The organism is Loigolactobacillus jiayinensis, from assembly GCF_003946445.1.
Lineage (GTDB): Bacteria > Bacillota > Bacilli > Lactobacillales > Lactobacillaceae > Loigolactobacillus > Loigolactobacillus jiayinensis.
Genome location: NZ_RHOF01000029.1, coordinates 1 through 51,059, shown reverse-complemented (window position 1 = coordinate 51,059; position 51,059 = coordinate 1). Strand labels below are relative to the sequence as shown.

Below are 51,059 nucleotides of genomic sequence, written 5' to 3'. Positions count from 1 at the left end.
GCCAGCTCATAAATAGCTTAACTCATAAGACGCTGTCATATCAAGCGTTACGGCCGTTACTTTTATCGGGTGTCGTCAAAGTTACGTCAGGATTTTCAGTTCTTTCGTCATATCTTTTTTCCATAATATCAACAACTTTTTCTTCGCCTTCAATGGTGGCGTGTGTGTAAACCTCGGCCGTGACGTTCGATTTAGAACTATGACCCAGGTACTGTTTAACATCCGCTTCGGGCGCACCACCTAATTGCATCTGGGTGGCAAAAGTGTGACGGAACATGTGCGGAAAAATATGAAATGGTAAATTTTCGTCAACTCGGTTGAATATACGATTTAAATTACTTGGGGTGTAAGGCTTACCAGTTATTCGATTAAAGTAAATATAATCATTTTGATGTGGTAATTCGCCAACATCTTTTTTTTGCTCTGTTGCTTCGTTGTATAAAAATTTCAGTTGATTATAAGCTTCGCCTTTAATTAATAATACGCGGTTTGAATCAGGTGTTTTTGTGTCTTTGCCATCTGTTGCCCTTTGAGTGCGCGATCGCTGAATATGCAAATAAGCAAAAAATTCAACATCATGAAATTCAATATCTTTGCGCTTAATACCCATTATTTCACCACGCCGTAAGCCAATAGTGGCAAGATAAAAGGCGGCATAGTGATAAGGCTCAAGAACTTGCTTCGCCATATCTACAGCTTGATAAAATTGTTTCATTTCCAAATACTTTTTCTTTGGGACTTCTTTTTTATTAAATTTCATGCGAATTAATCGGTTACGTGAGATAACCTCGTTAATTACAGCGTCATTGAGCAGGGCTTGCATACAGTCATTAATTGTTTTTGCTGTAGCAATAGATAGATTTTTTTGAAACATCAATTTGTTTAGAAACTCTTGCCAAGTTACACGATTTAAACTAATTAGTTTTGTGTCGGCAAATTCCGGTAAAATATGTTTGTTGAAGGAATTATCATAGCTGGAAACCGAGTCTGGAGTCCACGTTTTAGAATCGATACGTCCTTTCCGAAACACTACCCAATATTTTTTAACGGTCATTGTACGGTTGTGTATGAGATCGCGGTCTTCTATTTGACCAAGCACTTCGTTGCGCTTTGAAATGGCCTGAACCTGATTTTTAAAACCATTTTTGGCATAGTCAAAACGTCTACCATCAATCCGCCTTGAAATGTGAACTCGGTAGCGCATTTGCCCAGCCTGAGTTTTATAACTATAGATATTTTCATGAGTAGTTTTTTTATAAATATATTTTGACATAATAACCAATCCTTTCATTGCAGGATGGCGCTCAATTGGTGTAAAATAGAGTACACAAAGAGCGCCACATGTGTGGTTGCTTTTTCCGGTAGCACATCCATTACTTTGGCGAGTGGGGATGTGCTTTTTTATTTAATAAATTTTAGATCCATATCTGTATCAGAGTTTTTAGCAATCACGGTGCCGTCTGGTAATTGTACGACAATGTGGACCTCCGAAATACCGTAATTATTTTCTTGCCGTAAAGTCATTGTCTGCAGTAAATCCATCGATTTCTGTAATTCAGAATGACTCCAATTTGCCCAGTCATCAAACCCAATCCATGTGACGGTATTAGTGCTAGCGTCATAGCTTGCTGATTCTGCAGTGCCTTTATTTAAGCTGTTAAGCTTAGCCTGATACTTTGTAGCGTTAGTAGCAGATTTATTACTGGATGATTCAGCACGACTAGAAGCTTTTGCTTGATCAATACTAGTTTGTTCGGCTTCATAATTTACAGATTTAATGTGAGCCGTAACAATCTCATCGTTACCAGCAGTTAGATAATAAGAAGCTTTTGCCTTATCTTTAGGTAAAGTAATTGTTTTTGAAAATGTGCCGTCTGAATTTACTTTTATTTTGGTTTCATTGAGATCGCCAAAGTTTTCTTGTAATTTAATTGTTTTAGTATGTGTCGCAGTGCCTGAAACAATTGCCTGACGATTTGAATTTGCCGTAAAATAATAATCGGTATAATTTTTTGGCTTACCATCTAGTTTAATAACAGGTTCTTCTGCTTCAGATTCACTAGCAGCTTTGAATGATGACTCACTGTATTTCTTTGCTAATGCAACTTGCTGATTAGCATTCAATTTTTCCCCAAACTGATAACCACCAATTGCTAACAAAAGACCAACAATGGCAACAATAATTGGTACTTTAAATGGTTTAGACTTAATTAAATCATATATAAATATTCCAATAGCAACGATAATTGCGATAATCCCTATAAAAAATAATACCAATAAAAATGTCAGCATTTCAGTTCCCCCCAGAGTGATATAATTTATTTGTGATCGTATCCTTTGGATAACCTCATTCCGTGGCAGCGGAGTGGGGCTTTTTTTTATATCGTAACTGTATAAGATACTACTTTTCCAATAACAATTAGTCTATTTTCAGCGTCCTCATAGCGAAAGTTAATTGGCATAAAACTCTTATCTATTGAATCCGGTAAAAAAGAGTAAATGTGAGCTTTATCATCATTAACAAATCGTTTTACTGAATAATCAACACCATCAAGAGAAAAAACTACAATATCACCGTTTCTTAAATCATCGATGCTATCAAATCTTTTAACCAAAATAACTGAACCATTTGGGATTGTTTCATTCATTGATTCACCATTGATTGTCATAGCAATAACATTTTTGTCACCAGCATAGTTCGACATCATGACATCTGGAATTTTAATTTTCTGAATGTCATTAATTAAGTATGGTTCGACTTCTGCCAGAGATCCTGCCGCGACACCAGCTGGAATAAAAGGGTATGTATGACTAGAGCTTGCTTCTGGGATATATTTACCTTTTGATTCTTTTTCAGAAAAATCAACGTTATAAGTACCTTCTGAAAGACCATCAATTACTGCTGACATGCTTACTCCGTAAAGCTCAGACAGTTTTTGAATAGCTCCCATTTTAGGCTCACGATAACCAGTTTCCCAGTTAGAAACAGTCTGTTTTGTCACATTGAGTTTGTCGGCCAATTGAGGTTGACTCCAGCCATTCATGATTCTTAATTGCTTAATATTCTCACCAATTTTTTTCGTCAAATTATCACTTCCCTACTACTATAGTATATAACATTTAGTTGATTTTTCAAGCATAAAATTAAAAATAAATACAATTTGTTGTTGACTATAACAAAGCGTGGACTTATACTAATAGTTGTTAGGAGATGAGACACAATGACAGAGCTAAAAATCACATTAAAAGCAGCTAGAGTTAATGCCGGATTCAGCCAAAATAAGGCAGCGCAAAAGCTCTCAGAGTATTTTGGCAAAGAAATTTCGCGTTCAAAAATCACTGGCTTTGAAAAAGAACCAGAAAAAGTGCCCATGGCATTTGGAAAAGCATTTTCAGAAATCTATCGAATTCCCATGGAAGCTATTTTATTTACTAATGAGTCCACGGAACGTTATACACTAAAGGAGGCGTGATAAATGGAAGAATTACAAAATTTTAATTTTGAGGGTAACTATGTACGAACGGTAATTATTGATAACAAACCATATTTTGTCGGCAAAGATGTAGCTGAGATTCTGGGGTATGCAAAATCGAGAAATGCTATTAGTAGCCACGTTGATAACGAAGATAAAAAGGACGCCCCAATTCAGGGCCCCCTTGGCGGAACTCAAAATATGACAATCATTTCAGAGTCAGGTGTCTACTCATTAATTTTCGGTAGCCACCTTGAATCGGCTAAGCGGTTTAAGCACTGGGTCACTAGTGAGGTTTTACCGACTATCCGCAAACATGGTGCTTATATGACACCAGAGAAAATTGAAGAAGCTTTGCTGAACCCAGATACAATTATCAATCTGGCTAAACAGCTTAAGTCTGAACGCGAAGGACGATTGATCGCTGAACAACAGGTCAATGAGTTACAGCCTAAAGCTACTTATTACGATCGGGTGTTAGCTGATAAATCACTTGTCACCGTTAGCATCATTGCCAAGGACTACGGCATGAGCGGTCGAGCATTAAATAAAAAGCTTCATGACTTAGGTGTTATTTACAAGCAAGGCAACACTTGGCTATTATATGCGAAATATCAGCTAACTGGCTGGACACATTCTGACACCACAATAGTTAAACGCAAAGACGGCACTGAAAAAGCTGTACTAAACACTAAATGGACGCAAAAGGGCAGATTAGGCCTGTATGAACTGCTAAAGCAAGAAAACATTTTACCGCTGATTGAACAAAAACAAACAGTTTAAGGAGGAAATAACAAAATGGCACAACCAAAATTGGTTTTAACTAAACAAACTGAAAGTAAAGCCGTTAAACCAGTATTTATTGACGCAGAATTGCATAAACAAATCCTTGATTTAAAAAATGAGACAGGAATTTCGATTGGTCGGATTGCAGAAAAGTTTATCCGTTACGGTATTCAAAATGTCGAGATTGAAGATGAACAGTGAGGTGATTTAAATGAACGAATTAAAGTTAAGCGAAAAGTCTATCCGTATTTTTGCCAAACTGCTAGTTGATCCATTGCTAGAAAAAATTTGGCCAAAAGTTGATGAAACTATCGCAGAAAAAATTAAACGAGAAGACATGATGACGCGTGAACAAGTGGCAGCGGAAATTTTACACTGCGCGCCTAATACGGCGGATAAATATTATCTTTATCAACCAGGGTTTCCGTACTGCCAAGAAGGCAAAAACAGAAAGTATTATGCGCCGGCCGTTCGAGAATGGTTGGCTAATAATCAACTAAAAGCGTAAGGAGGTGATCTAAATGGTTTGGACTGTGGATGTCGCAAGTTTCACATTCGGAATTTTAATCGGCGTGCTATTATTTACCGCTTTTAAAGGCTTATATCATCTTGGAAAAGAGGCTGATAAAAATGAACATTAATTGGACTGAAATCGATGAGCAAGCTATGCGAGATGAGGAGGGCTATTACTTTGAGTAAAGATGAATTAACAACCCGCTTAGTCTGGGTTGGTATGATCACTGGATGCATCATTATCCGGGGCGTCATCATCAAGTTTTTCTGGCTTCTGCTGAGATGAAGCACTGGCGTATTACTCTAACGCTATGCGATGGATTACTGCATAAGGAAATTTATGACGTGGAGTTATCAGCATATGAGCCAGTTGGATTTGATCATGGTTGGTTTTATATCGGTCACAGTTTTGCAGTGGCTGAGCGGTTAGTAATTGGTTATAAGATTGAGAACTTAAGCGCAAAAAAAGCCCAACACGGGGACAACCGCGCGGACTAATCAAAAATGAGGTCTGTCAAACAGCCTCATTATAGCATATAGGGGGTTTTAACATGAATAAACGTATTAAAAAGAAATATCTCAGCGATGAAGAGCATAAAATTTTACGGCTGTATCATACGGCTGAATCAGTACAATTCTATCGATTTAACGAATCATTAAATAATGCGAAGTCTTATGTGTCGATATGGGGTAAACCTAAGTTGCACGACGGCACTAATAACACTATTTGGGCTGACGTAAGCACATATCACAATGATAAGTCAGTCATGGTTAGCACATCGATTAGAGGTGGAAAATAAATGAATGAGTTAACAGCTAGTGAACAGCTTGATTTTTCAGTTGAATATAAACCGACCCTAATCACTATTAATAATCAAGACAAGTTAGACCAAGCCATCGATGATTATATCAGCCACTATGAAAAACTAGTCGTGACGGAACAAACTTTGGCTGATGACAAAAAAGTTAAGCAAAGCCTGAATAGTTTGAAAAAGCAGCTTAATAGTAAGCGAATTGAAATTCATAAGAAATTTGATCAACCTTACACGGATTTTAAAGCTGAAATTGATAACATGATCGGTCGCATTGAACAAGTTATCAACCCAATTGACCAAGGAATTGCAAAGTTTGAGGAACAGCAAAAAAAACAGCGGCTTGATGAAGTAAAAGCACTGATTACCGAAATGGCACCTAATTATCACGTTGATCCTGGTGAAATTGAAATTGATGAGTCTTGGTTGACTAAGTCACTCAGTAAAAAGAAGCGCCTTGATGCAATCGCCGGTGCTATGACTCTCAAGGCTCAGGATAAAAAGCGACTTGCTGAGGGAATAGCCGCTGTGACAAATTATGCAGAGTTATTAAAAATTGACGTGGCTGGATGGATTGCACAGCTTAAACAAGGTCAAGATTTAAGTTATTTACAGGAACAGATGAAACGTGCTGCGGAAGAAAAGGCTAAGAAAGCCGAGTATGAACAAGCAATGACTAAGTTAAAAACTGAACAGCAAGGTAATAAAATAGTCGATACTAGCACGGGCGAAATCGTAGAGGAAACGCACACAAGGGTTGTTAAAATCACTTGTACGAAAAAACAAATGTGGCACTTATATGAATTCATGATCAATAACGAGATTACAGCTGAAACGGTTGTGATGAAATGAAATTCTACGTTAGCGGAGAACTACCGAAGGAGCCAAATATGTATTTTATCTATGGTGATGGTGGTACTGGAAAAACGTCGTTATTCAAATTATTTCCGGGTAAGAAGTTGCTGCTAACATTTGATCGATCCACCAGTGTTATCAAGCCAGAAGATAATATTGATACTGTCATTTTTGAGCCATCAGATATGCCGAAAATTCAAGCGGTGATAATCGCTTTTCTAAAACGAGCAATTATCAACGGTGGGTATTCAGCAATTTGTTTGGACAATATGTCAGCCCTGCAGAATTTTGTCCTTGAAAATATTGATGACGCATCAAAGGATGGCCGGCAGAATTATCAAAAGATGCAGCTTTGGTTTCGGCAACTCGGGGACATGTTACGTAGTAGTGGTGTGACAATTTTCGCCACCGCGCATCAAGTCGATAATGGATCATCAGGGCTAGACGGCGCCGGTAGATTCCAGCCGGACATGAACGAAAGAACGTTCAACGCGTTCACAGCAACGTTTGATTTGGTTGGTCGCATTTATAAACATGACGGTCAGCGCATGATCGATTTAGATCCAGAAGCAGGTAACCATGCAAAAAATAGGCTTGATGATCGCACACTGATCAAAGCAAGCGAATTATTAAAAACAGAAAAGGAAAGTGAATAATTATGAGTTTATTTACAGTAGATAGTAACAACGTGTTTGGCACAGGTGTAGCGGAAGCAGGGACTTATAACGTTAAAATTGTGAAAGCAATGGTCAACAATTCCAGTAACAATAATCAATACATTTCAATTGATTTTCAAGTATTGGATGGCACTTACAAAGGCGGCCAGATTCGTTACCAAAATATCACTTGGAGTACGGACGACCTAGAAAATTCAACCAAGCGTTTTAATACGATTGCAGTAGCGGTCGGCGCTAGTGATGGTGCAGTAATTGACTCAGTCGCGCAGTTTGCTAATGCCATTAATGGTAAGCAGCTCACAATTGATGTCGACTGGGCCGAACCAAACAACAAAGGCAAAATTTATTTAGAGGTTCGCGGTTATCACCAATTGAGTAAAGACCCAAGTCACCCTAACGGTGTTAAGCGGCCGGATGCAAATAACGGTAATCCAAATGTTGGGATTGCAAATGGTTCAGCGACACCAAACCAATCTAGTGATCCGTTTGCTAATAGCGGCAATTCAATTGATATCAGTGATGACGACATTCCCTTCTGATTGGGGGCCAAGTAATGAATATTTTACGAGTTGAGCAGTGGCCTAACGGCGATGGCTTTACACCAGTTGCCGTATATAGTTGCGACGGTTGTGGAAAAGAGATTAATGAATCATGGCCGCAGGTTGTAACTAAATACAATGAGCATTTTTGTATGGAGTGTGGATATTTTGAAGGGCTTATTACTGAGCAAGAGTTTTTAGACAATAGTTGTCTTTCTTTCGGTAAAGCACATGCCGCTGTTAGAAATGGTCAAGTAATTATCTGGTTTGGAAAAAAGGCGCCATGGAAAAAGAGTGCTCAAGATATTCGCAACTCAGCTGAATACGGTCGTTGGCGAACGGCTGTATTTGAAAGAGATAAGTATACGTGTCAAACCTGTGGTCAAGTCGGCGGAAAACTAAATGCGCATCACATTAAGCATTTCGCTGATTATCCAGACCTTAGGCTAGTGGTTTCAAACGGATTGACGTTATGCGAAGAGTGTCATAGAAAGCTCCATAAGAAAAGGTGATTAGTCAATGGCGAAAGGGGCGTTTCAGACAAGTAGAGAGATATTCGATAGCTCTGTTTGGACGGATATTATTAAGTTTCGAATTTTCTTTTATGTGTATGGCAATGCCGTTTTTGCCAGAGAGGGTATCGACATTGCAGGTATTCATTTAAAGCGTGGACAGTTTCTAAGATCGTATCGTAACTTACAAAAAGACCTAGAATACGTTGAAAAAAGGCACACTAAAATTTACTCATTACACACGATTCGAAAGAAAATTGAACAGTTGGTGAAAGAAAAACGAGTGGAAATTGAAAGTACCGATATAGGAACACTGTTTACAGTCGTTAAATACGACGAGTACCAAGGGTTTGAGCGATATAAAAAACAGATGTCTGCCACAGCATTTGCCACACCAACTGCCACAGCAAGTGAACACCAACTGCCACAGCAAGTGAACAATAATAAGAATGTAAAGAATGATAAGAAGAAACCTAGTCGTGTTATAGACAAAATTCCGTATGCTGAAATTGTCGAATATCTTAATGATAAAACTGGTAAAAAATTTAGATCAACAACAAATAAAACTAAAGACTGTATTCATGCTCGTTGGAAAGAAGGTTGGCGGTTGGATGATTTCAAAAAAGTTGTTGACGTTAAATCAGCTGAATGGTTGAGCCAAAGTGAAATGATGCAGTATTTACGGCCTGAAACATTATTTGGCCCAAAATTTGAAGCTTACTTAAATCAGAAAATCGCTAAGCAACCAGTACAACAGCGGGAAGATAAATCTGAACGAATCAAACGACTACAATCTTTCGTTACTGGGCAGAGTATAGACGGTTATACACCAAATGAAATTCAAAAAATGGTTGAAAAAATGGGCGCAAACTTATCAATTGAAAAAATAAACAAAATGATTGAAATAGGAAGTGAGGACGGTGCAATTTAATAATTATAGAGAAGCTGAGTCAGGTGTACTTGGTGGCTTATTACGAAATCCGCTTCTTGTGCAAACCGTAGTTGTTTTGCCTGACTACTTTTCAAACGTAGCTTATCAGAATTTATGTCGATTATTGTATGAAATCAATGGTGATTTTAGCGACTGGTATCAAGTTAAAGCTGAATATGACGCTAAGTATCCAAATGTGATGACAAATGATGATTGGGATAATTTAATTAATAGCTATATTGGACGCGCCCTCTTTGCCACACATTTAAAGATTCTGCATCAGCATTACGATCAATTACAGCTGCAAGATGCGTCGATGAAATATTTACAGAATCCTAATGACGATAATTTATTTACTTTACAAATGGCGTTGGCATCTATGAAAGAGCCAGAAAAAGTTAAAGTTGAAACCGCTAAAGACTTGCAGGATGGATTTGAGCAAGAACTAGTACAGGATATGCCAGAAGGAATCAAGACTTTTAAGCTTATGAATTCGGCACTGAATGGTGGATTACGTGGTGGAAATTTATTTGTTCTTGGTGCACGGCCAGCAGTGGGCAAATCAGCTTTTGCATTGAATCTATTGCTAAACGCGGCAACTTATAACGAAGGTTTTTGTGGTGATCTATTTAGCCTAGAAATGCGTAATGTTGAAAATCGGAATCGAATGTTAGCTAATGAAACCGGAATAGCTGTTAGTAAATTTCATAATGCTAAACACCGCTTAAATGATGTTGAAAAGCAAAAGGCACGAAACACTATGAAACGTTTTACTAAAATGGGTATTCAATTCTATGACAATTTTCAAACACCGTCACAAATCATTGCGCAAATTCGTAGTCGTGCATTAGCAACAAAACGCGGGCATTATTTAGCGGTAGTTGATTATCTGCAATTGCTTCATTCTGATCAGCGCACAGAGAACCGTGTTCAGGAAATTGGTTCAATTACGCGAGCGTTTAAAGTGTTGACCAATGAGTTAGATATTCCAATCATTCTGTTGTCACAACTTAATCGTGCTTCTTTGCAAAAACAAGAAGACACACTAGCAGATTTACGTGAATCTGGATCAATTGAACAGGACGCTAATGTGGTCGCATTTCTGAGTAATGTTGATGATCCAAATAACAGTGATGATCGGCAGCGTGTGCAATTAAGCTTTAAAAAGAATCGTGAAGGTAAGTTGGCTAAGTTTGATTTTAATTTTTATAAGGATGTGCAGACTTTTGCCGAAACATTTTAAGCGACACATTATGAGTTTTAAAGAATTCACGGTGATCATGGGTGCAAATGGCTATGACTATAGTGCTGGTGTTGAGTTTTATATGGCATGGGCAACAGAACTGCTCCACAAAGCCAAAAAAATCCAATCTAAGCCTGATAATCCTGTAAAGGGTCAATTACTAGCGGCTGTCATTAAAGACCAGCAGTACGTGTTAAATAGCGCTCTGTGGGTTGCCCAGCAAGAACAAAGTGCTGGGAAAAAGTTTTTTGAAACGTATGTGCCAGCAATGGATAAGCAGGACATTTTGGACGTTGTCGCGGCACAGAAAAAAATTGCACCATATCTCAAAAAAATTGGTGTAGAAGTTGAATACCTAATTTAGGAAGTGGAACTGATAATTGTGGAAAGTTACAGTGTTTATGATTCGGAAGGTAATTTTATTGATGATTTCGAAGATTATGATACCGCTGAAAAGTATGCAAATGCTTTGGTTGATAGCGGCGGACTTGATCAGGATTACGAAATTATTGAGATGAAAAACAGAGCTTGAGAAAGGTGATTAAAATGGCACAAAAAACCCATCGAAAAAGGATTTATGCGTTTTATCGCGGCGAGGAATATATCTGTGATGGAACCGCTGAAGAATTGGCACAAAAGGCTGGATTAGATTTAGCCACAATTAAAAATTATGCAACGTCACAGCACCGCAAATGGCTTAAAACACATGGATCAGATGAGTCAATTTCTATAGAGCCGATTGGTTGGACTGAAAGAAAGAAAAAAGCGGCCAAAGAACAAAAGAATAATCTTGTTGATATTCGTGAGACCGAGCTTCAAAAATATATTATGAATGTCCTGCTACCAAACAGCATGGACGGCTACACCGGACCCGGCCAAATAGCGGCAGACGAAATCAAAATTATTGAATCGGCAGAGGTATTTCCACATGAGCTCATCTATCTAAGCCCACTAGCCACAACCATTGTTAACAACGAGCAGGAGTTTAGAGACATGGTCACGCGTGGATTTGAGTGGCTAGCAGCCAACAAAAACTAAATTTAAGGACGTGAAATATATGAGTTTAATTGTCGGTCTGGCGCTATTAATTGCAGTATTGAGTATTCTTTTTTACATGACTGCAAAAACAGTAGGTGTTCTGGAAGCGTTAGGCGTTTGGGCCGCGGCCATAGTTTTAACAGCCATGTTGGCTGCGGGTGTAGTTCTTGTTTTTGGGAAGTAAAAACAATATTTAGGAGTTGATTTAGATGAAAGTTAGAATCACAACAGTTGATGACGACCAAGGCTGGTTAGATAGTGTGGGAATTAATTATAAAGTCAACGATGTTGTAGAAATGAGCAGGACTGAATTTGACCGACTAAATCGTTATGCCGCTAATATCAACAACGAAGTTTGCGGACCAGCAATTAGTGTAGAAGACGTTACCACGTTACAAGAAAATGGTGCCGAAGCAATTGAATTGATGAAACGTTTTGACAATAAAAACTAGCTTTCCAAAGGAGGAGTTAATGCATTTGAAAAGAAAGCAAAAGGTTAAATATCGAATTAATAAATCAGAATGGGAGCACTTAATGGTGGTGCACGCCGCCGAAGAGTTTCCTGATTTATTTGGTCAGCCAATCGCACCCACTAGAAAACGATGGCGGCGGTTGTGTCGGTTGGCTAGGATGAGTGGTTATTTCACAAAAGGCAACAAACACTTTGACGTTAAAAGTTAAATTTATGGAGGATTAATCATGAGTTATTTACAAAAATACAAGGAACAATTTGAAGAAAACAGCGATATTTTAGATAGAGCATACGGAGAAGTTGTCGATCCAGACCCAGGACAATTAATCATGGACTTAATGAGCGCGCTTGATAGCACGGATTCTATTGCTAAACAAATGGCAACTAAATTAGACCAAGTTAAAAGCTAACTTTAGGGAGGAATAAAAAATGAAAAATACAATAACAAACGCTGACATAGAAGCACTTATGAACCGATCCGAAATTAAAACTGAAACAGTTTTTGATAAAGTCACAGTGGTTTCATTAAAATTACCATCCGGTTTTGTCATTACAGAAGCATCAGGGTCTGTTGATCCAGCTAATTATGATGCGGACATGGGTAAACAGATTTGCTTGGATCGAATCACTGATAAAATCTGGGAGCTTGAGGGCTACCGGCTACAGGCGGAATTACACGATAAAAAGTAATTTTTGGTAACAAAAAAGTCCCCACTTTGGACACATTGCTAAGAGGTGTGTGGGGTGCTGTTATGTTCATTATAACATTTAATTTTACGGAGGCAGTTTTGATGGAGCAAAAAAATTGTGAATGCTGTCATATTGACGGAAGTGGCTGCGGAGCGTTATTTAATCACAGCAATAGTGGATTCAGAGTTTCCCTTGACGAGAATTATGATCTATACGTTGATTTTGAAATTGATGACGATTGTGTGCCGTTTGATTATATGAAAATTAACTATTGCCCAATTTGCGGCCGTAAATTACACGATAAAAAGTAATTTTAAGTAGCTGCTATTTTTCACCGCTACTTTTGAATGGAGGTGACGCCGTGGCAGAGTCATTAGCTAAAAAAAGTCGTGGCCATAAAGTCATCATTGATGGTTACACTTTCGACAGTAAAAAAGAAGCTGACTTTTACAGCAAGTTTGTTCGAGAAAGTGGATTGATTTTTGAAGTTCATCCGCGTTTTGAAATCATGAAATCATTTGTAACCAACGGCGGCAAGAAAATACCACATGTTGTCTACACGCCAGATATTGTCATTTATGATGACACCGGCCAGATAATTCACGTGTTCGATGTTAAGAATGGTTTTACCAGTTACGCCATTGATGCAGCGGCTAAACTCAGATTTAAGTTATTTACGATGAGATATCAGCGTTATGTGGAGTGTGTAGTTGTAAGAGCACATGATTTTAAAACTAATGCTTATTTATATGAGCCGATGAAAACAGTTCATATTCGCGCAACAATAAATTATTAGAGGCGATTATTTTGAGCCATGAACAAATTACTTTCAAAAAATATTTAGAACGAATCTTTGAAGATCACAACGAAAACATTATTCGGACGATTATTTATTGTAATGGCAACCCAGATAAAATGCACTATGAAGAACGGCGCGCATATGAAACATTGACTAGTCGTGAAATTAATCAAGTTGTTAACGAAATTACTTTACCATTTTAATTTAAGGAGAGATTTATTATGACGGAAATCAAAGATAATAGTATTGCGGTTCCGGCGGTATTAGCTGATGTGCACCCAACAAATAAGGGAATTACTAAGCTTAGTCTTGAAGTTGACACGCCTATTTTAGGGCCGAATATTGTGGCACTAGCGGCACAAATTAATAGCATGGTTGGTTTAACCATCACGCCAAAACAAACTGAATTAAATACTGATGATAGCGAAGACGCCAATCCGAATCAGACTGAATTGATCGATGGCGACAAGCAATGAAGAAAAAGAAGATGCTGGCTGAAATTGTTGATCTGAATAATCGAATAGCTGATAAAAATATAGCACTAGCTTTAACTAATCAGATTATTCAAGAGTTGAGCAAAAGTGAAGTAGATTCTTGCCGAAGCTGCCAATTGCGTAGAATCATTAAGATTACAGCTGCTGGTGTTAGTAAATAAAAAACCGCACAATGGCGGCCATCTCTTAAGCTATTAACAACTCAATTATATCATAAGGGTGGCTGGATTGATGGAACTATTACCAATTGACGAAGAAAAAACACGTGAAGCAGCAGAAAAAATCCTATCAAAATATAGACAAAAACGCGGCTTTGCTAACATGCCAGTCAATCCAGCAATTACATCTGCTTGGAGCGATGGCACGGCGGCATCAACCGCTGAAAAAGAATTTTATGCGCAACAGTTCGTCGAACAGCGCGAAGCTGGAAAAAGCTATATTGAGTTTGTTGATCGAGCAATTGAATCGTTGCCGCGACAAACACACCGTGATCTGTTACGTGCTCGTTTTTGTGATGGTGCCGAAAGTGATCATCCTGATTTTACTGCCATGATTCGTTTGGATATTTCGTCATCCAAGTATTTCCGCGTTAAAGCACAATCATTGCTGGCAGTTGCTCAGTACTTACACTGCATAATTGTGGGATATAAATGGGAGTAAATCGGGACAAAAATGGGAGTACATTAGGAGTGCCAACGTGTTAAATTAGTATTATCAGATAAGTTAGTTTAAGGATGTCGTTAACCAAAATCTAAAAAAAATTCAGTTCAATCGCAAGCTTTAAACTAACTTATTAGGAGCGTCCAGAAATGGGCGTTCTTTTTACATATTGAAAGGCGGTGCCGGCATGAGAATTACTGACTATGGTACAGTCTCATGCTGGTATGAACGTAATTTGCTAGCCAAGATTGACCGTGAAATCAAACATAAACAGCAAGTAACCAAGCGGAGCCAAACCGCACAGCTAAAGAAAAACAAATCGAGGTGTGGTGATATGTAATGAGTCGGAAATTAACACCAAAATATATTGGAGTGATAGCAATGTCAAGAGTGAGACGCTGTAGACAGCCTGGCTGCCATGCAATGGTTGAGTTACCAGATCATTATTGCAAGCAGCACTATGAGCACGAAGCAGAGTACTTAGCTAGCAGGCAGCGTTGGGCGAGGTCACACGAAAAGCAGTACTCACACAAGTACAATACAGTCACACGTAAGCGCAGCGATGGCAAGCAACAGCAGTATAACTTCTATCGGACAAGACAGTGGGCGCACCTAAGGCAACAAGTGTTAGAACGTGACCATTACTTGTGTCAGTACTGTAAGCTGCAAGGCAAGTTGACACCAGCCAAGACAGTTGATCACATTGTTCCGATTGAGTTCGACAGCAGACTTAAAGCAAACGCTGATAACTTAGCCGTGATCTGTGGTGCTTGCCATCGTATCAAAACGGACTGGGAACAACTAACCTATGGCATAGGACAAGGCAACGAGCTTAAACAAGTAACACCAATCAGTGACACGGCAGCAGTAGTTGCATTGATGATTAAACAATAATGAAGTTGACTTAAAAGCTAAAATTAAGCGTTCTAAGAAGCGATAATCAATTTGAGTATAGTTAGTCGTAAGTAAGCTTAAAATTCAATAGCCCCCCTTAAAATTGATTTCAGCAGAGCGCACACATTACCCTCGTCTCTTGGCAGAAACCAATTTTTAATAATTTTATCCTAGGGGGGTCAATCAATTTAAAGGAGGTGACAATTTTGGTCAAAAAGGCCGACAAAGATATCAATCGCGGGAAATTATCACGAACGCCACCCGATTATTTAGGCCGCCAAGCCAAAATAGCCTGGCGCAAAATTGTCCCTTTTTTAGAAGAACAAGCAAATGTGAAACGACCGGACAGTGCCTTGGTCGAAATGTACGCCACCCAGTACGAAATTTATCGGAACGCATACAAACATATACGAGATCATCATGAAGTTCAAGCAATTTATAAAACCGTGCAAAATGCGGCAGGTGAAAAAATTGGAACTGATTTTGTCGGTTATAAGCGTAATCCGATGACCTCCATTTATGATTCAGCAATTAAGAACCTGGCAAAAGTTGGTTCTGAGCTTGGATTGTCACCCAAAAGTCGCGCTGAATTAATGGAAATTATCCCAGAGGAAAAGAAAAGCGATGGCTCGGTTGCCGATCAATTAAAGGAGTTCTTTGCTAATGAAAATTGACCTAACCCAAACACGTGATGTGCTGGGCGCTTATCAGGCAATTGATTTTTCTACAACTCGTGAACAATATCAGGATATTGGAACCAAATATGCCTTTGATGTTTTAGACGAAAAAGTGGTTACCGGCTATTTTATTAAGCTAGCAGCTTTTCGCCACTTACGTGATTTACAGCGGCAAGGTAGTCCAGACTTTCCGTATTCCTATAGTGTTCCTGATGCGAATAAGATTTTGAAGTTCGCTAAGATTTGTCCCGACGTTGATACTGGAAAGCCAAGTAAATTAATGCCATGGGAAAATTTTGTGTTAGCTCAATTATTTGGTTGGCGCAATAATTTAGGCGGCAAGCGTTTTGCCCGTGCTATCGTTTCGGTTGCCCGTGCACAAGGTAAAACTTATTTAATGGCGATCGTTACCGTTTATAGTTTTTTGATCGAATCAATGGGGCTTTCTAACCAAGATTACTTGGTGGCTTCAATCAATTTTAAACAGACTAGTAAACTACTGGGCTACGTTAAATCAATGCTACGCAAGATTTTAGATATCGAACCGTTTAAATCATATGCGGTACAAAACGGATTAAATTCTAAATTGCTGAGCTCGCAAAGCGACCAGATTATTATGACTAAGGTCAATAATGTTTTGCGAGCAATCAGCCATGAATCTGGTCAGTATGATAGTTTCCATTTTAAAACGGCTGTCTTTGACGAAATTGGTGAACTGAAAACACGGCAGAAAATATCTAAGATTATCTCTGGCCAAGTCGATGTAGAGAATCATCAATTTATCCAGATATCCACTGCTTATCCAGACCCGTCGGTGCCGTTTCATGATGACGAAAAAATGATGCAGCAAACCATGGAACAGGATTTTGACCGCAAAGCTGACGATTATTTGTGCTTGATCTGGTGTCAAGATTCGCTTGACGAAACCTATAAACCGGAAACTTGGATAAAATCTAATCCGCTACTAGGACTGAAAAATAAGTCTAGTCAATTGCTTGCAGGCTTAACTGGCAAACGAGATAGCGATAGTATGACCGGCGAGCTTAATGACTTTCAGAACAAAAATTTAAATCTCTGGCTACAAGAAGCTACAAACTCATACTTAAAACTTGCTGATATTGAGCGGGCTATTGTGCCAGACTTTGAAATTGAAAACCGTCAAGTTTATATCGGTTACGATTACTCCATGTTTTCCGACAATACTGCGATCGGGTTCGCTTTTCCATATAATGATCCGATCACAGGCAAGCGAATGTGGCATTTACGACAGCACTCTTTTATTCCGTGGCAAAAGGCAGGCTCAATTGATGCTAAGGAAAAACAAGATGGCATTAATTATCGGGAGCTAGCGGCTAAAGGATTTTGCACGATTACTAGTCACCCACAAGGATTAATCAATGATGATCAAGTTTATCAGTGGCTATTAAATTTTGTTGATGATCACAGCTTGGACGTTTTATTTTTTGGCTATGATTCGTGGGGTGCAACCAATGTGACTAAACAACTTGAATTGAATGTGCAATGGCCAATCGAAGATATTCGGCAACGCACCAGCGAGCTGAAAGACCCGACAAAGTTTTTGCAATCGGCTTTTGTCGAAAGCTCAATCAGTCGGTTAGACGATCGAATTATGGAAAAGGCCTTAATCAATGCGCAAATCTATGAAGACAAGATCGGAATTCAAGTTGACAAAGCAGCGGCAACTCTAAAAATTGATGTGGTTGATGCCTTGATTGATGCACTTTATCAGGGAATGTACCATTTTGAAGATTTTGCTGACGTTAATAACCCAGCGAAACAAGTCGAACGAATGAGCGATCAAGAAGTACTGGACTGGTTTAAAAATCCAGATTCTGGGTTACTAGATGAAGGCGGTGGTGATGATGATTGGTAGAAAATTATTAAATAACGTTAAGCACAAGCTTGTCAGCGTTGTTGACGGGCTTTTTTATTTGGCCGCGATCGTTTTACTGGACGTCACCGTCTACTGCGCAAGTTGGTTTTGGGGTGGTATCGTCACAGCAATTTCGTTGGCCGTTATGGGTTGGTTGGCGGAAATTATTTATTTCAGTAAAGGGGGTGGTAGTTGATGCCGCTATTTAATCCGCATAATTTTCGCAATTCGTTATCAGTTGGCGGCCAAGATATCGCGTTTAGCGATCCAAGTATTATTAATTCTTTAAATCCGGGCGGTGAGAATCATTATGTTTCTGCTACTAGAGCCTTACACAATTCTGATTTATATAGTGTTATCTCAACAATTAGCGGCGACTTAGCCAGTTCTAAATTAGTTGCCGATAAGCCACAGATTCAGAGCTTCTTAGACAATCCAAGCGCAACGACTAATGGCCATGCCTTTTGGCAGGCTATGTTTAGTCAGTTGTTAATTGCTGGTGAGTCTTTTGCCTATATCTGGCGCAACCGTAACGGAATGTTACAGCGATTAGAGTATTTGCGACCTTCGCAAGTCAGCACTTTTCTTCAAAATGATGGAAACGGCTTACTCTACACCGTGGCTTTTGATGAGCCAAATGAAGGTGTTAAGGAGTATGAGCCACAGGATAACATGCTGCATTTCCGCTTATTGAGTAATTCTGGTGGCATGGTCGGAATCAGTCCACTAAATGCATTGCACAGTGAACTGGAAATCAAGAAGCAGTCTAATCGTTTAACCCTCGCGGCTTTGGCAAAATCTATTCTAGCGCCTGGTGTTTTAAAGGAAACGAAGGGCGGTTTGCTTGATGCTAAGAAAAAGGCGGCGCGATCACGTCAATTTATGCAGCAAGTCAGTCATTCAAATGGTGGTCCAATTGTCATTGATGATTTGGAAGAATGGACACCGCTTGAAATTAAAAGCGATATTGCCGGGTTATTGTCGCAGACCGATTGGACCTCAAAGCAAATTGCTAAGGTCTATGGTATTCCGGACAGTTATTTAAACGGTCAAGGCGATCAACAGTCGTCTCTACCTATGATTCAAGGGATGTATGCCAACGCCTTAAATCGTTACGCGCAGGCAATTGTTTCCGAACTTAATAACAAATTAATTGCGCGTATCAGCACTAACCTACGGCCGGCAATTGATGCAAATGGGGACACTTACGCAAATCAGATTGCTAACCTTAAGAAAAATGGTGTGGTTGATACTGGCCAAGCACTCTGGATTTTAAAGGAAACTGGCTATTTTAGTGATGATATGCCAGATGCAGCACCAGTAACCACATTGCCAGCGAAAGGAGGTGATCCAGATGACCAAAATCGTGATCCCAATCAAAAGTGATGTGATTGATAACAATACCGCTGATTTTTATGATTTTTTCGGGATGACTAATTACGTTAGCCCAAAAAAGGTTGGCGATCAGCTAGCTAAAGTTCAAACCGGCGATACCGTTGAATTACAGATTGCTTCTAATGGTGGTGACGTGTTCGCCGCTTCGGAAATCTATACGCAACTTAAGTCAAGCACAGCTAAAGTTTCTGCAGTAATTCAGGGCTTGGCGGCTAGTGCCGCATCTGTAATTGCCGTTGCGGCTGATGATGTAAAAATTTCGCCGACTGCGCAAATCATGATTCACAAGGCATGGTCAACCATGCAAGGCAATGCAGAAGATTTGGCCCACGAATCACAGGTGTTAAGTGGGATTGATGAATCGATTGCGAACGCGTATGAGGCTAAAACTGGCATGAAAAACAGTGACTTGCTTAATTTAATGAGTAAAGAAACTTGGCTTGGCGCCAATGACGCTGTCAAATACGGTTTCGCTGATTCTATTTTGACTTTTGACGAAAAAGAGCCAGAGAAACAGCAACAAGCGTTGCAAGCCTTTGCCGGTGCCGGTACTGTTGTGCCAAAGCAAGCAGTGACGAAATGGCAAGCACTAATGGCATCAATTACTGCTAATAAGGCAGCACCACAAAATGATAACAAAATCACTAGTCAGCATGATCTCCGTGATCAGAAGCTGGCTATTTTGTTTGGCAAAAAATGAGGAGGAAAGCTAAATGTTCGTTAAAAATGAAAATATCAATAAGCTAAATCAGGCATGGATTGCTAAAGGGCAAGAGGTGTCTGATTTGGGCGATAAATTGGCCGCTGCCGCTTTAGACGACGGTTTTAAAGTAGAAGATTACAAGGATTTGAAAGAAAAACATGACACTGCCGCGGCGCAACGTGATGCTTTGAAGGAACAGTTGGAGACTGCTCAAGCCAGTGCGGCCAATCAGTCTAATGAACCAAAACCAGTTAACCCTAGCAAAAATTATGAGAGTAAGAAAACCCAATTTATCAAAGACTTTAAGGCCATGATCAAGGGCGACCCTAAAGTAGTGAACATGGTGACGTCCTCAACCGACGCGAACGGTGATGCCATTGGCTTAACTATTCCGGACGACATTCAGACAACAATTCACACTTTAGTGCGGCAATATGACGCTTTAGAGCAATACGTTAACCGTGAAGCAACTTCAATGCCAAATGGTTCCCGTGTTTATGAAAAATGGACTGACGTTACTCCATTAACTAATCTTGATGACGAAACGGCCAAAATTGGTGATAACGACGATCCTCGTTTGCATACGATCAAGTACTTAATTCACCGTTATGCGGGAATCACAACTATTACAAATACGTTATTAAAAGACACCGCCGAAAACATCATCACGTGGTTATCACAATGGATTGCCAAGAAAGTTGTTGTCACTCGCAATGCAGCAATTTTGAAAGTATTTAATGCCGCCAAGCAAGTGCCATTGACGAAATTTGATGACATTAAGGATTTAGAGTTGACCAAACTCGACCCTGCATTGCTGACGACTTCTAGCTTTATCACTAACCAAAGTGGTTTAGGCGTTTTGGCTAAGATTAAGAACGCAATGGGCGGTTATTTATTACAGCGTGATCCAACCCAACCAGAGCAATGGACAATCGGTGGCAAGGTTGTCCATGTTGTCGGTGATCGCTGGATGCCAGATGTTAACACCGGCACAGCCAACGCGCCAGTTAACGAGCACCCACTCTATTTCGGTGACTCTAAACAATTTGCTACGCTGTTTGATCGCGAACAAATGAGCTTGCTGACCACTAACATTGGTGGTGGTGCTTTTGAAAACGACAGCACTAAAATTCGGGTTATTGATCGCTTTGATGTTCAACAAGCTGATGATGAAGCCATGGTTATGGGCACATTCACAACGATTGCCGATCAACCCGGTAATTTGGTAGCAGCGTCAAAATAGCAGCGCCGTCTGGAAGTGACGATGGCACGTCAACATCAGCCAGCAATCCAGTAACTGGTTTATTAGCCAGTCAGAAAACGTTAAGTGAAGCAGTTGGCGCAATTAAGACCGTGACGGTTACAGCTGATCCAGCTGACGCCGATAATGCTACAGCAATTGTTTCAGCAACTACAGCGGCATCTAGTGATGACAAGATTGCTACTGTTAAAGTTAATAGCGCTGGTGGTTTTGATATCACTGGCATTGCAGCTGGTTCTGTAACTGTCACATTTACTAGTGGCACTTTCAAGGCTTCGGTTGCTGTAACTATTACAGCAGCAAGCTAGGTGGTGATTTAAATGGCAACAAATAATGATTCGGCAGCCATGCTCACTTTAGATAATTTAAAATTATCGCTAAGAATTGACAGCACCGCTGATGACACTTTGCTCAAAGGCTATTTAGCAGCCGCACAAAGCTATGTTAAATCGGCGATCGGCACAGAATTATATGGTTTCTATGAAGATGCCAGTGTGGTTGATTTATTTAATACTGCGGTTTTGGCACTAGCATCCACTTATTACACCTACCGTGCGTCCTTATCAGCCATTGCCGCGTTGCCAGTTGACTTAACAGTCAATTCGATTGTTGGCCAGTTACGTGGGCTTTATGCAGAGAAAAGTGAGGCGACTAGCGATGACCAAGGCAATTAATCCATCGCGAATGTGTTTGCGATTAGAATTCGGCACAGAATCTGCAACTGATGTCATTAATCAAAATACGGGTGAGCCTATTCAAGGCTTTGTCCCACAATTTACACTGTGGGCAGGGCAATGGACACTGTCACTGGAGCAGTCACTCAGTTTAGCCGGTATGGCCGCTAAAAATGTGGCTGTATTCTTTATCCGCCACAATTTGGAAGTTGAAGAAGGCATGTTACTGAGAAAAGATGGCAAGCAAGTTTATCAGATTGACAATGTTAATTTTGATGATGGTCTGCCACCAGACGGTTACGACTTGATCACTTGTCATAAATGGGAGGTAAATCATGGCTAGCAAAATCGGCAATGAAGAAAGCTTTGATATGATTTTAGATAATTTAGCTAAAGGAATTGGACCAGCTGAAAAACTAGCAGCTAACCTTGCCGGTGCTGAAATTTTTATCCAAACGATGAAGCCCAAAATTCCGGAAAGCGATCACTTGCGTAAAGGTGAAAAACGCCATTTGCGTGATTCACTTGTTAAAGATGAAAAAGAAAATGGCGCGGTAGTTGTCGGCTTTACCGCTGATGAAAATAAAGGCTATATCGGTCGCTTTCAAAATGATGGCTGGACGCCTAAAGATAAAGCCGGTAAAACCTATCCGCGTGTTTCTGGTGCTCATTTTTGGGAAGCCACTCAGCGTGAGGCCAAAGGCAAAGTGCAAGCGGCTGTGGCTGCAGCATTAAAAGCTGAACTAGCTAAAAAGGCTGGTGGTGGCAAATGACTTCAGCAAGCTATGTCAAAAGTATTTTAGTTAGCGAAATTAAACAATTACCAAAATTAAGTGTGGAGCATATCCACGCTTTTTCTATTGGCAACGATTCTAACACCGACGATCCAATTTTGCTGATTACAGAATTGCCTGATTACAGTCAAAACTACGGCAACGGTCAACCGATCAGCACTAAAAAGCAAGCACAGATTGAGTTTTATTATCCCAAAGATTATCAGGGGGACATGGAAGCAATCGAAACTGCGGTAAAGTGGCGGTTATTAAATCACGGCTTGTACTGCAACAGTGACGTCGGTCACGTACTTACGCCGGACACACAAAATATTGAAAATACACTGAAGTTTATTTACACAAAGGAGGAAATTTAACATGGCAGCAATTGGTTTAAAAATGTTATATACCGGATTAAAAGCAGCTGATGGTTCAGCTGTATTGGATGTGGATCAAGGCCTTAGTGCCACTGGTGTTTATGCCCTTGATACAGATAAATCAAAAGGAAATTTAGGTACAAAGTCTGCTAACATCACTGGCTTGTCTGGTACACCGACAAAGATCACGGGTAACAATGAGGTGGTAGACGTGTCTAATCCACCATCAGCACCTTCTGTAGCAGTCGATTCTAATTTAATTAATTACTTGGTCAAAGAAAAAATTCTAGGTCGAGTTTCAAATGGAAAAGGCGGCTATATTGATGCTGATACGCCCGTTGAATGTGGGTTAATTGTAGAATCTCAATCGCCAATTACGTATAAGCCAATTTATTTTTGTTTTGGTCGTGGAGTTTTTAATGAAACTGCACAGAACGTCCAAACAAATACTGATACTGCTGAAACGCGTGAAGATGATAATTTAACATTTACGGCGCTTAATTATGCACCATTTAGCGGTAAACCGTATGCAGTCTTCCACTCAGATGACCCTAAATTTGATAAAAAAGCAATGTTCGATGAAGTATTTCCTGGTCAAACTTATGTTACTGCTGATAACACTGGTGCCACTGGCACAACTACTCCAACTGGTAGTGGTGATACAACTTCAACCCACGCTTAAAAAATTGAATTAAAGTCGCCAAAGAAATTAACAATACCTGACGGGGCGGCTGCTGAAAGGGTGCTTTTAAATGGCTAAGTTCGTTGAATTTAATGGTGAAATAATTGGGATCCCAGATAAGAGTTTTAAGATTATTGATTCTTCAAAAAATGTAAAAAAAACTGCTAAACATTACCAAACATTGATCAGTAAATTTAGTACAGGTGATGATGATGACGACATTGCAGAACTAGTTGGGAATCAACCAATGATGACGGAAGAAATTGCTAACAAAATTGCTGATATTGCAGATCTAACAGCAAAAGAAAAAGCCAATTTAGCGGACCAATCATACAGTGATCAGTATGCTATTTTTAATGATTTTTTGACTAAGTTTTTAGGTATCAAATTGCCGTCTTTAGATGATGACGACGAAACGGAATCAGAGGCAGAAACAGACCCAAAATTGCCAGAAGAAGATTAGCATGGCAACTTAACAATTTTGTGGAAGACATTGATTATATGGCACAGAATTTTTTAGAACAGGGTATTTTGCCACAACAATTTTATGATAGCTCATACAGTGATATGCAGGACGCATTGAACGCAAAATCACGTAAAGACCGTATTCAGGACCCGTTCGAGGTGGCTAGGCAAGCGGGATTAATTTAGAAAGGGGGAAATTAAATGGAAAAAATTCAGGGCTATCAATTTGCGATTGATTTAGATGACGGTGGCATGGCTCGCTCATTGAAAACTTTGCGTGACGAAGCCAAACTTTTAAAATCAGCAATGCAGTCTAACTTTACTGAAGTTAAATCTGGCGAAGGTGTGATGGCCGCCTATGCCCAAAAGGTTAAAGATGCGGGTAAGGCAATTGATGCACAAAACTTAGTCATTGATAAATTGCGTGAAAAGCAAAATGGGCTAGATCAATCAACTGAAAAAGGTCGGCAATCATATATTAAATATGAAAACCAGATCGAATCTGCTAAACGGTCAATCTCTAATTTGCAGGCTCAGCAAGAGCGGGCAACAAAGTCATTAGATCTGCAGCGTTCTGGTGTGCTGAAATTAAAAGAAGCAACCGAGTTAGAAGAACGCTCTGTTAAAAGCAATGTGTCTGTTTTAGAAGCTCAAGGTCGAAATTATGAAGCTCAAAAAGTAAAACTTACTGGGTTAGTCAGCGTTCATGAACGTATGAAAGCCCAATTAACCGCCGAGAAAGCTCGTATGTCAGAGTTATCTAGTAAGTATGGAGCAGCTTCCACGGACGCAAGAGAACAATCTATCCGTGTTAGTGATTTGACTGCTAAATATAAATTAAATGAGTCAGCGATAAAAAAAGTTAATCACTCAGTTGGCGGAATTTCAACAGCTGGTGCAAAAGCACGTGACAGTGTTTCGCTTGCGAGTACAAAAATGAAGTCTAGTTTAAGCAGTATTAAAAGTGGGGCTGTTGTTGCCGCTGGTAGTGTTGCTCTAATTGGTGCTGCGGCACTATCTGGTGCAAAAAAAGCGTCGACCCTACAAAACAGTTATACTCAGACAAATAATTTACTTGTAACCGGCGGAGAAAAAGCTGCTGAGGCTACAAAAAATGTTTCAAAAATGCAAGCTGATGGCGAAAAATATTCAATTAAATACGGTAAATCTCAAAAATCAATTGCAGATCAATATCAAGAATTAGTAAAACGTGGTTACACATCAAAAGAAGCTCTGGGCGCAATGCGTTCGGAGCTTCAGGCGTCTGTAGCCAGCGGTGATGATTTTAGTGATGTTGTCAAAGTTGCAAGTCAAACAGTCGATGCTTTCGGTATGCGGACAAATAACACCGCTAAAATGACTAAAAACACAAAATCTGTGGTCAATGAATTGGCTTACTCAGCTGATATGACAGCAACTAGTTTTAGTGATTTGGGCAAAGGTATGGAGTATGTTGGCGATTCAAGCCATAGTGCCGGGATTAAATTGTCTACGACTAGTGCGGCCTTAGGCATTTTATCCAATCACGGTTTAGAGGCTGATAAGGCCGGTACTGGGTTACGAAAAGTTATTAACAGTTTAACCACTTCCGTTAAATCTATTGACAGTAAAAGCAACATGCTCAATAAATTAGGTATTAAAAAATCCGATATTGAAGATGCCAACGGTAATTTAAAAGATTTATCTACTGTTATGGGCGTGGTCAATTCAAAAACTAAAGATTTGGGTACAGGGGAGAAAAACGCTGTATTTCAGAGTCTATTTGGAACTACTGGACAACAAGCTGGGCTCATTCTTGCCCAAAATAATGATGAACTAGACAAGCTGGCTGATAAAGTTCAAAAAGCTGGAGATAAAGGCAGCTACGTTCAACAACTTGCAGACAAAAATAGTCAGACAGCGCAAATGTCTGAGAAGCGATTTAAGCAAGCATGGTCTGATTTAACGATTATGTTTGGGTCTAAACTACTTCCATACATGACTGATGCAGCAGATCGTTTGACTAAATTATTTGGTGAAAAAGGCTTTCGCAAGGATATTGAAGCTACTGCGGAGAAAGCCGGTAAAGTTGCAGGTAACATTGAAAAAATAGGTGTATTCGCAGCGACACATTATAAAGATATTGAACGAATTGGCATCGCACTGGGTGCCATCTGGGCGATTAATAAGATGGCGAAATTTAAGAGTTCGCTTGTTGAACTTGGTGCAATTCAATCTCGTGAGACTAAACGGATAGCCGCTGAAACTGAATTGGTTGGAACCCAGACTGCCGCTTATGAAGCTAACGCAAAGGCTAAAATGGCTGCTTCTGAAGTTGGTGGTACTGGTACAAATGTCACTTCCACAGCTGGAAAAGTTGAAAGCACTGCAACTGAAGTTAGTAGTACTGCTGTCAATGGTGCCGGATTAGCTGGTGATGCCGAAAAGGCTGTTACTAAAAGTGGCAGTAAGTGGAATTTATTAGGCAAATCATTGGGTGGGCGCTTGATCAACGGAGCTGGTCTAGCACTTACTGCTTGGGACGCCGGCTCATCAATTGCTAAGGCTATCGGCTCAGGCAAAGCTCAGGATAAATACAAGGCTGTTGGAAAAACAGCTGGTACTGTAATTGGCGGTGCCATTGGTGCTATCGGCGGGCCAACCGGCGTCATGATTGGCGCTAGTATTGGTGACCAATTAGGCAGCACTAAAACTGCACAAAATATTGCTAAGGGATTAGCTAAGGCTTTTAAACAAGCAAAAATACCAAAAATTAAAGTTGAAGCTGAAAGTTCTAAAAAAGCTTACGCTCAGCTGACGGCTGAAGCCAAAAAATATTACTCAGCTAAGCAAAAGCAGGACAAGGCAGATATTGCTTTGCTCTATAAAAATGGTGATTTAACCAAAGCTGAATATCAGAAACGATTGAAAGCAATTGGCGATGAAGGTAAGCAGGCTTCAAAGCTTGAAAAGTTATCGCAAGCCGATCGCAATGCCATCACTAAATATTATGCTCAATCAAGAGCCAAGCTAGAGACAACTTGGAATAAAAAGATTGCTGCTGATAAAAAGAAATGGGATAACCAAATCTTAAAAGACACCGCTAAATATGGTGCCAATTCCGAAAAAGTTCAAAAAGATCAGGCTAAAAAAGCAGCGGCAATTAAAACTGATGAAAACAAAAAGTCTAAAGCACTTGATCAGCAAAAATTAAAATTTTCTACTCAGACTACAGTTAAAGAAGCTAAGCTTTATACCACTTTAAATGGGAAAGTTCAGCAGGCATCAAATAAACAAGAAGCAATTATTAAAAAGCTTAATGCTGATAAGGGGAAGCTGAGTAATAAGCAGTTACAGACCGCGGTAAACACTGCTGAAAAGGAATATAAGCAGACGGTCAATCTTGCTAATCAGGAATATAACAAGCGAGTTTCTGCAGCTAATAATACTCATGATAAAGTAGTTAAAGCTGCCGAGCGACAATTGGGTGACGTCCGTAATGCTGCTAATAAACAGTATAAGGACACCGTTTCTGCAGCTAATAATCAGTACAAAGGTAATAGCAAGTGGGCCGAACAGCAGCGTGCCGATGTTAAAAAGAAAGCTGAACAGCAACGCGATTCAACAATTAAGTCCGCAGAAGAGCAAGCAAATAAGATTGAACAACATGCGGAAGATCAACGTAAACAGGTGGTTGACAAGGCCGAAAAACAGCGAAGCAATGCCGTTGATAAATCAAAAAGACAGCGTGATGATGTTAACGCTGCGGCCGAAAGTCAGTCTAAAGGCGTCGTAAAGCATGCTACTAACCAAGCAAATAGTTCGATGGAAGCCAACAAGAAGCAAGGTGAAGGCACTCATAGTATTTGGAAATCTATCGCTAGTTTCTTCAATGGATTGACCAAGCCCTTCGGCGTTAAAGCCATTGATGCTGGTTCTTCTAGTTTTGCCTATACACGGGCAACATCTGGAGCCTATGCAACTGGTGGCGGAATTACTAAAGCTAGCAGAGCGCTAGTTGGTGAAGCTGGTGTGGAACTTAAATATCAGCCATGGTCTGGAACCGTTGATTTAATTGGTGCACATGGCCCAGAATTTATCGATGTTAGACCTGGCGATCAGATTTTAAATGCTCAGGATACCCAAAAAGTTTTAGCAGGGAATTATGGACGAAATCTACCTGGTTATGCCAAGGGAACGACTGGCATAGCTGAATTTTTAAGCAAAATTAAAAGTGGTGCTTCTGATGTATTTGACGATGTTTCTGACGCGGCTAGTGATGCTTTAAGCAAAATCACTAACCCCAAAAAAACACTAGAAGATTTAGCTGCAAAAACTTTTAACATTAATAGTATTTCTGGTGTTGGGAGCATGCAGCGGGGCGCGTCAAAGGGAATGGTTGATAAATCGATTGATGGAATTGCTAATGCTCTAAGCAAGCTGGTTAAGGCATCTGGTGATTTTGGTTCAGCTAGCAATCCTAGTGGTAGTGGCGTTAGCCGCTGGAAATCAACGATTAAAAAAGCTGCCGCTAAGATGAAGGTCAACCTGACTTCTGCCGGAATGGCCGCCATTTTAAAACGAATCACGCAAGAATCTAATGGTAGTGCGACAATTCAAAACAATACTGATTCAAATGCGGCTAAAGGAACACCTTCTAAAGGGTTATTGCAATATATACAGCCAACATTAAGCGCCTGGGTTCCAAAAGGTGTTAAAGCAGTTTTAAAAAGCGGTTATACTCAGCTTTTAGCGATGTTTAATGATTCTAACTGGCTGGCAGATATAAGCGTATCTGGAGGCTGGGGTCCAACTGGTCATAAGCGGATGGCAAATGGTGGAATTGTTGGACAACACCAAATGGTTGAAATGGCCGAGGGCAACATGCCAGAAGCAGTTGTACCCCTTGATTTGTCTAAACGATCCCGCGCTTATCAAGTAATGCAGCAGTCTCTTGACTATTTCAAGGGCCAAGACGGTGCTAATAATGTGGTCACTAGCTCTTCTGACGGCAGCACTAAACAATTGCAAGCTGTTATCGCTGGCTTAACTAGCCTTAACAACTCATTATCACAATTACTGGGTGTCAATGTGGCACAAGTCAAGGCTATTCAGCAATCTGCTTTTAGCAAGGATCAATTATATCGGCAACAAGCTCGTGATCAAGGTTATAAAACTAGTCAGTCATTGCGTTAGGAGGTGTAGAGATTTATGGGAAAGCCAAAACTATATGTTAAGGCTGGCAATGATGCCGAAATTGAGGTGTCAGCTGTCATTAATGGATTGGAGTTCTTAGGAGATTCAACATCTCCAAATATATTGAACACTTATCAGCAAAACACCGGTGTAGATGGACAAATATTAGTTGCTTCAAATTTTGATAAAAGCACAGTTAACGCGAACTTTCATTTACGATTTGGTAGTTATTATGATTTAAAATTAGCAAAACATGAAATATATCGCTTATTTAGTAGCCGAAAATCAATTAGGATTAGAACTGATGCAGAGCCAGCGATAGTTAAATATGTTATGGCGACACCATTCGATATTGCACCAACAGAGGATTATTCGCATGATAGTTTATTTACGATTCCTTTCGACAATCCTAGTGGATACAAATATTCATTAGCAAGAAGCGATGAAATTGATACAAATAATAAATTAATTCAAATGGGGATGTATCTACCTTCTGATAAGGATTGCCCTTATCATTTCACGACAACTAATTTTCAAGTATATAACCCAAGTGATATTGCGATTGAACCTTATGAGCAACGACATGATTTTAGAATTGAAGCTTCGTTTAATGGCAACTCTTTAAAAATAACTAATACTACGAATGACACAACGTGGGCTTATAACAAGCCTGCAGTGAAATCAGATAAGATTATTTTAAATGGTGTGAATACCACGCTTAACGGCAATCCAGCAAGCGTTAATACAGATTACGGCAATATCACTCTGAACACTGGGTGGAATTCAATATCAGTTACCGGCGCGACTGATGTTGATATTAATTTTAGTTTCCCGTTTATTTACATTGGATAAAGTCCTTGTAAAGGGCCTGAATAGCGCCGACAAAGAGCTGTTGAATTGCATTTTATTCAACAGCTTTCAGGCTCAGTGGGAACAAAACAGCACTTATCAAGTGCAATTTACGGCTTGGGATAATCACAGTGAAGCATACGAAATGCTAGATGTTGAAGCTAGCATCTTTTTTGACGGTCAAGAATATATCGTTAAAACCAATGAGCCTGATATTGTTGGCGGAATCGAAACTAAACAAATCACTTGTATGCATGTTTATAACGAAGTGAGCCGAATTCGGCAACGGAACGTTAATGCTGGTGACAAAACGTATAGCGTGACAGACGTGCTCGATTTTTATTTTAAGGGCAACACGTACGGTTTTACTTATCAGGTTAACGGTACTTTTGACAAGCAGGTGATCACTGATTTGGGCAACAGCAGTGGTAAGGATTGTTTGAGCAAAATTCTTGGAACGTGGCCGGATGCGGTGATCTTTCCTGACAATAAAATTATTCGAGTATATTCAGGCGAAGCATTTAAGCAAAACTTAGGCGGCCGTTTAGATTATCCGAATAATTCTAACGAAGTGAAGATTACGAATGATAGTCAAGCCTTGGTTAATCAAGTTAAGGCGTATGGCAAGGAAAAGGACACCGGAACCGATAGTGGTGCGGTTAGCTATTACTTTAACCCAATCACAGTATCCGACGATGATTCGATTAAAAAATGGGGGTTGCATATCGGTGACGATATTTCAGACGATCGTTTTACGAGTGCAGTATCTATGGAAGCTTATGCCAAGTCCCGATTGCAGCCCAATCCAGCGCTAACGATTGAAGTAATCGCTAGTGCGAACGTCAAACCAATTGCTGGTGAAGTGAGACGGCTTGAAATACGGCCTAAATCATTTGTAACAGATGTACAGGTAATGAGCTACACCTGGTACCCATTTGACCCAACTCAAGGAACGGATATTATTTTGAATAACACGGAGCAAACAATTTTGGATTATCAGCGTAGTATGACAACGAAAATTAATCAGGCAGTTAGTAACGTTAAAAATAAGACAAGCGTATTTGCACCGAATATTTTGCTTGGCGAGAAAGTGGGTGAGGTCGGTGGCGATTGATATTATTCCGCTGCTTTACCCAAATCAGCAACAATTTTATCCGGAAGTAGCGCCCGAAGCGGTCACGGGGCTAGACAGCCATCTATCAGTTTGGGCGACTGCTAATGGCGCTTTGATTTATAACACCGTCAAGGACTTGATTGGCACAATATCCGGACAATCAGGTGCGGACGGCAAGTCAGCCTATGAGTTGGCTGTTGTTGATGGATTTAGCGGCACAGAAGCCGAATGGCTAGCAAGCCTTAAAGGACCAACCGGAGCCACTGGGCCACAGGGACCGACCGGTAAGGATGCAGTTAGTCAGATTATAGACGGCGGCAACAGTACAACCAATGGGCGTGCAGTAAACAGCCCACCATCGTATTACCAGACAAATTACCCAGCAAAAGAAGTTCGTGAGTTCAAACAGACGGATAATGTTGGGGTAACACTGGTAAGTGGTCAAACGTCTACTTATGGTATTTTGAGTACACGTGTGCCAGGTACGGATACTGGATTCGGTCGACCAAGACAAACATTTGAGCCAACATTATCGGCTCGACCACTGACTTATGTGCGTATTGGCATCTCTGATACAGCTTGGTCAGATTGGGAATTAGTTACAACATGGTAGGAGGCGAGTAGATGAGTAATGCGATCACACTGGCACGGTTGCCAGATGATGTTGAGCCGGTTTTGTTAAGTAACACCTATCAAAACGGCGTCACTATTTTTAAGTCGATCAGCGAGCTTTATCAAGACCTTGATGGTCTTTTTGATTTTGGCGCACCGACGCTACCGGCTATTACTCAGTGTCCAAGCAATTATCTCAACCGAGCGGCTTATCTATGGCTTAATCAACTGTTTAATCAGCTACAGGATGTGCTTAATGACTTAATTAGTCGATTTAACAGCTATGGCATTGTTGGTGCACCTAATTACACTGATACACCACAAATCAACTTGTGGCAGCCAAAAACACTTGGATTTGCTGATTACAAAATTAATATCAACAACAATTGGCAGTCGATCGAGGATAAGCTCAACGGCTGCTATTTATATATCGCACCGTATTTAAAGGAAGGAGTGAGCTAGTTGGCAGTAAACACTTATATCCAATTAGACTTAGTTAAACCGGCACCAACTGCAATCGATCTAAGCGGCAATTTTAATGGCCGTGTTGCCGATGCTCAAAGTTATCTTAAGCTTTGGATCACAAGCAATGGGATGCCTAAAGATTTGACTGGTATGACAGTCTATTTTGCTGGTATCGATCCAGATGGTATTGCTAAGAAAATTTATGGTACAGCCCAGGCAGATCAGCCTGGTGACAATTTGCAGACTGGTCGCATCACATTTTATTTTCCAGCTGGCACTTTTAGTGTGCAAGGTGACTGGGATTCCGAGAGCACATATTTTGGAGTTACAGATGCTGATGGCACTGTGATTTCGACAGTCAATGTTCGCTTGAATGTATTGGCGAATAAGGTCGACATGGGAATTAATTCAAAGCCGTTTTATACCGATCTAGAAAAAGTCATCGTTGATGGTCAAGCTAAAATTCAGGCAGCGCTAGCTACAGTTATCGATCCGACATCAGCACTTAATACTGGTATCGCAGCTGCACAAAAGATGTTGAGTGCAATTCAAACACAGATCAAGGCTAGCGATTACGTTGATACAACCACTTTTAATAATCTTCAAAATCAGCTTAAAACGCTTGATAAACGCAACACAAATAGTAATCCGATAGATTATATCAAATCAAATCCGGCTGGTTTTGTACGCGAGATCAATAATGCGGCAAATATCGGTATTACGGCCGACATGATTCCATCTGGTGTATCGCTCGGTGTCGTTATCGTCGACACTGATGTACCGTGGACGGATAACACTTTGGGCTGGCCGACACAAACAGCTAAATTCACGCAATCATCAAGACCAGTCGTGTTAATGCGCAAAGGCACCGCAGACACAGTGTGGAGTGCTTGGGAGCTTGTAACGACATGGTAAAATTTATGGAGGTAATTTTATGATTAAAAACATGCAAAAATTGTGTGGGGGGCTAGAAACCCATTCTGCTAACGGGTTTCTAGCACCTTTCAAAATTGGAGGTGCTGTTTAATGGCTGATTACAAAATGACAAATGGCATGAATGGTTGGATGGCAAAATATAATCAATTTGTCAAAGATCAAACGCTAGAAATTAGTGCATGGACTGATGCTGGTATTAGTTTTATTAATGGATATACGGGCAACACCAGCGACATGCCTAACACGCTTAAATATCGCACCATCACTTTTGGTGGCGTATTAATTGCAACGGAATTTGCAGGTTATGTTAAACATCCTGCTTTGACCAGTGGTCAAGGTGTGGTTGAGATTTGTAAGCTTCCAAGCGCGATAATGAAGTCCGCATTTACCAAAAACTTAAGTGCTATTGGATATATCTCGACTGGACAATATACGATATTTAGTTTGGACACGACCGATTATGCGTTAGCAGTCAATATTTGGGGCTTAACAGAAAACTTAGCGGCTGGAGGAGTTTTCCAGGTTAACGCGACTTTTGAATGGTAATTGATTATATTGCTCCGCTCTGATGCTTGAGAGGACAGCAATTATCCGTGGTGCTTTTACCGTAGACGTATAGGAGGGATAAAATTTGAAAGCAATTTATTTATACGATACAACTAGCCGCACGTTTCAAGGTTCTAAGCTAGTTGATGATGATTATGTGGCAACAGCTGGTGAAACTGAAATCAAACCGACTGATGGTTTATATGAACCAATCACATTTCCGACTGATGACGCTACCGCGTGGGTCGGTACAGACAAAGCAGTGTGGCAAGCGGCACAAGATGCAGCTAATCAGGCATATTTAAAGGAACATCCAGAAGAGGCGCCACAGCCAACGGCTGAACAACAAGCGTTGACCGCACTAGCTCAACAGATTGCAGACAATGATACAAATACAACCACACAAATCACATCAATTGAACAGGCAATGACGGCACTAGCTACAGGAACAACAAAAAATGGAGGTAATGCATAATGTTTATTACATTTAAATTCGCGTATCAACTTTGGAACACCATGACAAAGGAAGACGTCGCGGCACAGGTCGTTAAATCATCTATTACGGCTGACCAATACAAGGCAATTGTTGGTGAGGAATATCAGGTGCCAGCTGCCTCAACGGCACCAGTTGACACTTCGACTGCAGCATCTGATTCTACTGCTGCTAGTGGCACAGCTAACGTAACGCCTACAGTTTAGGCGTTTTTATTTTACCTAAATTTAAGAGAAGGTGATGCGGTTGGGACCACACATGATGTTTCTTGGCTGGCAAATTGCCGACTGGGCGGCTGTGGCGGCTTTTTTGTCTGCGATAATTGGGGCGGTAGTATGGCTAGTCAAGAAAATTATTGTAGATCCATCAGTGGAGCGAATGATGTATAGCAATAAGATTCTGAATAACACAATTCATGCATTAGGCGAAAAGGTAGATGGTATTGGCGGTAATGCTGATATCGTCCACAAAGATCATGAGCATCGGCTTAATGATCACCGAGAGCACCTAGCTCGTCATGACGAGGAAATCAAAACTTTATTTGAGCGTACAGATAAGGAGGAGCGAAATCATGAAAATTAATTTTAACGTTAAATCGACTAAGGCTTGGGCGGCGCTGGGGTCTGCTGTGATTGGGGCTGTGGTGTCTGTTTTGGCAGCACTTGGCATTGTAATCAAGCCGACAGACGCCACGACACTCTATAGTACGGTCACCGCTGTTCTGTCGCTGTTGGCTGCAGCTGGAATTCTGACTGACACAAACAAGCCCGCGGGAGACGATAAGGAGGATTAATATGCGTAATTTGGCTTTTACAAGTGATAGTCAGCAGTCAATAAAATTGGGCGATTCCAGCGATGTTTTATCACTAAAAGTAACGGAATTAAATCAGCCCGTAGATTTATCCAAGGCGTCATCAATTACAGTTAAGATCGGGAATGCCCAGGGATTCTTAACAGACATTAACGTGGAGGTTTCTAGTCTAAAATACCCAACCGATGGGATAATTGATGTTGTGATCAGCAGTAAGATTTCTAGCGAATTGCCCGCTGGACAGTATCTAATCGAAGTTTGGATCAAGGACGCTCAAGGAAACACAGTTATCTATCCAGACACCAGTTATCCAACTGTGATTGGCTTTTCGATCAAAAAAAACATTATGACAGCGACGTCGACTGTTATTACAACGATCACCCTAGCAGATTTCGAAACTAAGTTTGACGACATGCAAAAGGATTTGCAAGACAAAGTGACTAGCGGCTATTTCAAAGGTGACAAAGGTGATACTGGTGACTCGGCTTATGCCGTAGCAAAAGCTGGTGGTTTTAAAGGTACTGAATCAGAATGGTTGGCTAGTCTTAAAGGTGCCACTGGTGCAACAGGTACTGTTGACAATGCTGGGTTAATTAGTGCACCTGCATTCCAGAGCTTGCAAACTCAAGTTAACAACTTGCAGGTGGGTGGACAAAATTACCTTTTAAATTCTGCCACGCTCAGATCAGGGTGGGGTGCAAACTTATCGGCAAAAGCAGAAATTTTTGAATTAATCACTGAAGCTGGCGTCGATAATACAGTATTGCATGTCAAAAATAGTCTTGGAACTGCTGCAATTGGCTTGTATCAAATCCTGACTCATAAATTTGAAGTTGGTAAAGCTATTACCCAAAGCGTTATGGTTCGTGGACATGGTCAATTATATTTAGGTTTTGGCGCTGTGAATAAAACGTTTACGATTGATAGTGATGCCTATACTAAAATTTATCTTCCTGGGATAGTAACAGATACGGGTGGCGTATTTAAGCTGTATGCGAATGATATTGGTGAAATTTGGTGTCACTCGCCAAAAATAGAAACGGGTAACTTAGCTACTGATTGGTGCCTTAATCCATCAGAAATTTTGACGCAATCGGATTACGCAAAAATAAAAGCTGCTATTGTAGCGCTAGGGGGGACGTTATCATGAGTTTTAATTTAAGCGAATTTTTAACAGAAGGATTAATTAGCAGTGTTAACAACGGATTGATCCAGCCGGAGTTAGCTACAGTATACGCTGGCAATTATTTAGTGAAATCACTGATTACCCAAGCTCAGGTTACTCAGGTATCCGATGCAATTACAGCCTACAAGGCCGCACAGGTATCAGCAGATCAGACAGCAGCTGGGATTTTGATTGATACAAACAAACCCACGGGAGACGATCAGAGTGCAAAATAAAACTAAATTAGCAACCCGTTTAACAGTCGCCGCCGCGGCTGTTTTTTTGTTGGCGCCAGTAGCTTTGAGTACAGCACCAGCACAAGCTGCTAAAGGTGATTACGGTGTCGATTGGTCTAAATATCAGGGTAATACCGGCGTATTTGGTTACGCCAAAGATAAGTTCGCCATTGCCCAAGTGGGCGGCTATTATAATGGTTACTTTTCTGATCAGTCCACCTACGCGACACAAGTTCAATATGCGATTGCTCAGGGTAAAAGGGCGCATACTTATATTTATGCGCAGTTTGCAAATAACGCCGAAGCCGATCAGATGCTTAATTATTATCTGCCTAAAGTCCAAATGCCAAAAAGTTCTATTGTGGCTTTAGACGTCGAATCTGGGACGCCGTCAACTAGTGCGATCATTTATGCCATGGGACGTATCAAGGCTGCTGGCTTCACGCCTATCTTGTATAGTGGTGATTCCTTTATTAAAGCTAACATTAATTATGAGCAAGTTCTACAGGCGTTCCCTAATTCGCTCTGGGTTGCTCGCTATCCTGATTATCAGGTGCGGTCAGCTGAGGACACCGAAGCATTGCCTGTGATCGATGGTATGGCGATTGCTCAGTTTACGTCTACTTACATTGCTGGTGGTTTAGATGGTAATAAGGACTATTTAGGTATCACAGACAACGGCTATAACGGCACCACGACCAGTTCAGTTGGCGGTACCAAGGTTAAACCAGCCACGACTACGCCAGCGATTGCCGCAGGTCAAGCTGCTAATAACACGCCTAAGTCAGCCATTAAGGTCGGCGACACGGTCAAGGTTAACTTTAGCGCTAGTAAGTGGGCGACCGGCGAAAACATTCCAAGCTGGGTAAAGGGGCAAAACTATACGGTGGCTGAGGTTAGTGGCACTAAGCTACTGTTATCCGGCATTAACAGCTGGCTTGATCGCAGCAACGCCGAAATCCTATCTGTTACCGGTACAACTACTGCTGGTGGCTCAACCTATACTGTGCAATCTGGTGACACGCTCAGTGGTATTGCGGCAAAGTATGGTACTAGCGTATCCGCCTTAGCTAGCCTAAATGGTATTAGCAACACTAATTATATTTATATTGGACAAAAGCTGACAATTAAAGGTAATGCTGCAGCAGCTAGCGGTATTAGTTACTATACCGTACAAAGTGGTGATACCTTATCAGCAATCGCCGTAGCACACGGCTTAACCACAGCCACGCTTGCCGCTTATAACGGGATCACCAACTATAACTTTATCCAAGTCGGTCAACAACTTAAATTTAGTGGTGGTGCGACTGCTACTAGTCGGAGTTACACCGTAAAATATGGTGACAACTTAAGTACGATTGCCGCTAATCTAGGCACCACGGTAGCATCGTTAGCGGCTAAAAATAACATTGGCAACACAAACTTGATCTATACGGGTCAGACACTCAAATATTAATTAAATACTATCGATTCAACAACAAATTAGCCTATCCCTTGCGGGGTAGGTCTTTTTTTGTTGGCCAAAAATAAAAACAATTATTTTAAATTAATTATGTAAATAGTATTGACATATTATGTAAATAGTATATACTAAAGACATAGAGTTAAAGGTAATCAAAAACAAACAAAGGGGTCTTAAAAATGACAAACGCAGAAATCTTTACAGCAGCATGGGTATTAGCAAAACAAGGTGCAAAACGTTTCGGCGGTTCATCAAAAGACTTCTTTGCTTGTAGCTTAAAAATCACTTACACAAACAAAGGAGAAAATAAAATGACTGGCTTAAATGGCTATCGTAAAGTTATCCGTGATTCAAAAGATTTCAATGAAGACACTGCTTTAACACTTGATCGTTCAGAATTGCAAAACCAAATCATCGAAACCGTTGTTCCAATGTTCTTCCGTAGCGAAAAGAAAATCAGTACTTGGACTCGTAACATGAAATGCACTATGATCATCTCAAAAGATTTCCCAACAGCTGAAAAAGCACAAGTATTAGTTGACAAAATTAATGCAGTAAACGACGAAAAGCTTTTCCGCCCAGCTTCTGCACGCAAAGGCAACAAGGGTAAGATTGTTGTCAGCTTTGGCTTTAGCAAGTTACGCTTATTCTACTAAAATGAGGCTTAATCATGACAGAAAAACAATTTCACGATATTTTCGGTAAGCTTTACTGGTATGCACTGCAATTTCGTGGTGTGTCGCCAGGGTGTCAACCCAGCAGTGCTGCAGATAATGATTTAAATTTCGGCCGTAAAGGTTACGGAGCGGTCGGCTACAAGCAGCCGCTAAGTCAAAAGCAGATCAGTGACTATGAATTGAAGCCATTGGGTTTTATAGCATGGGATAAATTAAAATAAACGTGTAAAAAGTATTTACAAATAATGTAAAAGGTATATACTAAGAGTATAGAAAAGATAAAGAAAAGGGGAAACATGATGAGAAATAATCAAAAAGTAAATCAAAAAGCAGTTATTGAGGTAGTTACCGAAATGGAAAAATCAATTGAAAATGAAGCTGTATTAGTAAAAAAGGCTGCTAACGCAATCGGCTATAACCATTTAACACGTGTGGAAACCGAATCGGTTTTGACTCGTTTTGTAAAGCTACATTCTGAATTTGATAAATTTCAGCTAAGTGATCCAGCAAAATCCGAGGCCGCACAAGGATTATTTTCTACAGCCTATGTTGCATTAAAGGGTGACGCTGGGGCAATACTGGCTACAGAGTAATGACAAATATAATCAAAATATATACAGATGGATCATACAGCCCAACCGCCCAAACTGGTGGCTGGGCTTATATGATAAATGATGATGAGGGTTTTTACAGCAAGTGCGAGTTACGCCGTGAATCAGGTAGACAGAAAGATCCGATTTTTTTTGAAATAAAAGCAATAGCTAAAGCACTAGAGGCAGTGCCAACCACTAAAATAAAAGTGATCGTATACACAGATTCAATCCAAGCTGTAAACTTTGCTCATGGATTAGATGGCGGTGGAAATGAAAAAATGCCAGATAATCAGTGGGCAAAGGAAAATTTTGAGCGAACCGTTGCTAATATTAAAAAACTAAAGCGGCAGTTAGATCGAATTCAAAATGTTGAAGTCGTTAAAACACGAGGACATATCGGATTAAATACGAAAATCCATAATAAATTATATAAATTTTTGTACGGAAAAAGGAGTAAACACTAATGACACATGAAACGGCATTTAACCACCCATGGCGCGACGAGCTGGGCAATGATATGGATAAAGCAAAAGCTATTTTGGCAAATGAGGCTGTCACTATAACTTTTATTAATAACACAACTGGCATCAACCGTATGAGTCTTACGCAGTATCGCAATGGCAGCACTAATTTAGAAAAAGCAAAGTGGGAAACGGTCACAAAGTTGGCACGAGCTTACGAAGCTGATTGGATTCAGCAAAATATTGGTGATCAACAAACGGAATTTGCCCAATTTATTAAAGCATTTACCGGCAAACTGACAGCAGCCGCGGATCAAGTTGAAGAAAATGACCCCGAAATGGGCGATACATTTGACTTACTGAACGATATGACGACTAGCGATATTATCCAATTGATCACACTTTATAAAAATTATATCAGTGAAGACTAAAAGATGAATTTCAATAGCAAAAAAGCACCCTAGCCATAATGGCCGGAGTGCTGTTTTATTATCGCATTGCCGCACGCTTGGCCGATTGCTTGTCCGGATATATAGGCAAGCAGTGAGCCAGTACTACTGACAACAGCTATGATCACCGTGCAATTGATCACTTGCCGCCAGATGCCATCATTGATATAAATTTGCATAATAAAAATCACTCCTTTATATTTAAGTTACGCAAAGTAGGAGTGATTTAATTTAATTAAATTAATTGTTCCAAAAGAACCGGTAAATCAACACTTTTTGGTGACGTAACTTTTGAAAAATAGGCCTAAAAGTTACGTCAAAGTTACGTCACAGCACAATTTTAGGTGCATTTATATGATTTTATTAAAAATAAAAACGCCTATTTATAGGCGTTCTCAAATCATATGAAATCATACATAATCATATAATACTGCTTTTACTTAGCCAGCTCGTAGATGGCTTGGGCGTAGATTGCGGCTGCTTTTAGGAAGTCAGCCTTTAAAGTGTATTCATTAGCTTGATGCATGACGTTCTCACGATCGTCGAACAGTGCGCCAAATGCGACCCCACGCTTAAGTAGGCGCCCATAAGTACCACCGCCAACAACTTCTTGGTGACCTGGTTGACCAGTGCGGGCTTCAAACACGGACAATAAGGTAGCAACCAAAGGATCATCAGGTGCAACGTAATGTGGTGTCATGGAGTGCGCACTAGGCACGATCTCAACTTGGTAATCCGTCAGTGTTTGTTTAATGTTGCGCGTAATAGTTGCCGCATCGGTTCCTTTGGGATAACGGACGTTCAGCAAGAGATCAGGTACTGTACCAGCTTGATAGTTGAAAAGATCAGGGCTAGCAGTTAAGTCGCCCATGATCTCATCGGTATGGGCAATATTTAAATGCTGACCGCGGTCAGCTTGATGGAAGTAATCGCGAATTATTGTGACGTAAGCTTTGCCAGCCTGATCAAGGTCTAAGTCAGCTAAGAAAGTTGCTAAGTAAGTTGCGGCGTTAATACCATCTTCGGGTGCCATGGAATGGGCAACTTTACCGATAACAGTTAAGGTGCTGGTAGCACCAGTTTGTTTGAGTTGACCAGTCACGGGATTAGCGGCTAGAAAAGCCTCAAAAGCAGTCGCCAAATCGGCAGCACCAGTGATGACGGCTTTAGCGTTTTGCGGTACCATATTACTACGCAATCCAGCTGTAAAGCTGGTTAACGTTAAAGTTGCTGCCTTACTTTGGGCCAACGTTGGAAATTTAATGGTTAAGTCAGTGATGCCTTTTTCACCATTGATGATTGGAAATTCAGCATCAGGTGAGAAGCCAAAGTCAGGCATTTTTTCTGTTTCTTGGTAACGATTTAGACCAGTCCAGTCGGATTCTTCATCGGTACCAAAAATAAGCTGAACTTTTTTACTTAATGGTAAACCAAGATCACGGACGATTTTTAGACCATAATAAGCCGCAACTGAAGGTCCCTTATCATCGCTGGTACCACGGCCGATGAGTTTGCCGTCTTGCTCAGTTAATTTAAATGGTTCCGTTGCCCAGCCTTCGCCAGCGGGCACTACATCCATATGAGCGAAAATACCTAAAGCTTCAGTGCCGTTACCGTATTCAATACGGCCAGCTAAGTTATCAATATTTTTCGTGGTAAAGCCGTCGCGTTCGCCAAATGAGAGCACTTTAAGCAATGCATCTCGAGGTCCTTCACCAAGTGGGGCGCTGGCTGTCGCCTCGGCATCATTGCGTGAAGAATTGATCGCAATTAAGGCGGCTAGATCGGCCAGCATTTCTGGAGTGCGTTGTTGAACTTCTTTTTCCCAATCAATCGTCATAGTGTTGCACCTGCTTCCAAATAGGATAAAATAAACACTATCAGCGTATCATATTTAAGACATTAGGCAACGAAAATTACCTGTTTAATGAGAAAAGAGGGCGGCTTAATGGGAATTTTGGTACGGGAGTTACTTGCCCAACCCATTATTTTAGCGCAGCGGGTGAAATTACGCCCGGTGACGTTAGCGGATACAGCAGCACTACTAGCATATGCTAGTGATCCGGCAACAGCACATTATGTTTTTCCAGTACAGCATAGCGTTGAAGATAGTAAAAATACAATTTTGGATTTTTTCATGGCGCAACCAGCTGGTCAGTATGGGATTGCGTTACAAGCTAATGATCAGCTGATCGGCACATTACAATTGTTGAATATTGATGAAGCTAATCGCAAAGCTAGCTTAGCCTATGTACTGGATCCAACTTATCAGCATCAGGGCTACATGCAAGAAAGTTTGCAGGCCTTATTGGCTGTCCTTTTTCAGCAAACCAGCCTACAGCGACTTTACGCGTTACATGAACCCGAAAACCAAGCGTCGGCAAAGGTGATGTTAGCTGCAGGATTGCAGCAAGAAGGGGTTTTGCACCAAACTATTTTTATCCGCCATCAGTTTGTTGATGGTTGTTTACACGCAATGACGCGTGATCAGTATTTGAATGGAGTGAACGATGATGAATGAGTTACAACAACGTCAATTAGCCGCTGCAACGGCCTATATGCAGCAAGTTTTAGGTCAAGATCACAGCGGCCACAGTGTTGACCATATCCAGCGGGTCGTACGCTTGACGACGACTATCTGTCAGCAAGAACAAGTGGCTGTTTTTGTCCCTGTACTGGCAGCGACATTGCATGACGTCATTGATGATAAGGTTGTGTCAGATGTGGAGACGGCACGGCAAGAGCTACGTGATTTTTTGACCATGCAGCAAGTTAGCGTCACTGAACAAGCTGAAATTTGGCAGATCATTGATCGATTGTCATTTAGCAAGAATTTGGTGCATAAGCAACAGCTCTCACTAAATGGTCAAATTGTACAGGATGCTGATCGATTAGATGCTATTGGCGCCATTGGCATCGCGCGGACCTTTTATTATGGTGGTCATACTGGTGCAGCAATGTACGATCCAGCTATTAAACCGCGCACACAAATGGATAAAAGCGCTTATCGCAAGCAAAGCCCAGTCATTAATCATTTTTACGAGAAATTATTATTGTTACAAGATAGTATGAATACCGCCAGCGCTAAAAAAATTGCAGCGCAACGGCAGCAGGTGATGCTAGACTTTTTAGCTGAGTTTAAGGCTGAATGGAATGGTGACGTGTGAGCGTGCTACATAGATAAAAAGAGAGGAAGTCAGCCAATAGGCGACTTCCTCTTTATTATCAGTGCTTATCTTCATTAACGTGCTGAATCACTTGACCAAAAATACTGATCACATGATGGTCAGCTAGTGAGTAGTAGATCACCTTGCCAGCGCGGCGATTCTTGACTAAACCAGCTTGTTTCAAGGTCTGTAATTGATGTGACACCGATGACTGCGACATATCTAACACAGCAACAATACCGGAAACCGATAATTCGGACTCATACAACGCATAAAGGATACGGGCACGGGTTTTGTCGCCGAGCACTTTAAACAGCGTTGTAATATGCGCCAAAACAGCGTCATCGGGAATCGCATCTTGGACAGCAGTGACTAACGCTGTCGGGGCAACAGAATTTTCCATGTAAAAAAACCTCCTTTACGAATTTGTTGAGTCAGAAGGCTGAACCACTTTCTAAACCAGCGTCTGTACCATATTATACCAGATAACGTCACCATGAGTGGAGCTGGACTGGCCGTCATTATGAAAACCAGCTAACTCGTAAAAAGGGATCAAGCGCTGTTCACAGGTCAAGGTAACGGCCTGGCGCTGCTGGTGGCGTGCTATCTGCGCTAACTCAGTTAGTAATCGTTGCGCCACACCGTGATGGCGCCAACTAGGTGCAACAGCTAAACCCAGGACGCTTTGGTAACCGCCAGCTAGTGGGTTTGGTTGGGTCGTCGTAAATAAATCATCGGTTAAATAAAGGTGTTGCATCACGGGACCATTAATGAAGCCGATCACTTGTTCATGCTCGGTTGCCACGAGAAAGGTGTCGCTGATCGTGGCGATCCGCGTTTTGAAGGCCGTTGCTGTGGCGGCTTTAGCAGGTGAAAAGCCTGCTTTTTCAATTTCAATTAGTTGAGATAAATCACTAGGCATGACATGACGAATTTGCAAAAGATGACCTCCAATAGCGTTAATTATTTTGTGGGTTAAATTGGGCTTGTAAATAGCTGATCGTTGGTGCGGCTAGTCCTTGTTGCAACCGACTAATTGGTAAAGTCTGCGTTGTTGGTAAATAATCAGCAAAATTTGGTAGTTTTAGATTAGCTAAGCGTGCGACTGGCAATAATTGTTGGTAGTCTAATTGTGGTTCGCCAGTGGCTAAAGTGATCAGCGTACGTTCGGCGGGTAACCAGCCTTGTTGATTCAGCTCGAACCATGGGCGGCCAGCAACTAATTTAACTGCTGTGATCGTCGCGGTTGTGCCAGTGGCTAAGTGACCCACGATTTGTTGCGGTTGATCAGGGCTAGCCACTAATGGCGCCTGATTGAGCCGTGGCCTCAGCTGTACCGTGCCATTCAAGTAAGGCGCCGCCAATAAGGCATCACTACCAAAATTCAAATAGTCGGTGTTGACCCAACGCTGCTGGTCTAACGCGGCGTAATCAGTTTTGGCCGCGGTGACCAAGCTATTTAGTGAGTAAGCGCGTTGGGCTTGTAGTACTTTACCAGGTGTTTGGGTTAAGTAAGGATTAGTGACACTAGCAACCGTATGCGTGGTACTAACGGTGGCTTTAGTGGCCGTTAGTGGGGTCAAAGTTGTGCCATGTTTGGCTTGTGCGTACTCGCTAGCTAAATGTGAGTAATTCGTGACGATACCATCGACGTCATCTAAACTAATATCGGCTAAAGCACTAGCTTGTTCGTCAATATCGCTCCAAACAAAAACCTGTTTACCTAACGTGTGCATTTGCTGGAGAAAAGCTGGCGTCAGTAGCGTATTATCAAGATCAACGCCAGTCATGACCTGTAGCGTGTCAAAATCAATATCGCTAAGCTCATTGGCAATCAAGTAGCGCGGCACGGTCGGCAATAACTGACTAAAAGAAACGATACTGGCAGCAGAAAATGATTGCACCATGACCCGGTTTTCCATGTGGTATTGCTGAACGAGTGCCGCAACCTTAGCCTCCATATCGAGCGGCTTATTTTTTTTACTTTTCTTGGTTTCCAAAACAAAGTGAGTCTGCGGCTGGTTTTGATAATGGGCAAATAATTCGTCTAGTGAATGAATTGGTTCACCGTTACTTTGTTGGACTTGCTGTAGTTGCGCGAAGTCTGTTTTACTAATGCTAATATTTTGGCCGCTAATGCGTTTTAAATTACTATCGTGGGAAATAACTAAGGTACCGTCTTTACTCTCACGCAGATCTAGCTCAGCGTAGTTGGCACCTTCGGCAAAAGCATCATCGAAACTTTGAAAGGTTTCTTCAGGTGCGTTAATTGGGTCACCTCGATGGCCAATAACAGTAAAACCACTGAACACCAAAAAACAGCAAGCCACTAATAGCAAGTTAAGCGGTAATGTAAAAGAAGCAATTATTTTTTTCAATTGATTAAAACCACATTTCTAAAAGACTAACTAAACGTGTTGTTCAATAAGGATAATACAGTACGCTCTAGTATAGCTGATTTGCAAATTAAATGTAAACTCAACAAGGAACGTAAAAGAGCTGTCTTTCCCACTGCTTTTCTAGTATACTATTTTCAGATTGTCGCTCAAGGTTTGTGTATCGAAGGGAGGACCGACCAGTACTACGGTAAAACAATAGAAAGAAGGATATGGGATGTACTTAGTTGTCAACATTGTCGGGATTTTTATTTTTCTCGCAATTGCATTTGCTTTCTCCAAAAATCGTCATAATATTAAATGGCGTTCAATTATTGTGATGTTAGTTATAAATATAGTGCTTGCTTGGTTCTTTACTAGTTTTTCGGTGGGGACGGATATTGTTAAAGGCGCCGCTGATGGTTTTAATTGGTTAGTCGCTGTGGCTTATCAAGGGATCGAATTTGCCTTGTCTAGCTGGGTCCATGTGAAGTCGATGGATTTCGTCACCAGTGCGCTATTGCCGATTTTAATGATCGTGCCATTATTTGATATTTTAACGTACATTGGTATACTACCCTTTATTATTAAATGGATCGGCCGTGGCTTAGCGGTAATTACTGGGCAACCTAAGTTTGAATCTTTTTTTGCGGTTGAAATGATGTTCTTAGGTAATACTGAGGCGTTAGCCGTTTCTAGCTTACAATTAAAGCAAATGAGAGCAGAACGTGATTTGACGTTGGCGATGATGTCAATGAGTTGCGTCACAGCCTCAATTTTAGGTGCTTATACCCAAATGATGCCAGGTCAGTATATTCTGACTGCGGTACCGATCAATATTATTAATGCTATTATTGTCACTAATTTACTTAACCCACTGACGGTAACGCCAGAAGAAGATACGATTGCCCGGATGTCCGGTAGTAATAGTAGCGATGCTGGCACTGATGATGTACCAGCTAAGCGGGAACCATTTTTCTCCTTCTTAGGTGATTCCATTCTTGGTGCTGGCCGTTTAATTTTGATCATCGCTGCCAACGTTATTGCGTTTGTTGCATTAGCTGCTTTGATCGATAAGATTCTGATGTTATTCAATCCATGGCTGACCTTGGAACATATTTTAGGCATTATCATGTTCCCATTTGCTTGGTTAACAGGTTTGAATGTCAGTGATGCCTTTAAATTTGCCCAGTTCATGGGGACTAAATTAGTCACTAATGAATTTGTTGTTATGGGTAAAGTTACTGGCTCGATCAATGACTATGCGCCCCATTTTAAGGCAATGTTGACCGTCTTCTTAACATCATTTGCCAACTTCTCTACGGTTGGTATGGTTATCGGTGCCTTCAAGGGCATAGTTGATAAGGAAAAGAATGATTTGATTTCTGCCAACGTGGGTTACTTACTACTTTCCGGAATTTTAGTATCACTATTATCTGCCGGAATCGTCGGTGTCTTTGTTTGGTAAACGATTTATCAGTTCATTAAGGTTTGACTAGAAAAGTTAGTCTAAGGACTAACTTTTTCTTATCCATTAAAATAAAGCGCTTTCCGTACTGATTGAAATCAAATGGGGGCTATGCTATGCTTTTTGTGTGAGAATAGCGTAAAAGTAGGCGCGTAACATAATTGTGTGAAAGAGGGAATAATGATGGCACAAAAGAAAATGATTTTGGATTTAGATACCGGAATCGATGATGCGTTGGCGATTGCTTATGCTTTAGCCAGTGAAGAAGTTGATTTGATCGGTATTACCAGTACGTACGGTAACGTGGTGACGACTCAAGCTGGGCAGAATAGTCTGCGGATCTTAGAATTATTAGGTCGAACAGATATTCCAGTTTATCTAGGCTTACCGCACGCTACGACCACAGATCATTTTGATGTGATGCAGGTTAGTCAAGATATTCATGGTGTTAACGGTATTGGCGAAGTTGCATTACCGCAAGCACAACGAGCAGTGGAAAAAACAACTGCCGTTGACTTTATGATTGCAGCCGCGCGGCAGTATGGAGATAACTTAATTATTGTACCGACAGGACCGATGACTAACTTGGCGGCGGCTTTAGCCCAAGCACCAGAGTTAACGGAATTAGTCGGTAATGTTACCTTTATGGGTGGCGCCTTGACTGTACCAGGAAACGTCACTGAAGTCGGTGAAGCCAACATCAATCAAGATCCAGCAGCTGCTGATCAGGTATTGCGCAGTCGCTTTAAGTTAACCATGGTCGGGCTAGATGTTACTTTACGCACGTTGCTGACCAAGCACGAAACGCAATTGTGGCGGCAGCTTGGTACTAAATCCAGCCTTGCTTTTGCGAACATCGTTGATTATTATATTGATGCTTATGCTGCGCTTAATCCACAGTTACACGGTTGCGCGTTACATGATCCATTAGCTGTTGGTGTGGCGCTTGATCCTAGTTTGGTGCAGACGATCGGCTTAAATATGAAAGTTGAAACCACAGCGCCATTTGCAGCACGAACAGTTGGCGATGTTGATCGACTCAATGCACCTACCACGAATGTACAGGTAGCTGTCAATGTTGACGCACCAGCCTATTTACAGCGCTTTATGCACCGTTTGACCGCATTATTTGCACAACATTAGCAAGCAGAAAGGACATAACTGATGACTCAAGATGAACTGAAAAAAATGGTCGGCGATTTAGCCGCAACTTACGTGAAAGACGGGATGGTTGTTGGCCTTGGTACCGGCAGCACCGTTAAATTTATGGTCGATGCGCTAGGCCGCCGAGTAGCTGAAGAAGGATTAAAGATCATTGGGGTACCAACCTCTGACCGTACTGCAGAACAAGGACGGCAATTAGGTATTCCCATCAAGTCGATTGATGAAGTAGCGCAAATTGATTTAACCATTGATGGCGCCGATCAGATTGATACCGATTTTCAAGGCATCAAAGGTGGCGGGGCCGCGCATTTATTTGAAAAAATTGTGGCAATCAACTCAAAGCGCAATATGTGGATCGTTGACCAGTCCAAAATGGCACCGCAACTTGGCAGTTTTCCGCTACCACTAGAAGTCATTCCGTATGGCAGTCAACAGTTATTTAAGCGTTTAGCGGCTAATGGGTTAAAACCAGCTTTTCGCGAAAATGCTGGGCAGCGAGTACTGACGGATTCTAAGAATTATGTCATCGACCTACACCTTGGTAAAATTGATGATGTTTTTCAATTAGCGCGTTATTTAAATCAACAAGTTGGTATCGTTGAACATGGCTTGTTTTTGAACGTGGTCAATACCGTTATCGTTGGGTATGCGGATGGCCCTAAAGTTTTGGATGCGCCAGAACGGCCTGATTATCGCGCTATTAAAGCTTAAACTTTCAAGGAGGCACTGAGTAAATGGCAAAGAAAATTATTTTAGATTGTGATCCGGGTCATGATGATGCAATTGCACTTATGATGGCGGTCGCTTCGCCAGCTATTGAATTATTAGCAGTCACTGCTTCAGCTGGTAACCAGACGCCGCAAAAAACGCTGAACAATGTTTTACGTATACTGACCTTATTAGGTCGAACTGACATCCCGGTTGCTAGTGGCAACCAAAAGCCTTTAATGCAAGACTTGCAAATTGCGGCTAATGTGCATGGCGAAACTGGACTGGATGGCACTGAATTACCGGAACCTGGATTTGCCGCACAATCGATTCCTGCAGTTGAACTAATTGCTCAGACGTTACGTGCTAGCACGACGCCCGTTACTTTAGTCGTTACCGGACCCATGACTAATGCGGCATTATTTTTAGCGGTGCATCCAGAATTAAAAGCAAAAATTGAGCAGATTGTCTTTATGGGTGGCGCTATGGGTCTAGGCAACTGGACGCCACAAGTTGAATTTAACATGTTTGTCGATCCTGAAGCGGCTAAAATGGTCATCGATTCAGGCATTCCACTGGTCATGGCTGGGTTAGATGTGACCCACAAAGCACAAATTTTACCAACAGATGTGACTGCTTTTCGTGCAATCGGCAATCCTGTTGCAAAGGCAATTGCTGATTTATTGAACTTTTACCATATTTATTATAGCCAAGCGAAGTGGGGCTTTAAGGGGACACCTGTACATGATCCGTGTACGCTAGCTTGGCTGATTGCGCCTAGTCTATTTGAAACGGTTAAGCGCAATTTAGATATTGAAACGACAGGTCAATTGACTCGCGGCGAAACGATCGTTGATTATTATGAATTAACGGGTAAACCAGTCAATGCGGAAATCATGCTTGATCTTGATCGGGAAAAATTTGTGGCTTTAATAACGCAATGTTTGCACACGTTTGATTAGAATTTAATTTTTTAGTTGGCTTTTAATGGTTGAGGAAGGAACTTTTAAATGAAAATCACAGTGACTAACGAAACTGACTTACGTGAATTGATTATGAAGGATGATTCCACGGCAAATGGTGCGTTGATATTTTTATTGATTCCAATGGAAAATGCTGGTATTTCACGAGTTGGATTTATGGCAGCAGCTAAGCCAAACATTAAAAAGATAACATTAAAAGTTGAATACGATGGTAAATATGTAACTGGATGCTATACGGCTAATGTGACGCATGAGCAGTACGAACAACTAGTTGAAAAACTAAAAAAGTTGCGTGATTACGCTTTTGTTCAAACCTTTAAAATGACAGCACCGTTGGCTAACGAAGACACAACTGTCGTATTAGCTGATGACTAAATTTGATTAAAATGAGAAAGATGTGTCTTTAATTAAAATTTAGATAGACAAAATCACATTTAAGTGGCAATTTATAGATAACCATTTATTTATTTCCTCTAACACATTGTGTTAAAACCGCTTAGTTAGTCATAATTAACGCGGTAGAAACGCCTACACACACCCAGTAGGCGTTTTTATTTTCTTACAAATGTAAGCAGTTACAAAAATACATTGACATTAGCTGTAAAAGCGCTTATATTAGTTCTGTAAGGTATTTCATCATTACCTTTAAATCAATTCTCTTTCTCTCTTATGCCGACCACTGTTTCCGCAGACAGTGGTTATTTTTGTGCGCTGAAAAAGACTTGGCAAGTTGTCCAAAAAAAACTAGAATAGGTTATTGATGTAAAGTCTGTGCATGATGCAATGGATTTTGCGATAGTACTAACAAAGCCTTGTGGTTATAAGTCAAGAGGGTAAAAACTAATAATTTAAGTCAAAATC

General features: G+C 40.8%; 76 protein-coding genes. 68 read left to right on the top strand and 8 right to left on the bottom strand.

Translation table 11 applies throughout. The annotated features are described in order from the left end of the window. Positions 1 to 40 precede the first annotated feature (40 nt). The 3 genes from EKM80_RS08660 to EKM80_RS08650 form a co-directional block, all read right to left on the bottom strand. Positions 41 to 1,273, bottom strand: a complete 1,233-nt coding sequence (locus tag EKM80_RS08660) for a tyrosine-type recombinase/integrase (protein WP_164509540.1) — start codon at positions 1,271 to 1,273, stop codon at positions 41 to 43. A gap of 128 nt (positions 1,274 to 1,401) precedes the next feature. Continuing rightward, positions 1,402 to 2,292 (bottom strand): hypothetical protein, encoded by an 891-nt coding sequence (locus EKM80_RS08655; RefSeq protein ID WP_125552717.1) that lies wholly within the window; start codon positions 2,290 to 2,292, stop codon positions 1,402 to 1,404. An 86-nt stretch (positions 2,293 to 2,378) separates the two neighbouring features. Further along, on the bottom strand, positions 2,379 to 3,086 hold the full coding sequence (locus tag EKM80_RS08650) for an XRE family transcriptional regulator (protein ID WP_125552716.1): 708 nt from the start codon (positions 3,084 to 3,086) through the stop codon (positions 2,379 to 2,381). Between the two features lie 135 nt (positions 3,087 to 3,221). Here EKM80_RS08650 and EKM80_RS08645 point away from each other — a divergent pair, with 135 nt between their 5' ends. The 61 genes from EKM80_RS08645 (at position 3,222) to EKM80_RS08365 (ending at position 40,315) form a co-directional block, all read left to right on the top strand. Then, positions 3,222 to 3,473, top strand: coding sequence for an XRE family transcriptional regulator (locus tag EKM80_RS08645; protein WP_125552715.1), 252 nt, complete (start codon positions 3,222 to 3,224; stop codon positions 3,471 to 3,473). 3 nt (positions 3,474 to 3,476) lie between these two features. Then, a complete protein-coding gene (locus EKM80_RS08640; protein ID WP_125552714.1) occupies positions 3,477 to 4,256 on the top strand; it encodes a phage antirepressor in 780 nt (259 codons plus the stop codon). Between the two features lie 15 nt (positions 4,257 to 4,271). After that, complete coding sequence (locus EKM80_RS08635; RefSeq protein WP_125552713.1) at positions 4,272 to 4,460, top strand: hypothetical protein; 189 nt, start codon at positions 4,272 to 4,274, stop codon at positions 4,458 to 4,460. Between the two features lie 10 nt (positions 4,461 to 4,470). Beyond that, a complete protein-coding gene (locus EKM80_RS08630; protein WP_125552712.1) occupies positions 4,471 to 4,767 on the top strand; it encodes a hypothetical protein in 297 nt (98 codons plus the stop codon). A gap of 236 nt (positions 4,768 to 5,003) precedes the next feature. Further along, a complete protein-coding gene (locus EKM80_RS08625) occupies positions 5,004 to 5,270 on the top strand; it encodes a hypothetical protein (protein ID WP_125552711.1) in 267 nt (88 codons plus the stop codon). Positions 5,271 to 5,323: 53 nt separating this feature from the next. Next, entirely contained in the window at positions 5,324 to 5,572 is a 249-nt protein-coding gene (locus EKM80_RS08620) for a hypothetical protein (protein ID WP_125552710.1), read from the top strand. After that, positions 5,573 to 6,436: a DUF1351 domain-containing protein gene (locus EKM80_RS08615; RefSeq protein WP_125552709.1), complete on the top strand. Its 864-nt coding sequence runs from the start codon at positions 5,573 to 5,575 to the stop codon at positions 6,434 to 6,436. Continuing rightward, a complete protein-coding gene (locus tag EKM80_RS08610) occupies positions 6,433 to 7,095 on the top strand; it encodes an AAA family ATPase (protein WP_125552708.1) in 663 nt (220 codons plus the stop codon). Before EKM80_RS08615 ends, EKM80_RS08610 begins: the two co-directional genes overlap by 4 nt. Before the next feature lie 2 nt (positions 7,096 to 7,097). Then, positions 7,098 to 7,655 carry a DUF669 domain-containing protein gene (locus tag EKM80_RS08605; RefSeq protein ID WP_125552707.1) on the top strand — a complete coding sequence of 186 codons (558 nt, stop codon included), beginning with the start codon at positions 7,098 to 7,100 and terminating at the stop codon, positions 7,653 to 7,655. Positions 7,656 to 7,669: 14 nt separating this feature from the next. Continuing rightward, complete coding sequence (locus tag EKM80_RS08600) at positions 7,670 to 8,167, top strand: HNH endonuclease (RefSeq protein WP_225418847.1); 498 nt, start codon at positions 7,670 to 7,672, stop codon at positions 8,165 to 8,167. Positions 8,168 to 8,174: 7 nt separating this feature from the next. After that, positions 8,175 to 9,098, top strand: a complete 924-nt coding sequence (locus tag EKM80_RS15035; RefSeq protein ID WP_225418846.1) for a conserved phage C-terminal domain-containing protein — start codon at positions 8,175 to 8,177, stop codon at positions 9,096 to 9,098. Continuing rightward, on the top strand, positions 9,088 to 10,341 hold the full coding sequence (locus EKM80_RS08590) for a DnaB-like helicase C-terminal domain-containing protein (protein WP_125552706.1): 1,254 nt from the start codon (positions 9,088 to 9,090) through the stop codon (positions 10,339 to 10,341). Before EKM80_RS15035 ends, EKM80_RS08590 begins: the two co-directional genes overlap by 11 nt. Continuing rightward, on the top strand, positions 10,325 to 10,705 hold the full coding sequence (locus tag EKM80_RS08585) for a hypothetical protein (RefSeq protein WP_125552705.1): 381 nt from the start codon (positions 10,325 to 10,327) through the stop codon (positions 10,703 to 10,705). Before EKM80_RS08590 ends, EKM80_RS08585 begins: the two co-directional genes overlap by 17 nt. Positions 10,706 to 10,723: 18 nt before the next feature. Continuing rightward, positions 10,724 to 10,873: a hypothetical protein gene (locus tag EKM80_RS14895; protein WP_164509539.1), complete on the top strand. Its 150-nt coding sequence runs from the start codon at positions 10,724 to 10,726 to the stop codon at positions 10,871 to 10,873. A gap of 14 nt (positions 10,874 to 10,887) precedes the next feature. Further along, complete coding sequence (locus EKM80_RS14980; protein ID WP_191985945.1) at positions 10,888 to 11,379, top strand: hypothetical protein; 492 nt, start codon at positions 10,888 to 10,890, stop codon at positions 11,377 to 11,379. Between the two features lie 19 nt (positions 11,380 to 11,398). Continuing rightward, positions 11,399 to 11,563, top strand: a complete 165-nt coding sequence (locus EKM80_RS14890) for a hypothetical protein (protein ID WP_164509538.1) — start codon at positions 11,399 to 11,401, stop codon at positions 11,561 to 11,563. A gap of 25 nt (positions 11,564 to 11,588) precedes the next feature. Then, positions 11,589 to 11,831 carry a hypothetical protein gene (locus EKM80_RS08575; RefSeq protein WP_125552704.1) on the top strand — a complete coding sequence of 81 codons (243 nt, stop codon included), beginning with the start codon at positions 11,589 to 11,591 and terminating at the stop codon, positions 11,829 to 11,831. Between the two features lie 19 nt (positions 11,832 to 11,850). Further along, positions 11,851 to 12,060 carry a hypothetical protein gene (locus EKM80_RS08570; RefSeq protein WP_125552703.1) on the top strand — a complete coding sequence of 70 codons (210 nt, stop codon included), beginning with the start codon at positions 11,851 to 11,853 and terminating at the stop codon, positions 12,058 to 12,060. Positions 12,061 to 12,078: 18 nt separating this feature from the next. Further along, complete coding sequence (locus tag EKM80_RS08565) at positions 12,079 to 12,261, top strand: hypothetical protein (RefSeq protein ID WP_125552702.1); 183 nt, start codon at positions 12,079 to 12,081, stop codon at positions 12,259 to 12,261. A 19-nt stretch (positions 12,262 to 12,280) separates the two neighbouring features. Further along, entirely contained in the window at positions 12,281 to 12,541 is a 261-nt protein-coding gene (locus EKM80_RS08560; protein ID WP_125552701.1) for a Gp49 family protein, read from the top strand. A 101-nt stretch (positions 12,542 to 12,642) separates the two neighbouring features. Continuing rightward, positions 12,643 to 12,852, top strand: coding sequence for a hypothetical protein (locus EKM80_RS08555; RefSeq protein ID WP_125552700.1), 210 nt, complete (start codon positions 12,643 to 12,645; stop codon positions 12,850 to 12,852). Between the two features lie 50 nt (positions 12,853 to 12,902). Next, the gene (locus EKM80_RS08550; RefSeq protein WP_164509537.1) at positions 12,903 to 13,337 is read left to right on the top strand and encodes a DUF1064 domain-containing protein; all 435 of its coding nucleotides are present in this window, start codon (positions 12,903 to 12,905) and stop codon (positions 13,335 to 13,337) included. Between the two features lie 11 nt (positions 13,338 to 13,348). Continuing rightward, entirely contained in the window at positions 13,349 to 13,543 is a 195-nt protein-coding gene (locus EKM80_RS08545) for a hypothetical protein (protein WP_125552698.1), read from the top strand. Positions 13,544 to 13,561: 18 nt separating this feature from the next. Beyond that, the gene (locus EKM80_RS08540) at positions 13,562 to 13,816 is read left to right on the top strand and encodes a hypothetical protein (RefSeq protein ID WP_125552697.1); all 255 of its coding nucleotides are present in this window, start codon (positions 13,562 to 13,564) and stop codon (positions 13,814 to 13,816) included. Then, positions 13,813 to 13,995: a hypothetical protein gene (locus tag EKM80_RS08535; protein ID WP_125552696.1), complete on the top strand. Its 183-nt coding sequence runs from the start codon at positions 13,813 to 13,815 to the stop codon at positions 13,993 to 13,995. Before EKM80_RS08540 ends, EKM80_RS08535 begins: the two co-directional genes overlap by 4 nt. Positions 13,996 to 14,065: 70 nt before the next feature. Continuing rightward, entirely contained in the window at positions 14,066 to 14,494 is a 429-nt protein-coding gene (locus EKM80_RS08530) for a transcriptional regulator (protein ID WP_125552695.1), read from the top strand. A gap of 187 nt (positions 14,495 to 14,681) precedes the next feature. After that, positions 14,682 to 14,834, top strand: a complete 153-nt coding sequence (locus tag EKM80_RS14885) for a hypothetical protein (protein WP_164509536.1) — start codon at positions 14,682 to 14,684, stop codon at positions 14,832 to 14,834. 41 nt (positions 14,835 to 14,875) lie between these two features. Then, positions 14,876 to 15,388 carry an HNH endonuclease gene (locus EKM80_RS08525; RefSeq protein ID WP_164509535.1) on the top strand — a complete coding sequence of 171 codons (513 nt, stop codon included), beginning with the start codon at positions 14,876 to 14,878 and terminating at the stop codon, positions 15,386 to 15,388. 206 nt (positions 15,389 to 15,594) lie between these two features. Then, positions 15,595 to 16,062: a phage terminase small subunit P27 family gene (locus tag EKM80_RS08520; RefSeq protein ID WP_125552694.1), complete on the top strand. Its 468-nt coding sequence runs from the start codon at positions 15,595 to 15,597 to the stop codon at positions 16,060 to 16,062. Next, positions 16,052 to 17,959, top strand: a complete 1,908-nt coding sequence (locus EKM80_RS08515) for a terminase large subunit (protein ID WP_125552693.1) — start codon at positions 16,052 to 16,054, stop codon at positions 17,957 to 17,959. The genes EKM80_RS08520 and EKM80_RS08515 overlap by 11 nt, the downstream gene beginning before the upstream one ends. Then, positions 17,946 to 18,155: a DUF1056 family protein gene (locus EKM80_RS08510; RefSeq protein ID WP_164509534.1), complete on the top strand. Its 210-nt coding sequence runs from the start codon at positions 17,946 to 17,948 to the stop codon at positions 18,153 to 18,155. Before EKM80_RS08515 ends, EKM80_RS08510 begins: the two co-directional genes overlap by 14 nt. After that, positions 18,155 to 19,345, top strand: coding sequence for a phage portal protein (locus EKM80_RS08505; RefSeq protein WP_125552691.1), 1,191 nt, complete (start codon positions 18,155 to 18,157; stop codon positions 19,343 to 19,345). The genes EKM80_RS08510 and EKM80_RS08505 overlap by 1 nt, the downstream gene beginning before the upstream one ends. After that, on the top strand, positions 19,314 to 20,054 hold the full coding sequence (locus EKM80_RS08500) for a head maturation protease, ClpP-related (RefSeq protein ID WP_125552690.1): 741 nt from the start codon (positions 19,314 to 19,316) through the stop codon (positions 20,052 to 20,054). Before EKM80_RS08505 ends, EKM80_RS08500 begins: the two co-directional genes overlap by 32 nt. 13 nt (positions 20,055 to 20,067) lie before the next feature. Further along, positions 20,068 to 21,300, top strand: a complete 1,233-nt coding sequence (locus EKM80_RS08495) for a phage major capsid protein (protein WP_125552689.1) — start codon at positions 20,068 to 20,070, stop codon at positions 21,298 to 21,300. Further along, entirely contained in the window at positions 21,297 to 21,626 is a 330-nt protein-coding gene (locus EKM80_RS08490) for an Ig-like domain-containing protein (protein ID WP_125552688.1), read from the top strand. The genes EKM80_RS08495 and EKM80_RS08490 overlap by 4 nt, the downstream gene beginning before the upstream one ends. A gap of 12 nt (positions 21,627 to 21,638) precedes the next feature. Further along, positions 21,639 to 21,992 carry a head-tail connector protein gene (locus tag EKM80_RS08485; protein WP_225418845.1) on the top strand — a complete coding sequence of 118 codons (354 nt, stop codon included), beginning with the start codon at positions 21,639 to 21,641 and terminating at the stop codon, positions 21,990 to 21,992. Continuing rightward, positions 21,976 to 22,335, top strand: a complete 360-nt coding sequence (locus EKM80_RS08480; protein WP_125552687.1) for a phage head closure protein — start codon at positions 21,976 to 21,978, stop codon at positions 22,333 to 22,335. Before EKM80_RS08485 ends, EKM80_RS08480 begins: the two co-directional genes overlap by 17 nt. Then, entirely contained in the window at positions 22,328 to 22,765 is a 438-nt protein-coding gene (locus tag EKM80_RS08475) for a phage tail protein (protein ID WP_125552686.1), read from the top strand. The genes EKM80_RS08480 and EKM80_RS08475 overlap by 8 nt, the downstream gene beginning before the upstream one ends. Next, positions 22,762 to 23,142, top strand: a complete 381-nt coding sequence (locus tag EKM80_RS08470; protein ID WP_125552685.1) for a DUF806 family protein — start codon at positions 22,762 to 22,764, stop codon at positions 23,140 to 23,142. The genes EKM80_RS08475 and EKM80_RS08470 overlap by 4 nt, the downstream gene beginning before the upstream one ends. Before the next feature lies 1 nt (position 23,143). Then, positions 23,144 to 23,824 carry a phage tail protein gene (locus EKM80_RS08465; protein ID WP_125552684.1) on the top strand — a complete coding sequence of 227 codons (681 nt, stop codon included), beginning with the start codon at positions 23,144 to 23,146 and terminating at the stop codon, positions 23,822 to 23,824. Positions 23,825 to 23,894: 70 nt separating this feature from the next. Next, complete coding sequence (locus tag EKM80_RS08460) at positions 23,895 to 24,287, top strand: hypothetical protein (protein WP_125552683.1); 393 nt, start codon at positions 23,895 to 23,897, stop codon at positions 24,285 to 24,287. Between the two features lie 38 nt (positions 24,288 to 24,325). Beyond that, on the top strand, positions 24,326 to 24,475 hold the full coding sequence (locus EKM80_RS14880) for a hypothetical protein (RefSeq protein WP_164509533.1): 150 nt from the start codon (positions 24,326 to 24,328) through the stop codon (positions 24,473 to 24,475). A gap of 15 nt (positions 24,476 to 24,490) precedes the next feature. Beyond that, positions 24,491 to 29,464 carry a phage tail tape measure protein gene (locus EKM80_RS08455; protein WP_125552682.1) on the top strand — a complete coding sequence of 1,658 codons (4,974 nt, stop codon included), beginning with the start codon at positions 24,491 to 24,493 and terminating at the stop codon, positions 29,462 to 29,464. Between the two features lie 15 nt (positions 29,465 to 29,479). Then, entirely contained in the window at positions 29,480 to 30,316 is an 837-nt protein-coding gene (locus tag EKM80_RS08450) for a phage tail domain-containing protein (RefSeq protein WP_125552681.1), read from the top strand. Continuing rightward, on the top strand, positions 30,273 to 31,427 hold the full coding sequence (locus EKM80_RS08445) for a phage tail protein (protein WP_125552680.1): 1,155 nt from the start codon (positions 30,273 to 30,275) through the stop codon (positions 31,425 to 31,427). Before EKM80_RS08450 ends, EKM80_RS08445 begins: the two co-directional genes overlap by 44 nt. Continuing rightward, a complete protein-coding gene (locus tag EKM80_RS14875) occupies positions 31,417 to 32,040 on the top strand; it encodes a hypothetical protein (protein ID WP_164509530.1) in 624 nt (207 codons plus the stop codon). Before EKM80_RS08445 ends, EKM80_RS14875 begins: the two co-directional genes overlap by 11 nt. A gap of 11 nt (positions 32,041 to 32,051) precedes the next feature. After that, positions 32,052 to 32,501: a hypothetical protein gene (locus EKM80_RS08435; protein WP_125552679.1), complete on the top strand. Its 450-nt coding sequence runs from the start codon at positions 32,052 to 32,054 to the stop codon at positions 32,499 to 32,501. Then, the gene (locus tag EKM80_RS08430; RefSeq protein ID WP_125552678.1) at positions 32,502 to 33,419 is read left to right on the top strand and encodes a BppU family phage baseplate upper protein; all 918 of its coding nucleotides are present in this window, start codon (positions 32,502 to 32,504) and stop codon (positions 33,417 to 33,419) included. It begins immediately after the preceding gene. Positions 33,420 to 33,530: 111 nt separating this feature from the next. Beyond that, a complete protein-coding gene (locus tag EKM80_RS08425) occupies positions 33,531 to 33,986 on the top strand; it encodes a hypothetical protein (RefSeq protein ID WP_125552677.1) in 456 nt (151 codons plus the stop codon). A gap of 85 nt (positions 33,987 to 34,071) precedes the next feature. Continuing rightward, on the top strand, positions 34,072 to 34,461 hold the full coding sequence (locus EKM80_RS08420; RefSeq protein ID WP_125552676.1) for a hypothetical protein: 390 nt from the start codon (positions 34,072 to 34,074) through the stop codon (positions 34,459 to 34,461). Next, a complete protein-coding gene (locus tag EKM80_RS08415; protein ID WP_125552675.1) occupies positions 34,461 to 34,685 on the top strand; it encodes an XkdX family protein in 225 nt (74 codons plus the stop codon). The genes EKM80_RS08420 and EKM80_RS08415 overlap by 1 nt, the downstream gene beginning before the upstream one ends. Positions 34,686 to 34,725: 40 nt before the next feature. Beyond that, the gene (locus EKM80_RS08410; protein ID WP_125552674.1) at positions 34,726 to 35,061 is read left to right on the top strand and encodes a hypothetical protein; all 336 of its coding nucleotides are present in this window, start codon (positions 34,726 to 34,728) and stop codon (positions 35,059 to 35,061) included. After that, a complete protein-coding gene (locus tag EKM80_RS08405) occupies positions 35,051 to 35,272 on the top strand; it encodes a hypothetical protein (RefSeq protein WP_125552673.1) in 222 nt (73 codons plus the stop codon). Before EKM80_RS08410 ends, EKM80_RS08405 begins: the two co-directional genes overlap by 11 nt. 1 nt (position 35,273) lies before the next feature. Continuing rightward, positions 35,274 to 36,440, top strand: coding sequence for a hypothetical protein (locus EKM80_RS08400; protein WP_125552672.1), 1,167 nt, complete (start codon positions 35,274 to 35,276; stop codon positions 36,438 to 36,440). Further along, positions 36,437 to 36,691: a hypothetical protein gene (locus EKM80_RS08395; protein WP_125552671.1), complete on the top strand. Its 255-nt coding sequence runs from the start codon at positions 36,437 to 36,439 to the stop codon at positions 36,689 to 36,691. The genes EKM80_RS08400 and EKM80_RS08395 overlap by 4 nt, the downstream gene beginning before the upstream one ends. Next, on the top strand, positions 36,681 to 38,147 hold the full coding sequence (locus tag EKM80_RS08390) for a LysM peptidoglycan-binding domain-containing protein (protein ID WP_191985944.1): 1,467 nt from the start codon (positions 36,681 to 36,683) through the stop codon (positions 38,145 to 38,147). The genes EKM80_RS08395 and EKM80_RS08390 overlap by 11 nt, the downstream gene beginning before the upstream one ends. Before the next feature lie 185 nt (positions 38,148 to 38,332). Continuing rightward, complete coding sequence (locus tag EKM80_RS08385; RefSeq protein ID WP_125552670.1) at positions 38,333 to 38,809, top strand: hypothetical protein; 477 nt, start codon at positions 38,333 to 38,335, stop codon at positions 38,807 to 38,809. 14 nt (positions 38,810 to 38,823) lie between these two features. Then, positions 38,824 to 39,051 (top strand): defense against restriction DarA-related protein, encoded by a 228-nt coding sequence (locus EKM80_RS08380; RefSeq protein WP_125552669.1) that lies wholly within the window; start codon positions 38,824 to 38,826, stop codon positions 39,049 to 39,051. Positions 39,052 to 39,126: 75 nt separating this feature from the next. After that, positions 39,127 to 39,423: a hypothetical protein gene (locus tag EKM80_RS08375; protein ID WP_125552668.1), complete on the top strand. Its 297-nt coding sequence runs from the start codon at positions 39,127 to 39,129 to the stop codon at positions 39,421 to 39,423. Then, complete coding sequence (locus EKM80_RS08370; protein ID WP_125552667.1) at positions 39,423 to 39,887, top strand: RNase H family protein; 465 nt, start codon at positions 39,423 to 39,425, stop codon at positions 39,885 to 39,887. The genes EKM80_RS08375 and EKM80_RS08370 overlap by 1 nt, the downstream gene beginning before the upstream one ends. Further along, positions 39,887 to 40,315 carry a hypothetical protein gene (locus tag EKM80_RS08365; RefSeq protein WP_125552666.1) on the top strand — a complete coding sequence of 143 codons (429 nt, stop codon included), beginning with the start codon at positions 39,887 to 39,889 and terminating at the stop codon, positions 40,313 to 40,315. Before EKM80_RS08370 ends, EKM80_RS08365 begins: the two co-directional genes overlap by 1 nt. 29 nt (positions 40,316 to 40,344) lie before the next feature. On the opposite strand, the gene EKM80_RS14870 is transcribed toward EKM80_RS08365, so the two are convergent. Both EKM80_RS14870 and pepV read right to left on the bottom strand, forming a co-directional pair. After that, a complete protein-coding gene (locus tag EKM80_RS14870; protein WP_164509531.1) occupies positions 40,345 to 40,512 on the bottom strand; it encodes a hypothetical protein in 168 nt (55 codons plus the stop codon). Between the two features lie 257 nt (positions 40,513 to 40,769). Continuing rightward, the gene (gene pepV / locus EKM80_RS08360) at positions 40,770 to 42,173 is read right to left on the bottom strand and encodes a dipeptidase PepV (RefSeq protein ID WP_125552665.1); all 1,404 of its coding nucleotides are present in this window, start codon (positions 42,171 to 42,173) and stop codon (positions 40,770 to 40,772) included. A gap of 108 nt (positions 42,174 to 42,281) precedes the next feature. Here pepV and EKM80_RS08355 point away from each other — a divergent pair, with 108 nt between their 5' ends. Further along, positions 42,282 to 42,854, top strand: a complete 573-nt coding sequence (locus EKM80_RS08355) for a GNAT family N-acetyltransferase (RefSeq protein ID WP_125552664.1) — start codon at positions 42,282 to 42,284, stop codon at positions 42,852 to 42,854. Further along, the gene (locus tag EKM80_RS08350) at positions 42,847 to 43,500 is read left to right on the top strand and encodes an HD domain-containing protein (RefSeq protein ID WP_125552720.1); all 654 of its coding nucleotides are present in this window, start codon (positions 42,847 to 42,849) and stop codon (positions 43,498 to 43,500) included. Before EKM80_RS08355 ends, EKM80_RS08350 begins: the two co-directional genes overlap by 8 nt. A 58-nt stretch (positions 43,501 to 43,558) precedes the next feature. Here the strand turns inward: EKM80_RS08350 and EKM80_RS08345 are convergent, their stop codons facing one another. The 3 genes from EKM80_RS08345 to EKM80_RS08335 are packed head-to-tail and all read right to left on the bottom strand — an operon-like array spanning position 43,559 to position 45,878. Then, on the bottom strand, positions 43,559 to 43,903 hold the full coding sequence (locus EKM80_RS08345) for an ArsR/SmtB family transcription factor (protein ID WP_125552663.1): 345 nt from the start codon (positions 43,901 to 43,903) through the stop codon (positions 43,559 to 43,561). 51 nt (positions 43,904 to 43,954) lie between these two features. Further along, the gene (locus EKM80_RS08340) at positions 43,955 to 44,440 is read right to left on the bottom strand and encodes a GNAT family N-acetyltransferase (protein ID WP_125552662.1); all 486 of its coding nucleotides are present in this window, start codon (positions 44,438 to 44,440) and stop codon (positions 43,955 to 43,957) included. A 19-nt stretch (positions 44,441 to 44,459) separates the two neighbouring features. After that, on the bottom strand, positions 44,460 to 45,878 hold the full coding sequence (locus EKM80_RS08335; RefSeq protein ID WP_225418844.1) for a glycerophosphodiester phosphodiesterase: 1,419 nt from the start codon (positions 45,876 to 45,878) through the stop codon (positions 44,460 to 44,462). A 235-nt stretch (positions 45,879 to 46,113) separates the two neighbouring features. Between EKM80_RS08335 and EKM80_RS08330 the strand changes: the two genes are divergently transcribed. The 5 genes from EKM80_RS08330 to EKM80_RS08310 all read left to right on the top strand — a co-directional run bounded on the left by EKM80_RS08330 (position 46,114) and on the right by EKM80_RS08310 (position 50,573). Then, the gene (locus EKM80_RS08330) at positions 46,114 to 47,343 is read left to right on the top strand and encodes a NupC/NupG family nucleoside CNT transporter (RefSeq protein WP_125552661.1); all 1,230 of its coding nucleotides are present in this window, start codon (positions 46,114 to 46,116) and stop codon (positions 47,341 to 47,343) included. A 183-nt stretch (positions 47,344 to 47,526) separates the two neighbouring features. Next, positions 47,527 to 48,486 carry a nucleoside hydrolase gene (locus tag EKM80_RS08325; protein WP_125552660.1) on the top strand — a complete coding sequence of 320 codons (960 nt, stop codon included), beginning with the start codon at positions 47,527 to 47,529 and terminating at the stop codon, positions 48,484 to 48,486. Positions 48,487 to 48,507: 21 nt separating this feature from the next. Further along, positions 48,508 to 49,218, top strand: coding sequence for a ribose-5-phosphate isomerase RpiA (gene rpiA / locus EKM80_RS08320; protein WP_125552659.1), 711 nt, complete (start codon positions 48,508 to 48,510; stop codon positions 49,216 to 49,218). Between the two features lie 23 nt (positions 49,219 to 49,241). Next, the gene (rihA, locus tag EKM80_RS08315) at positions 49,242 to 50,177 is read left to right on the top strand and encodes a pyrimidine-specific ribonucleoside hydrolase RihA (RefSeq protein ID WP_125552658.1); all 936 of its coding nucleotides are present in this window, start codon (positions 49,242 to 49,244) and stop codon (positions 50,175 to 50,177) included. A 48-nt stretch (positions 50,178 to 50,225) separates the two neighbouring features. Further along, positions 50,226 to 50,573, top strand: coding sequence for a hypothetical protein (locus EKM80_RS08310; RefSeq protein ID WP_125552657.1), 348 nt, complete (start codon positions 50,226 to 50,228; stop codon positions 50,571 to 50,573). Positions 50,574 to 51,059: the final 486 nt, after the last annotated feature.

Coding starts and splice junctions, on each gene's coding strand:
- EKM80_RS08660 (WP_164509540.1), bottom strand. CDS start 1,273: ATGTCAAAATATATTTATAAAAAAACTACTCATGAAAATATCTATAGT.
- EKM80_RS08655 (WP_125552717.1), bottom strand. CDS start 2,292: ATGCTGACATTTTTATTGGTATTATTTTTTATAGGGATTATCGCAATT.
- EKM80_RS08645 (WP_125552715.1), top strand. CDS start 3,222: ATGACAGAGCTAAAAATCACATTAAAAGCAGCTAGAGTTAATGCCGGA.
- EKM80_RS08640 (WP_125552714.1), top strand. CDS start 3,477: ATGGAAGAATTACAAAATTTTAATTTTGAGGGTAACTATGTACGAACG.
- EKM80_RS08635 (WP_125552713.1), top strand. CDS start 4,272: ATGGCACAACCAAAATTGGTTTTAACTAAACAAACTGAAAGTAAAGCC.
- EKM80_RS08630 (WP_125552712.1), top strand. CDS start 4,471: ATGAACGAATTAAAGTTAAGCGAAAAGTCTATCCGTATTTTTGCCAAA.
- EKM80_RS08625 (WP_125552711.1), top strand. CDS start 5,004: ATGCATCATTATCCGGGGCGTCATCATCAAGTTTTTCTGGCTTCTGCT.
- EKM80_RS08620 (WP_125552710.1), top strand. CDS start 5,324: ATGAATAAACGTATTAAAAAGAAATATCTCAGCGATGAAGAGCATAAA.
- EKM80_RS08615 (WP_125552709.1), top strand. CDS start 5,573: ATGAATGAGTTAACAGCTAGTGAACAGCTTGATTTTTCAGTTGAATAT.
- EKM80_RS08610 (WP_125552708.1), top strand. CDS start 6,433: ATGAAATTCTACGTTAGCGGAGAACTACCGAAGGAGCCAAATATGTAT.
- EKM80_RS08605 (WP_125552707.1), top strand. CDS start 7,098: ATGAGTTTATTTACAGTAGATAGTAACAACGTGTTTGGCACAGGTGTA.
- EKM80_RS08600 (WP_225418847.1), top strand. CDS start 7,670: ATGAATATTTTACGAGTTGAGCAGTGGCCTAACGGCGATGGCTTTACA.
- EKM80_RS15035 (WP_225418846.1), top strand. CDS start 8,175: ATGGCGAAAGGGGCGTTTCAGACAAGTAGAGAGATATTCGATAGCTCT.
- EKM80_RS14980 (WP_191985945.1), top strand. CDS start 10,888: ATGGCACAAAAAACCCATCGAAAAAGGATTTATGCGTTTTATCGCGGC.
- EKM80_RS14890 (WP_164509538.1), top strand. CDS start 11,399: ATGAGTTTAATTGTCGGTCTGGCGCTATTAATTGCAGTATTGAGTATT.
- EKM80_RS08575 (WP_125552704.1), top strand. CDS start 11,589: ATGAAAGTTAGAATCACAACAGTTGATGACGACCAAGGCTGGTTAGAT.
- EKM80_RS08570 (WP_125552703.1), top strand. CDS start 11,851: ATGCATTTGAAAAGAAAGCAAAAGGTTAAATATCGAATTAATAAATCA.
- EKM80_RS08565 (WP_125552702.1), top strand. CDS start 12,079: ATGAGTTATTTACAAAAATACAAGGAACAATTTGAAGAAAACAGCGAT.
- EKM80_RS08560 (WP_125552701.1), top strand. CDS start 12,281: ATGAAAAATACAATAACAAACGCTGACATAGAAGCACTTATGAACCGA.
- EKM80_RS08555 (WP_125552700.1), top strand. CDS start 12,643: ATGGAGCAAAAAAATTGTGAATGCTGTCATATTGACGGAAGTGGCTGC.
- EKM80_RS08540 (WP_125552697.1), top strand. CDS start 13,562: ATGACGGAAATCAAAGATAATAGTATTGCGGTTCCGGCGGTATTAGCT.
- EKM80_RS08535 (WP_125552696.1), top strand. CDS start 13,813: ATGAAGAAAAAGAAGATGCTGGCTGAAATTGTTGATCTGAATAATCGA.
- EKM80_RS08530 (WP_125552695.1), top strand. CDS start 14,066: ATGGAACTATTACCAATTGACGAAGAAAAAACACGTGAAGCAGCAGAA.
- EKM80_RS14885 (WP_164509536.1), top strand. CDS start 14,682: ATGAGAATTACTGACTATGGTACAGTCTCATGCTGGTATGAACGTAAT.
- EKM80_RS08525 (WP_164509535.1), top strand. CDS start 14,876: ATGTCAAGAGTGAGACGCTGTAGACAGCCTGGCTGCCATGCAATGGTT.
- EKM80_RS08515 (WP_125552693.1), top strand. CDS start 16,052: ATGAAAATTGACCTAACCCAAACACGTGATGTGCTGGGCGCTTATCAG.
- EKM80_RS08510 (WP_164509534.1), top strand. CDS start 17,946: ATGATGATTGGTAGAAAATTATTAAATAACGTTAAGCACAAGCTTGTC.
- EKM80_RS08505 (WP_125552691.1), top strand. CDS start 18,155: ATGCCGCTATTTAATCCGCATAATTTTCGCAATTCGTTATCAGTTGGC.
- EKM80_RS08500 (WP_125552690.1), top strand. CDS start 19,314: ATGACCAAAATCGTGATCCCAATCAAAAGTGATGTGATTGATAACAAT.
- EKM80_RS08495 (WP_125552689.1), top strand. CDS start 20,068: ATGTTCGTTAAAAATGAAAATATCAATAAGCTAAATCAGGCATGGATT.
- EKM80_RS08485 (WP_225418845.1), top strand. CDS start 21,639: ATGGCAACAAATAATGATTCGGCAGCCATGCTCACTTTAGATAATTTA.
- EKM80_RS08480 (WP_125552687.1), top strand. CDS start 21,976: ATGACCAAGGCAATTAATCCATCGCGAATGTGTTTGCGATTAGAATTC.
- EKM80_RS08475 (WP_125552686.1), top strand. CDS start 22,328: ATGGCTAGCAAAATCGGCAATGAAGAAAGCTTTGATATGATTTTAGAT.
- EKM80_RS08470 (WP_125552685.1), top strand. CDS start 22,762: ATGACTTCAGCAAGCTATGTCAAAAGTATTTTAGTTAGCGAAATTAAA.
- EKM80_RS08465 (WP_125552684.1), top strand. CDS start 23,144: ATGGCAGCAATTGGTTTAAAAATGTTATATACCGGATTAAAAGCAGCT.
- EKM80_RS08460 (WP_125552683.1), top strand. CDS start 23,895: ATGGCTAAGTTCGTTGAATTTAATGGTGAAATAATTGGGATCCCAGAT.
- EKM80_RS14880 (WP_164509533.1), top strand. CDS start 24,326: ATGGCACAGAATTTTTTAGAACAGGGTATTTTGCCACAACAATTTTAT.
- EKM80_RS08455 (WP_125552682.1), top strand. CDS start 24,491: ATGGAAAAAATTCAGGGCTATCAATTTGCGATTGATTTAGATGACGGT.
- EKM80_RS08450 (WP_125552681.1), top strand. CDS start 29,480: ATGGGAAAGCCAAAACTATATGTTAAGGCTGGCAATGATGCCGAAATT.
- EKM80_RS08445 (WP_125552680.1), top strand. CDS start 30,273: ATGTTGATATTAATTTTAGTTTCCCGTTTATTTACATTGGATAAAGTC.
- EKM80_RS08435 (WP_125552679.1), top strand. CDS start 32,052: ATGAGTAATGCGATCACACTGGCACGGTTGCCAGATGATGTTGAGCCG.
- EKM80_RS08425 (WP_125552677.1), top strand. CDS start 33,531: ATGGCTGATTACAAAATGACAAATGGCATGAATGGTTGGATGGCAAAA.
- EKM80_RS08415 (WP_125552675.1), top strand. CDS start 34,461: ATGTTTATTACATTTAAATTCGCGTATCAACTTTGGAACACCATGACA.
- EKM80_RS08405 (WP_125552673.1), top strand. CDS start 35,051: ATGAAAATTAATTTTAACGTTAAATCGACTAAGGCTTGGGCGGCGCTG.
- EKM80_RS08400 (WP_125552672.1), top strand. CDS start 35,274: ATGCGTAATTTGGCTTTTACAAGTGATAGTCAGCAGTCAATAAAATTG.
- EKM80_RS08395 (WP_125552671.1), top strand. CDS start 36,437: ATGAGTTTTAATTTAAGCGAATTTTTAACAGAAGGATTAATTAGCAGT.
- EKM80_RS08385 (WP_125552670.1), top strand. CDS start 38,333: ATGACAAACGCAGAAATCTTTACAGCAGCATGGGTATTAGCAAAACAA.
- EKM80_RS08380 (WP_125552669.1), top strand. CDS start 38,824: ATGACAGAAAAACAATTTCACGATATTTTCGGTAAGCTTTACTGGTAT.
- EKM80_RS08375 (WP_125552668.1), top strand. CDS start 39,127: ATGATGAGAAATAATCAAAAAGTAAATCAAAAAGCAGTTATTGAGGTA.
- EKM80_RS08370 (WP_125552667.1), top strand. CDS start 39,423: ATGACAAATATAATCAAAATATATACAGATGGATCATACAGCCCAACC.
- EKM80_RS08365 (WP_125552666.1), top strand. CDS start 39,887: ATGACACATGAAACGGCATTTAACCACCCATGGCGCGACGAGCTGGGC.
- EKM80_RS14870 (WP_164509531.1), bottom strand. CDS start 40,512: ATGCAAATTTATATCAATGATGGCATCTGGCGGCAAGTGATCAATTGC.
- pepV (WP_125552665.1), bottom strand. CDS start 42,173: ATGACGATTGATTGGGAAAAAGAAGTTCAACAACGCACTCCAGAAATG.
- EKM80_RS08355 (WP_125552664.1), top strand. CDS start 42,282: ATGGGAATTTTGGTACGGGAGTTACTTGCCCAACCCATTATTTTAGCG.
- EKM80_RS08350 (WP_125552720.1), top strand. CDS start 42,847: ATGAATGAGTTACAACAACGTCAATTAGCCGCTGCAACGGCCTATATG.
- EKM80_RS08345 (WP_125552663.1), bottom strand. CDS start 43,903: ATGGAAAATTCTGTTGCCCCGACAGCGTTAGTCACTGCTGTCCAAGAT.
- EKM80_RS08330 (WP_125552661.1), top strand. CDS start 46,114: ATGTACTTAGTTGTCAACATTGTCGGGATTTTTATTTTTCTCGCAATT.
- EKM80_RS08325 (WP_125552660.1), top strand. CDS start 47,527: ATGGCACAAAAGAAAATGATTTTGGATTTAGATACCGGAATCGATGAT.
- rpiA (WP_125552659.1), top strand. CDS start 48,508: ATGACTCAAGATGAACTGAAAAAAATGGTCGGCGATTTAGCCGCAACT.
- rihA (WP_125552658.1), top strand. CDS start 49,242: ATGGCAAAGAAAATTATTTTAGATTGTGATCCGGGTCATGATGATGCA.
- EKM80_RS08310 (WP_125552657.1), top strand. CDS start 50,226: ATGAAAATCACAGTGACTAACGAAACTGACTTACGTGAATTGATTATG.